Raw genomic sequence first — 55602 nt, 5'->3', positions numbered from 1 at the left:
CGGCAGTTTCGGCGGCGGCCAGACCCGCGGCCGGATGGGCGGCGGCGGCCGTTTCTGAACTCCCCTCACTGCCCCCACTCCCCTCACCCTCTTTCACCGCCCTTCTTTCTGGCCCACCGGTTACGGACACGCAAGGAGTACGACCATGACGAAGCAGACCATCCTCGGCCGGGTGACCCAGCTCGCCAAGGCCAACATCAACGCCCTCCTCGACCAGGCCGAGGACCCGCAGAAGATGATCGACCAGCTCATCAGGGACTACACCAACAACATCCGCGAGGCCGAGGAGGCGGTGGCCACCACCATCGGCAATCTGCGGCTGATGGAGCAGGACCACGCCGAGGACGTCGCGGCGGCCAAGGAGTGGGGCGACAAGGCGCTGGCGGCCAGCAAGAAGGCCGACGAGCAGCGCGCCTCGGGCAACGCCGCGGAGGCCGACCGCTTCGACAACCTCGCCAAGATCGCGCTGGGCCGCCAGCTCCAGTCCGAGAAGGAGGCGCGGACGGCCGAGCCGACGATCGCCTCGCAGAACGAGATCGTGAGCAAGCTCAAGTCCGGCCTGGACTCGATGAAGGCCAAGCTGGGCGAACTCCAGGGCAAGCGCCACTCGTTGGTGGCGCGCGCGAAGTCCGCGCAGGCGCAGAACCAGATGATGGACGCGGTCAAGAACATCGACGTGCTCGACCCGACCAGCGAGCTGGGCCGCTTCGAGGACAAGGTGCGGCGCGAGGAGGCCAGGGCCAAGGGCAAGGAGGAGCTGGCCGCGTCCTCGCTCGACGCGCAGTTCGAGTCGCTGGACGCGCTCGGCGACAGCGCGGAGATCGACGCGCGGCTGGCCGAGCTCAAGGGCCGCGCGGCCTGATCCGTACGCGCCCCTGATCCGTACGCGCCGCCGGGCCCGTACGGCCGGAGGTCAGAACATGCTCAGCAGTTCGTCCACCGAAGGGCCGCTGGAGTGGGACTGCTCGCCGGGCAGGGCGAGTTCGAACCAGACCGTCTTGCCGCGGTGGGTGCGGCGGCTGCCCCAGCTCTCGCTGAGCATCGTGACCAGTTGCAGGCCGCGCCCGCCCTCGTCGGTGTCACGGGCGCGGCGGCGGCGCGGCTGCACCAGGGCGCTGTCCCACACCTCGCAGACCAGGGTGCGGTCCAGCAGCAGCCGCAGTCTTATGTCGCCGTAGCCGTGCCGCAGCGCGTTGGTGACCAATTCGCTGACCAGCAGTTCCGTGGTGTCGACCAGGTCGCCGAGCTCCCAGCTCAGCAGTTGCTCGCGGGCCAGCTCGCGGGCCCTGGCCACCGACGTGGGGCGCGGTTCCAGCGTCCAGTCGCCGACCTGTTCCGCGGGCAGACCGCGAATCCTGGCCATCAGCAGGGCGATGTCGTCCTCGCCGTGCGCGGTGTCCAGGGTGGCCAGCACGTGGTCGCAGATGTCCTCAAGGGGTCTCGGCGGCCCGGCCAGCGAGTCCCGGAAGGCGTCGAGGCCCTCGTCCAGCGGGTGGTTGCGGGACTCCACGAGACCGTCGGTGTAGAGGGCGAGCAGCGCCCCCTCGTTCAGCTCGACCTCGATCTCCTCGAACGGCTCGCCGCCGACGCCCAGCGGCACTCCCCTGGGCACTTCGAGCAGCAGCGGGGACTCGCCCGACTCCACGACGACCGGCGGCAGATGGCCCGCGTTGGCGATCGTGCAGCGCCGGGTGACCGCGTCGTAGACCACGTAGATACAGGTGGCCAGGTACACCTCGGACAGGTCGGCGCCGCCGCGGTCCTTGGCCCGGCGGGTGCGGCCCTGGTTCGGGGAGCCGAGGCCGTTGGCCACCTCGTCCAACGCGCCCAGCACTTCGGCGGGTTCGAGGTCGAGCGCGGCCAGGGTCCGTACGGCGGTGCGCAGTTCGCCCATCGCGACGGCGGCGCGCAGGCCGCGGCCCATGACGTCGCCGACCACCAACGCGGTGCGGTGGCCCGGCAGTTCGATGACGTCGAACCAGTCGCCGCCGACCTCGGTCTCCATGCTGCCCGGCAGATAGCGGCAGGCGATGTCGAGGCCCGCGGCCTCGGGGTCGTCGGGGGGCAGCAGGCTGCGCTGGAGGATCAGCGCGCGCTCGTGCTCACGCCGGTAGAGCCGGGCGTTGTCGATGAACACCGCGGCTCGGGCGGCCAGTTCCTCGGCGAGCATCCGGTCGCGGTCCACGAACGGCTCGCTGCCCTTGGCGCGGGAGAACTGCACCAGCCCCAGGACGGTGTCGCGGGCGACCATCGGCACCACGAGCGTGGACTGCACGAGGGTGCCGCCGAGGTCGGGCCCGCCGTCGCCGTCGATCACCTGCGGCTGCGCGGTGCGCAGCGCCCGCGCGCTGGCGGAGCTGAAGCGGTAGCGGTGCACGGCGCCGACCGCGACCGGGCCGTCCGCCACATCGTCGTCGTCACCGGCCATCGCTATCGGCGCGTCCGACACGGAGCTGGCGAACGCCACCCGGCGCACGTCCCCGCTGCCGTCGGTGGTGCCGGTCAGGTCCTCGGCGCCGGACAGCAGGGCCTGATAGAGGTCGACGGAGGCGATGTCGCAGAAGTGCGGGACGGCGACGTCCAGCAGTTCGCGCGCGGTGGTCTCCAGGTCGAGCGAGGTGCCGATACGGGCGCCCGCCTCGTTGAGCAGCGCGAGATTGCGGCGGGCGTGCGCGGCCTCGCGCTCGGCTCGCTGACGTCCGGTGACGTCCATCGCGAGTCCCGCGACGCCGATCGGCCGCCCGGTGCCGCTGTGCAGCCGGTACAGCGACATCGACCAGCGCCGCCGCCCCGGATCGCCGGGGACGGTGCCGACCAGCGGCATGTCGAGGACGGCCTCGCCGGTCTCCAGCACCTGGCGCAGCGCGGCGCTGAGCCGGTCGGCCTCGACGCGGGAGAGGAAGTCGTGCGGGCCGCGGCCGTGGTTCTCCTCGGCCTCGCGGCCGAAGACGGTCGCGAAGCGGTCGTTGACCCGGATCAGCCGCAGGCTGGTGTCGAAGAGTACGAAGCCCATCGGCGACTGCCCGAACACCGCCTGGGAGGCGGCCAGATCGGTCTCGATCTGCCGCAGCGTGGCGACGTCGACCGCGATGCACAGCGCGCCATGGTCGGCGGGCATCACGTAGACCTCGGCCAGACCCTGGCCGCCCGAGGCGTCCCGGTACGGCACGAGTCCGGTCCACTCGCGGCCGTCGAGGATCTCCGCGAGGCGTGCGTGCGCGCGTTCGCGTACGTGCTCGGGCGCGAAGGCGTTGACCGGGTCGCGGCCGAGCGCGCGTTCGGCGGGTACGCCGAAGAACTGCGCGGCCCGCGCGCTCCACTGGTCGATCCGGCCGTCACCGTCGAGCGAGAACGACGCCACGCGTATGTAGTCGTAGAGCGAACCGGGCGGACTCGACTGCCAGACCGCGTCGACCGCGTCCGTGTCGTCTCGGGGCGGTACCGCCCTCGCTGGCATGTCGCTCACTCGCCCGACCCCTCCAGCTCAGCACACATGGACCGGTTGGAGCCGAGTATTCAGCATCAGGACCGTCCAGCACACGGTCTTGTCGATCACAGCATCATCTCGGCTCCTGGGGTACGGGGACCGTCCCCGGGACAGCGCGGTCACACCCCTCGCTCCCGCGTCTTCGGCATACCCGGCACAGCTCCCGTGAATCATTACGCGCGTCACGGCAGAGCCAGTTCGAACCAGACGGTCTTTCCGAACCGTCCGTGACGCGTTCCCCAGCGCCGTGAGGCCCGCGCGACCAGTTGCAGACCCCGGCCGCCCTCGTCCTCCAGGGTGGCGATCCGCTCGCGCGGCGGGTCCGGCAGCGGGTCGGAGACCTCCACCAGCAGCGAGCTGCCGCGCACCATCCGTACACCGATCGGTCCGTGCGCGTACCGCAGTGAATTGGTGACCAGCTCGCTGACCAGCAGCATCGTGACGTCGGTGAGCGGCGCGAGACCCCATTCGACCAGGGTGTCACGGACCCGGCGGCGCGCCAGCCGTACGGCGCTGGGCTCGGCGGGGAACGTCCAGGAGGCGGTGGATCCGGCGGGCAGCCCGCCGAGCCTGGCCATCAGCAGCGCCACGTCGTCGGGCTCGCGGCCCGGCTGCATGATGGCGAGCACGTCGTCGCAGGAGTCCTCGAGCGAGGGCAGCGGGCGGCACAGCGTCTGGCGCAGCCGTTCCAGGCCCTCGCCGATGTCCTGGCCGCGGGTCTCCACCAGGCCGTCGGTGTAGAGCACGAGGACCGCGCCGTCGGCGACCGCCAGCTCCGTGGTCTCGAAGCGGACGCCGCCGACGCCGAGGGGGACGCCGGAGGGCAGCTCGACCAGCCGGGCCAGGCACTCGTCCGGGTCGGCGCCCGGCCCCTCGCCGCCCGGCGGCGGCGGCGTGACGGGTTCGACCAGGACCGGCGGCAGGTGGCCCGCCTGCGCGATGGCGATCCGGCGGGTCGAGGGGTCGTAGACGGCGTAGACGGCGGTGGCCATCCAGCCCTCGGCCTGGCCCTGCGCGAGGTCGTCGCCCAGCTCGTTGACCCGGCGCAGCAGCTCGTCCGGCGGCATGTCGAGCCCGGCCAGGGTGCGTACGGCGGTACGGAGCCGGCCCATGGTGGCCGCCGCGCCCAGGCCGTGGCCCATGACGTCGCCGACGACGAAGGCGACCCGGCCGCCGGCCAGCGGGATCACGTCGAACCAGTCGCCGCCGACCTCGGCGCCGCTGCTGCCGGGCACGTAGCGGAAGGCGACGCCGACGCCGGGCGGTTCGACGACGCTCTGCGGGAGCAGGCTGCGCTGGAGCATCAGGGCGCCCTCGCGCTCGCGCACGTACAGCCGGGCGTTGTCCAGGGCGGCGCCCGCGCGGTTGGCGAGCTCCATCGCGAGGGCCAGGTCGTCGTGGTCGAACGGCTCGCGCTCGCGGGCCCTGCTGACCACCAGCAGGCCGAGGACGACGCCGCGGGCCCGCAGCGGCAGCACGAGCAGCGAGTGGACGCCGAGCGCGAGGGCCGCGCGCACCTTGGGGTCGCCGGGGAAGGTGGTGGCCAGCAGTTCCTCCTCCGAACTCACCATCCGGGGCTGCCCGGTGCTCAGCACCGTGCCGAAGATCGACTTGCGGGTGAAGCCGATCGCCTGCCCGGTCAGGATCATCCGCTCGACCTCGGGCCCCCAGCGCACCGCGCCCGTGCCGAGCTGCCGCATCGGGGTGTTGTCGCCGTACGGCGCGGTCGGCAGCTCGCCGCCGTCGGCGACCTCGGCGTGCAGGATCACCCCGGAGTAGTCGCTGAAGGTCGGCACGACGGCGGCGGCCAGCGCCTCGGCGCACCGGCGGACGTCCAGCACGTTCGCGATCCGGGTGCCCACGTCGTTGAGCAGCGCCAGCCGCCGCCGGGCCCGCTCGACCTTCGCGGCGGCCTGTACGCGCTCGGTCACGTCGATGACGGTGGCGCTGATCCCCAGCACCCGCCCGGCCCGGTCGACCAGCCGGTGGTACGACAGCGAGCGGTGGCCGCGGCCGTGCGGCGCGTACGTGACCAGGTCGATCACCGGCCGCCCGGTGGCCAGGACGTCCCGCTGGAGCGCGGTCAGGTCGGCGGCCGACCGCTCGTCCAGCACCTCCAGCACGGTGTGGCCGATGTGGTCGGCGACGGGCATGCCGTTCATCGCCGCCAGCGCCTCGTTGAGCCGTACGTAGCGCAGGTCGCGGTCGAAGATGGCGACGCCGAGGGGTGAGGAGTCGAAGAGCGAGTCGAGCGCGGCGAGGTCGTGCTCCAGCGTCCGCAGGCGGCTCGTCTCGACCATCGAGGCCAGGACGAAGGGGCGGCCGTCGCCGTCGACCAGCAGCGACGCACGGGTCTCCACCTGGACGGTGTGGCCGTCGCGGTGCCGCAGCGAGAGGATGCCGTCCCAGCGGCCCCCTCGCAGCAGATCCGCGAGGATCTGCTCGGCAGGGCTGGGGTCCGGCATCCGCGGGATCTCGTCCGGCCCGCGCCGCGGGGGCTGTCCCGGCGGGCTCTCGGGCGGCCCGAACAGGCCGCCCACCCGGCGGCCCACGATGTGCTCCCCCGCCCACCCCAGCACTTCCTGTGCCAGCGGGCTCCACAGCAGCACCCGCCCCGACGTGTCCAGCATGACGACCGCCACCCGCAGCGTGTCGAGCAGCGTCCCCGTACTCGCCCCCCGCCCCTCGCTCCGCGACTCCGGATCGGGATCGGGATCCATATCCGGGTGGTGGTGCCGATGCGGCCGGCCCGCCGCCGGCTCCCCCGCGGGAGTCTGTCCGCCTGCGGCGGGGACCTGGCCGCCTTCCGCGGGACCGCCTCCGGCGGGGTCCGGGGCGCGGTTCGGGGACGCCTCAGGGCCATCGCCGCCGCTGGCGCTCATGCGTCACCCCCGACCGGGTCGGGCCGGTTCCGCCCGGCCACTTTCAGTGGGAATTATCCCTCTTACCCGATATTCCCCCAAACACCCCGATACCGCGCGGGCCACGGGGAAACGGCGTAGCGGCCGGGGGCGGCCGGGAGGCCGAGGGCGGCGCGGGCGCCGGAGCAGCCGGGAGGCCGAGGGCGGCCGGGGGCCGGCCGGGAGGCCGAGGGCGGTCAGGGGCCGGCCGGGAGGCCGAGGGCGGCCGGGGGTGGCCAGGAGCCCGGGGGCGGTCAGGCCAGGGCTTGGGTGAGGGCGGCGGCCAGGGCGGCGGGGGCCTGGACGTGGGCGAGGTGGCCCTGGCCCGGAATGACGTGGACGCGGGCGCGGGGCATGGCGCCCGCGATGCGGGCGAAGGGCTCGTAGTAGGGGCCGACGCCGTCGTTGTCGCCGCCGATCAGCAGGGTGACGGGCATGTCGAGCTTGCCGTAGGCGGCCAGGTCGGCGTGGTGCTCGTTCAGGGCGGTCAGCTCGCGCCCGAGCGGCGCCGCGAGAGGCCGCAGCAACTGCCAGGCCGGGCTCCGGCGCAGCTCGGCGACGTACTCGGCGGAGAATCCGGACACGTCCCGGTTGACGATCTCCACGGCCCGGTCCAGGTCACCGGCCGCGTCGGCCGCGCACAGCGCGTCCAGCACCTGCGCGCCGAAGGGCCGCACCACCGGCTCGTAGAGGGTCAGGGAACGGACGCCGGAGTGCCGCGTCGCGGCCTCCAGCGCGATCAGGCCGCCGTAACTCCAGCCGAAGAGGTCCACCCCGCCGTCGCCGCCGTGCCGCCCGGCCACCTCGTCGAGCACCCGCCGCAGATCCGCGACCTCGGTGCCGACCCCGTATCCGTCACCCAGCTCACCGCTGGGCCGTCGGCCGCGCCGGTTCAGTACGTACACCGGCCGGTCGGCCGGAAGCGCGTCCACCACCGGCTGCCACGACACGGCGTCGGCCATGACACCGGGAACGATCAGCAGCGGGCGGCCCTCGCCCACCCGGTGGCCGAGCACCAGCACCACACCGTCGCGTTCCACCTGCACCAGCACTCGAATCCCCTTCTCGGTTGCTACCCGCCGGCCGTCAGCCGACGAGAAGACGTGTCGCCCACTCGACGGCCGGGCGGTCCTGGTCGAGCCAGTCGACGTCGGAGGTCTGCGCGGGGAGCAGCCAGCGCAGCTCGTCGTGGTCCTGGAGGGGGTGGGGCGTACCGCCCAACAGGCGGGCGGTCCAGACGTGCAGGGTGAGGCCGTTGGCCAACGGCCAGGCGCCGGGGACGCGTTGAAGGGGCTCCACCGTGACGCCCAGCTCCTCGCGCAGCTCGCGCACGAGCGCGTCCCGCGGGCTCTCCCCCGGTTCGACCTTGCCGCCCGGCAGTTCCCAGCGTCCCGCCAGCGCGGGCGGCGCGGTCCGCCGTGCGGCCAGCAGCCGTCCGGCGTCGAGCACGGCCCCGCCCACCACCACACGTTCGGTCATGCGACGCAGGATACGTAAGAAGGACTACGCAAGAAGGTCACCGCACGCCGCGCGGCGCGAACCCCGTTACGACGACTGCACGGCGCGTGGCGTCAACCGCTCGATCACGTAACGCCGTTGCTGCTGGTCCCGGCTGGGCCCGGGAACATTCAGCGTGGTCGCGACGCGCTCGGCCTCGGCGCGGGTGGCGTAGCGCCCGACCCGGTACCGGTTTCCGCTCTCGTCCTGCCGTATGAGGAGCCATACGAGGTCGGTCGTCATCAGCTCAGGCCCCCTCAGGCGAGGTCGCACCAGCGGAACCGGCTTCCAGGTCCGCCAGGTGCGCGACATTGTCACGGTCGTCCGCCGCGTCGCTCGCGGCGCTGTCGAACCAGGCGTCCAGGATCTCGCCGAGTACGGCGCCGGACACCGAACGCAGGCTCAGCGCCAGCGCGTTGGCATCGTTCCAGCGGCGCGCACCCCGCGCTGTGTACGCGTCGGCGCACAACGCGGCCCGGACGCCCGGGAGTTTGTTCGCGGCGATGGACGCGCCGGTGCCGGTCCAGCAGCAGACCACCGCCTGGTCGGCCGCGCCCTCGGCCACCGCGCGGGCCGCCGCCTCCGCGCTCCAGGCCCAGTCCTTGCGGTCTCCGGGGCGCAGTGCGCCGTAGGCGAGCACCGTGTGACCACGGTGACGAAGCTCGTCGACGACCTGCCTGGCCACCGGTTCATCCATGTCCGAGGAAACGGCGATGCGCATATGCCCGACCCTACGCCCGAGGTTCACGGCGCGGGCACGGAATGACACGAAGAGATACCGTTCCGGCCAGGTGTTCGACCAGAAGTTGACTGTAGGTCACACGTGTTCGACGCCCCCGGCCGTCACGCCGGGCGCACGCCGGAGTGCGCACCGGCGTCCGTACCGCCCCGTACACCTCGTACCGCCCGTACCGCCCCTACCGCCCGTCGCCGTAGGGCAGTTGACGGCGGGTCAGCGTACCGGCAGGTGGTAGACGGCGCGGTAGCGCTCCGCCGGGATGATGACGTCCGCGGTCTCCACCGGCTGCCCCGAGCAGTAGTACGTGCGCTGGATCTCGATGACGATGTGCCCCGGCACTCCGCCGAGCGCCGCCGTCTCCTCGGCGAGCCCCGGCCGGGCGCCGACCTCCTCGGCCATGTGGTCGACCACCAGGTCGATCGCCGCCATCCGCTCCACGACGCCCTGGCCGCCGACCGGCCCCTCCTCCGGCAGCAGCACCGGTGTGCGGGCGGTCAGCGCCAGCGGCTCCCAGGAGGTGGAGAGCATCGAGGGCTCACCCTCGGTGCGGAAGAGGTAGTGGGTGCGCATCACCCGGTCGCCGGGCTCGATCCGCAGCCGCTCGGCGACGGCGGGCGAGGCGTGGTCCTGGACGCTGCGCGACTCCCAGGTGCCCTTGCAGCCCTCGTCCCCCTGCTCCTGCCGGAACGGGCTGGCCGTCCCGGCGGGCCGGTAGCCGCTGCGCACGACGCGCCGCGGCTTCGGCCGCTCCCGTACATACGTGCCGGAGCCGGACCTGCCCTCCACGAAGCCCTCGGCCATCAGCACCTTGCGCGCTTCGAGCGCGACGGTGTCCGAGACGCCGTACTCGGTACGGATCCGGGCCTGCGAGGGCAGCCGCGCGTGCGGCGGGAGCGTCCCGTCGAGGATCTTGCGCCGCAGATCCTCGGCGACGCGAAGGTAGGCGGGCTGCTCACCGAAAGGCACGTGCCCCTCCCAAGGGGTTGACTGTCTGCGACAGCTTGACAACCGTCGGTGCCCGTCCGCAAGCCCTCCCCCGAGCATCACACTCCGAATCCGGAGCTGGTGCCTCCGTCCTTCACCGAGCCGGTCAACGAACCGTGCGTGGCACCGAAGAAGCAGGTCACCTTGTGGTCGCCGCGGCGCCAGCCGTCCGCCGGCGGCATGTAGTAGTAGACGTCGGCGCTCTTCTCCCAGGGCGCGCCGTCCGCGTAGTCGTCCGCGTAAGAGGCGCACTTCGACTCCGCGATGGCCGAGATGCGATCCGTTCCGGGGTAGCCGCCGTCATTCGCCGCGTCGACGGTGAAGATCGCGTACGCCTCCGCGTTGTGCTCCTCGGAGCAGTCGACGACGTCCACCGTGGTGGAGCGCGCGCCGTCGCCGCTGTAGTCGCCCAGCGAGCTGTCGACCGTGTTGAAGCACTGGCCGACCCTGATCCGGTCGACGCGGGTGTTGCCGTCGTCGAAGGCGCCCGCCACGCCGAGCGCGATGAAGGCCGCGAGGAGCAGCGTGGCGACGCTGTTGAGGGTCAGGCCGGCGACGGCCAGGCCCTTGCCGCGCTCGCCGCGCTTCTTGATCTGGCTGAGCGCGACGAAGCCGAAGATCACCCCGAGGACGGGGATACAGGTGAAGCCCACCACGAGCGAGGCGATGGCCATGCCGTTGGTGTTCGCCTGCGGGTTGTACCAGCCGGCGGCCTGCGAGTAGCCGGGATACGGCTGGGGACCGTACGGATTCTGCCCGCCGTACGCGTTCCCGCCGTAGGGGGCCTGACCGGCGTACGGGGCCTGACCGGGATACGGGGCCTGGCCTCCGTAGGGCGGCGCGGAGCCATAGGGCGGCGCGGAGCCGTGGGGCTGCTGTCCGCTGTAGGGCGGGGGCACGGAGCCGTAGGGGCCGGGCCCGCCCGATGACGGGCCGCCGTACGTCGGCTGTCCCGGACCGCTGTACGGCGGTCCGCCCTGCTGGTCGTACGGCTTGCGCGGATACGAGGGCAGCCCGGCGTACGGCGAAGTGGGGGCGTCGTGCGGCGGCTGGGACGGGGGCGCGTCGTCGGAGGACGGCGGAGGCGGGGGCGGCGGCGGTATGTCCACTGGGGGATACTACGGTTCCGCGCCGACCGGTTGTGAACGGGTTACGCCGTCCCCCTTGACCCTCATTGGTCCAGACCAATACCTTCACGCGCATGCGTCGAAGAATTCTCGGCCGTATGGCCGCAACCGCAGCCACCCTCTCCCTGGTCGCCGTCCTGCCCGCCGTCACGGGCGGCTCCGCCGCCCAGGCGCACGGACGTGACGACCACGGCTCCTCCGCCTCGTCGTACAAGAGCGTCGGCTACTTCACCCAATGGGGCGTCTACGGACGCGACTACCAGGTGAAGAACGTCCAGACCTCGGGCACCGCGGCCAAACTCACCCACCTCAACTACGCGTTCGCCAACATCGGCGCCGACGGCAAGTGCTTCGAGGCCAACGTGGCCGGCGAGGGCGACGCCTGGGCCGACTACCAGCGCCCGCTCGACGCCGCGTCCTCGGTCGACGGCACCGCGGACACCGCCGAGCAGCCGCTGGCGGGCAACTTCAACCAGCTCCGCGAACTGAAGGCCGCCAACCCGAAGTTGAAGGTCATGATCTCGATCGGCGGCTGGGGCTGGTCGACGCACTTCTCCGACGCGGCCCGCACCGCCGCCTCGCGCAAGGCGCTCGTCGCGTCCTGCCTGGACATCTTCGTCAAGGGCAATCTGCCGCTGCTCGACGGCAAGGGCGGCCCCGGTTCGGCCGCCGGGCTCTTCGACGGCGTCGACATCGACTGGGAGTGGCCCGGCTCCTCCGGTGACGTCGACACCGTCTACCGGCCGGAGGACAAGCGGAACTTCACCTCGCTCGCGGCCGAATTCCGCGGCCAGCTCGACGCGTTGGGCCGCAAGGCGCACAAGCACTACGACCTGAGCGCCTTCCTGCCCGCCGCACCGGCCAAGATCGACGCGGGCTTCGAGGTCAGGAAGATCTTCAAGTACCTCGACTTCGGCACCGTCCAGGGCTACGACTTCCACGGCCCCTACGAGGCCACCACCAACCAGCAGTCCGCGCTCAAGGCCCCGCGCAACTCGCCCGTCCCGCACGACTTCAGCGACACCCAGGCGGTCGGCGACTGGCTCAGGCGCGGCGCACCCGCCCGGCAGCTCGTCCTCGGCGTGCCCTTCTACGGCCAGGGCTGGACCGGCGTCCCCGACGGCGGCACCGCGGGCCTCTTCCAGCCGTCCACCGGACCCGCCCCCGCCACCTGGCAGGCGGGCAACGAGGACTACCACGCCCTCAAGGCCCTTGCCTCCTCCGGCACTTACACCGTCCACCGGGACGTGCGGAACGGCTTCGCCTGGCTCTACGACGGCACCAACTTCTGGACCTACGACGACCCGCAGGTCATCGCCCAGAAGACCGCCTACATCAAGCGGGCCCACCTGGGCGGCGCGATGGTCTGGTCGCTGGACGGCGACACGGCGAACGGCGAGCTGATCAACGCCATTCACCAGGGCCTCGCCGCGCACCACAGGTGACCCGGCTCCACAGGTGACCCGGCGCCTCGGGTGACCCCATCCCTGACGCCCGGTGCTCCCCAGCCCTCCCTCTCCGCGGGGGAGCACCGGGCCTCCGCCTCGCGCGGCGGACGCGTCAGCCTCGCGCGGCGGAGGCGGCGGCCCGTTTGGCGGTCTGCTTGGCCGCCTGCATGTCGCCGACGACCTGCCGCACCATCCGGACGGACGCGGCGTCCAGCACATTGCCGAACTCGACCACCTCGACCCGCCCCGCGAAGCGAGCCCTCAACTGCGGCATGTCGCTGGGGATCACGACGAGGTCGAGTCCCCCGACGTCCTCCCCCTCGTCCCCGTGCAGCACCCTGACGTTGTTGATCCCGGACTGCGTCAGGGAGTCCCGGATGCTGACGGCCTGGCCGTAGGCGGAGTAACAGATGCCCACCGTGCCGCTCCTGGCGGCGGAGGCGATCCGCACCAGGGTCCGCACATGCGGCGCGGCGACGATGGCGACCACCTCGGTCGGCTCCCCGCGCCACAGCCGCCGCACCTCGGCCAGATGGAAGAACGTGGTGAGGGCGAGGTCGCCGTGCTCCTCCTCGGGCGAGAAGTCCCCGAGCACCAGGGGCTTGACCTTGAGACCGAGGTGCAGGCCGAGTTCGCTCGCGAAATAGCCGGCCCGGTCGGCGTTGCACTCCACGAACGCGACCTTGAGGACGTCTTCCTCGGCGCGCACGGCGAGGCTCGTCACGAGTGACTGGATCTCGACGGCGGACAGACCGAGCGCGACGCACTCCCGGGCCGCCGCGTCCAGTACGGCCCACGCCCGGTCCCTGGCGGGCGAACTCGTACGCGCCAGGCCCGTACCGACGACGGTCGTGCCGCTGCGGCCCCGGCTCTCGACCAGGCCCAGCTCGCTCAGCTCCGCGTAGGCGCGGGCCACCGTGTTGCGGTTGATCTGGAGGTTGCCGGCCAGCAGCCGGGCGCTGGGAAGGGTCCGGCCGACGGCGAGATCGCCGGTCTCGATCATGAACGACACCTGGGTCACGATCTGCCGGTAGATGGGTACGTCCGAGTGACGACTCACCTGCACGTCGCTGTCCACCAGGTGCCCGGCCTTCCCCGTCGCGCATCTCAGCCAAACCACCTTATCCACGCGGGAGGCAGTCAAGCATGCCCCGTGCGGCCTCTTGTCCTCGGCTTGAATTGGCCCAACCGGCTAGGTGGAAAGCACGTCAAGGCACCCCGCCCCGGCGAAGATCGACAGCGTCCGCACACCGCTTCGCCTGCGCAAATGTGCCGCAACGGCACAACGGGACATATATCCCTGGCCGTCGCCCGTCCGTGAATCGATGGGTCTAACATCGGCCCACCAGGGTAGGCAGTACCCCGCCGCCGAGTGACGGCCCCGGTCGCGTCGGCCGGTGGCACCGGCCGGTGGCGCCCACCCCCATCCGCAACGGGAGCGATCAGTGACCCTTCTCGTTCGAGCCGACAGCGCCGGAGACCGGCGGAGAACCGGACGTCCCGGCACCCGGGGGGAACCACACACGCCCCTGAGGACTCATCAATAGATGATGCGCATATCCCCCACACCCCTGCCGGCCGACTCCCACGGATACACCCTGGCGGCCCGCAGGCGAGCGGTGTTCACCGGCCGGACCGCCGAACTGCGGCTGCTGCGGGACCTGCTGCTCAGCGACCGGCGCTCCTGCTTCGTGGTGTGGCTGCACGGCATGGGCGGCTTCGGCAAGAGCAGCCTGCTGCACCGGTTCGCCGACGAGGCCGAGGCGCACGGCAGAACGGTCCGCACCGTCGACATGCGCACCACGGCCGCGACGCCGGAGGCGTTCCTGGCCGCCCTCGACGCGCAAGGCCCCTCGCAGGAAGCCCAGTTGCTGCTGATCGACTCCGGCGAGGCGCTCGGGCCGCTGGAGCAGTGGCTGCGGGACGAGTTCCTGCCGCGGATGCCCTCGCACCTGTTCCTGGTGGTCGGCAGCAGGCGGCCCCCGTCGGCCGAGTGGCGGGCCGACGTGCAGTGGTGGCAGGCGCTGCGCAGTGTCGAACTGCGCGGCATGGACACCGCGGAGGCCACGAAGCTGCTGCGCAACCGGGATGTGCCGGAGGCGGACATCCCCGACATCGTGCGGGCCGCGCACGGGGTGCCGCTGGCCCTGGCGCTCTTCGCCGACGCGCGCGAACGCGCCACGGACTCCGTGGAGCCGCGCACGGCCTGGGAGTTGGCCGACTCCCCCGACCTGGTGGGCGAACTGCTGCACCTGCTGCTGCGCGAGAGCCTGTCGCCCGGACAGGCGGAAGCGCTGCACGTCCTGGCGCTGGCCCGGGTCACCACCGAGGATCTGCTGCGGCACACGCTGGACGTGCCGTCCGCGGAGGCCGGAAAGCTCTGCGCCTGGCTGCGCGGGCTCTCCTTCGTCCGCAGCACCGCCGAGGGCCTGGTCCCGCACGAGTTGGTACGCGAAGCGCTCCTGGTCGAGCTGCGCTGGCGCGATCTGTCGGCGTACGAACGGCTCTTCACGCGGCTGCACACACATCTGGCCGGGCAACTGGCGTGCCGCACCGGCAGCCGCTGGGCGTTCGGCGCGGGCCTCGCCTATCTGGGGCGCTCCGGCCGGTTCCCACGGGAGACGGTCGACTGGCGCGGTACGGACCGGCTGCGGCTGCGCACCGCCCGCCCGGAGGACCTGGACGAGGTGCTGGCCGCGATCGGCAAGGAGTACGGCGACGAGGCCGGCGGCCTGGCCCGGCAGTGGTGGGACCGGCAGCCGGGCGCCTTCTGCGTCGCCGAGGACGGCCGCCGCGGCATCACCGCCGCCCTCGTCGCGCCCTGCCTCGGCCCGGGGGCCACCGGGCTGCCCGACGACCCGACGGCGCGGGCCGCGCTGGAGTACACCGCGGGCCGGTGGCCGCTGCGGCGCGCCGAGCGCCTGCTGCTGGCGCGGTGGAGCACCGGCGGCGCGGCAGCGGCGGGCTTCGCGCTCACCACGCTGTGGGCGACCACACCGAACCTCGCGGTGAGCTGGACCTGCGCGGCCCCGGACCGGCCGGGCCTTGCCTCGCTGCTCGACCTGTACGGGCAGCAGCGGGTGGCAACGGCCGAAGAAACGTACGGCGAAGGACCGTACGGTGAAGGGGCCTACAGCAAGGGGGCGTTGGCCTTCGTGCAGGACTGGCGCAGCGCGCCCTTCGACCGGTGGGCGGTGGATCTGCGGGTCCGGCTGCTGGCCGACGAGCCCGCGGCGAGCCCGGCCCCGGTGACCGTCACCGCGGAGGCCGCCATGCCGTGGCCGGAGTTCGCGGAAGCCGTCAAGCACGCCTACCGCAGCCTCCAGGACGCACGGCAGCTCGCGGAGAGCTCACTGCTCGGCACCCGGCTGGTGGCGCCGGACGCGGACGCGGCGGCGCTGCGCGAGGTGCTGACCGAGACGGTGGCGTACCTGCGCGCGCAGCCGGGACGACGGCAGTTGGGCAACGTCCTGGAGATCACGTATCTGAGCGGGCCGCGCAGCCAGCAGGCCGCCGCGAGCCGGGCGGGACTGTCCTTCAGCACCTACCGGCGGCGCCTGTCCACCGCGCTGGCGACGGCGGCGGAAGTGCTGCGCGAGCGCGAGCTGTACGGATCGGCGCCGCGGTGAGACGCGCGCGTCCCGGTCCGTCGGGGCCTCGCGAACGTACCCGCGTACCTTGTCAGTTGGACCTTCCGCGAATGGGGAACGGCGTTGAGCGAGAGTGACCACGACGAGGCGAAGCGGCGGCAACGGGCCCGGTTCGTCGACGCGTTGACCACGCACACCCGCCAGCCCGGCGAGCAGTCCCGGGTGGGCACCAGGGCCGCGGGCGCCGTGGCCGTACTGGCCCTCGTCGCGGGGGCCACGCTGGGCCTGGGCGCCTGGCGCGGCCACCAGGCGGACGAGAGCGACAAGAAGCAGGACCTGGCGGCCCAGCAGGCCGCCGCGTACAAGAACATCATCCGGTCCGCGTCGCCGTCACCGACCCCGAAGCCGACGAAGACCGTGCCGAAACCGACCAAGAAGCCCGTCCCGCACACGACTTCGCCCAAGCCGCCGCCCACGCCGACGGCCACGCCGACGACGAAGAAGACGGCCGAAGCGCACGACCCGCGGGCGCTGACCGCGCACAACCGCACGGTGCTGATCATGAACGCGTTCTCCGGGCAGTGCGCGGACATCCCGTACAACGGACCGGGTGAGCTGGGCATGGAGGTCGACCAGTTTCACTGTGACGGCACCGACCAGGACAACCAGCTCTGGAAGATGACGGTCCAGGTCGCCGCGGGCGGCCCCGGCGGCACCGACCTCGTGCAGTTCGCCAATGCCAAGGACGGTCTCTGCATGGACCTGCCGAACCGCGGGGCGCAGCCGGAGAGCACCCCCCTGTCCGAGGCGAACTGCACCGGAACGACGGCCGACAACCAACTGTGGTGGATCGAGTCGGCCGGGGCCGACACCGTATGGATCCGCAATTACGCGAGCAACCATCTGTGCCTGCGGGTCAAGGGCACCGACAAGAAGGCGCCCTCCGCGCGGCTGGCCATCGCCAAGTGCGGCGCGAACAACGACTCCCGCTGGCGGCTGCTCGGCTGACCCGGGCCGCCGGCGGACGGCCTGTGTGCGGCCGTCCCCCGCCGGCGAACGCCCGTCAGACGGTGAACCGCACCGCGTCGAGCCAGCGCGTCTCGTCCAGCGTGCCGCCGAAGATGTAGTTGTCGGCGGTCTGCGGGGTGTCGCAGGCCATGCTGCCCCACGGTCCGCCGCGGCTGTACGTGTTCTGGCAGACGGTGCCCGTGGCCCGGCCGACGCTGATGCCGAAGCCCGAGATGTTGGGCGCGTCCTGCTTGGCCGCGCCGAGGGTCAGATCGGCGCCGTCCTCCACGGTGACCCACGACTTGTTCACCCACCCCTTCGCCTGGAAGTAGGCGTTGGCGGAGGTGCCCTTGGTGCCGGACACGGCGATCTGGATGGCCTTGATGCTCCGCGCGTCCACCTCGGAGCCCGCCACGGACCCGTCGCAGACCGCGAGTTGCCAGCCGAAGGTCGCCACGTACACCCGGTAGCAGATGTGGCGGCCGGGCTCGCGCGCCGCCAGCCGCAGGACCGCGGCGGAGGCGGTCCTGTCGTCGCCGGGCATCTGCGGGCCGGGGCCGAGGTACGGGGTCTTCGCCTTCTTCGTCGGTGTCGCGGTCGGCCGGGCCTTCGGGCTCGGCGGCGCGGGCGGGCGCGGCACCACGGACTTGGTCCTGACCTTGGGCTTCGTCGTGGGCTTGGCGGCGGGCGACGCCGAGGACTTCTGGGGCAGGGGGATGTGCGGCACGGTCGCGGGCGGGTCGGTGATGCGCTCGGCGGTGCTCGCCGTCGTCGCCAGATGGTCGTTCTTGTGCCCGGAGTCGCTGGTCGCCCAGGCCACCAGGGGCACGGCGAGGATGACCACGCCGACCAGGCCGACGGCGGCGAGCAGCGGCTTGCGGGAGGGGCCGGAGGGCGGTTCCTCGGCCGGGAGGGCGGCTCCGGGGCCGGTCTCGCGGGTGAATTCGCGGGTGGCCTTCGCGTCGGGGGCCTCGGCGGGGGTTTCGTCTGCTTCGGTCGTGAGGGCCGATGCGGTGGCCAGCGCCGTGGTCGGGGCCGTGGTCGGGGCCTCCTCGGCCGGGGCCGATCCGTTCCCGGGCAGCGTCGGCTCCTCGGACGCGGCGGCCGTCACCGGGGCGGACGACGTACCCGGGCGGGACGAGGTGTCGGGGGCCGAGGTGTCGGGGGCCGAGGGCGCCGCCGCAGCGGTGGACCGCGGCACCGCGGGCGTCAGCGCCTCGCCCGGATCGGCCGCCACGGGACCCAGCGTGACCGCCCGGCGCACGGACGAACCGCCCCTGGAAGAAGGCGAGTTCGTGCCTCCTTCGGCGGCGCGGGGCGTTCCGTCGGGGTCGGGTCGGGTCGGACGGCTGCTCATGGTTCTCCTTCGGCCTGGTGGTCAGTCGGTCGTGCGGCGCGGTGTCCGGCCCTGCGTGTCGGCGGGCCTGCGGCCCGGATGTGCGGTGCGGGCGGGCTACCCGCTGCCGCCCACGGGCCCGACACAGCGCCCGGCCCAGCTCCGGCCCTCCTCGGTGGGCGGACCACCGGCGAGCGCGTCCTTCAGTTCGGTGAGCGCGGCGAGGTCCCGTGGGCTCAACTCCCGTGCGCCGTCCATGTACGTGGTCGCGTGCGCGGGCAGTTCCCGCAGCAGTACGACCGAGGTCCCGGCGGGCGCGGTCCACGTCCCCAGCACGCGGAATCCGGTGCCCGGCGCGAAGACGACCTCGCCGTCCGCCGCCAGATCACCCACCTCGCGCCCGGTCGTCGACCAGATCGCGTAGCGCACAGCGGTCCCGCCCTCCGCCGGAATCCGGGCCAACGCCCCTACCGGAGCCGGGTCCTGGAGCAGCGCGCCCACCCGCGGCTCGGCACCGTCCGCCGCGCCGCCGCGCAGGGCCACGCCCCGGTACGACGGCAGCCGCCGCAGCCCGGACGCCACGCACCCGGCGTACGCCTGAGAGCGCGCCTCCCCCGCCCGCAGGCCCCGCGCCAACTCCCTCTGGCACAGGGGCCCTTCGTCCGCCGTGAGATACGCGTGCACCGCGACCAGATCGAGCCGCGCCGCCTCCCGCTCGTCCCCGCGCAACGCGAGTTTCCGCTCCAACAGCCCGTCCACCGCGGCGGCGTGCCCCTCCCAGCCGTCCCCCACCAGCTCGCGGAACACCGCCCGTTGCCCGGCGGTGCTGACATGACCGGGCAGCACCAGCCGGGGCGTCTCCCGCCTGACGGCCAACGGGGCTGGTGGCTCCGCCTGTTCGCGCTGAGCGTCGGGTGCGGGTGTGGGTACGGATGCGGGGTCAGTGTTGGAGTCGGGTTCGAGCACGGGGTCGGGCACAGGCACGGGCACGGGGTCAGGTGAGACGACGAGTGCGCGTACGAGCGCCGAGCCCCGCAGGGGTGCGGTGATCGCGGATGCCGACCGCGTCGGACCCATCCCCCGGCTGTTCGTGCGCGGGCCGGGAACGGCCGTACGGCCCGCCTCGGCCGTACCGTCGGGCCGTTCACCGCCCCGCTCCCCCGGAGCACCCGGCGCGGAACGGTCGCGCGCGGCGGCATCCGCCTCCTTCGCCGGCGTGCGGACGGGTGTTGCGTCGGCGCCGCTGTCCTGGGCCGGGGACGCACTGTTGGTGGGCACACTCGCGGCGGCCGGACGGCGTACGGGCTCCGGTGCCGGTGCCGGTGCCGGTGCCGTCAACTCCCTCACGGCAGGCGGCCGTTCACGGGGAGCGTCGGGCGTTACGGCCACCGGCGCGGGCGGGCGCGGGGACGGCCCTGGCGCCGGGTCCGGGCGGGACGGGGTCTGCCAGGAGGGCGGGGCGGGGCGGGCGGCGGTGACGTAGCGGATGCCGCGTACGCCGTGTTCCGCCGCCAGGCGACGCAGGTCGGCCTCGCCGCCGGTGAGCCGTCCTCGCACGAGGAGGGTGGTCCTGGCGCGGGCCGTGGCGCCGAGGCCGGTGAGCAGGCGGGACAGCGCGGTGAGCAGGGAGGCGTCCAACCGCTGTCCGGGCGCGCCGAGTTCGATGGCGCAGGTCTCGGGGTCGACGGCGGGTCCCACGAGCGGGGGGCGGGGCGTGTCCTGGGCCCACAGGGCGAGGCCGGAGCGCGTCACCGTCGCCTGCCAGCCGTCCGTGAGCCGTACGGTGCCCGGTTCGGTGCCGCCGGGAAGCCAGTCGGGCGGGAGGCTGCCGAGCAGCCGGGGCATGGGTGTTCTGCCCCGCGCGTCGGTCGGGAGGCACGCGACGGCGGTGACGTACGGCTGCCAACTCGGTTCGCCGTCGCGGCCGATCAGGGTCGGGCGGGGTACGGCGCCGGGCGGCGCGTGGTCGGCGAGCAGCGGCAGGCCGGTCAGGACGTCGACCCGGCTGTCCAGCGTGTCGGCGACCGTGTGGGCCAGGCGCAGCAGGTCGGCCTGTCCGCCGGGGGCGAGGCGTACGCGGGCGCGGTGTTCCGCCGGGAGCGCGGACAGGACGGCGGCCACCTCGTCGGCGGCGACGTCCTCCGCGTGCGGCGCGCCGACCAGCACGACGGCGTGCGCGGAGTCGAGCGGCACCGCGAAGCACAGGTCGTCGGGGCGCGGACCGGGAGCGTCGGCGGGGCGGATCACCAGGCCCGCCGGTATCTGCTCGACCACGCAGCCGCCCGATGTCCGCGTGGGCACGCGGCCGACGGCCTCCTGCCAGGCCGGTGCGGGCGCGCGGGGGCCCAGCCTCCGGGGCGCCTCGCCGGGCGCGAAGCGCCACCAGCCGCCCTCGGGACGGTCGTCGCCCCGGACGAAGAGGCTGCCGCCGGGCGTGATGAGAACGACGCCGTCCGGCGCGAACACCTCGAAGCCCCAACCGTCGGCGATCCTGCGGGCGGTGCCGGGACGGCCGGGCCGGTCGTCGCCCGCGCCGGACAGGACGAGGCGGACGCGGCGGGTGCCCTGCGCGCGCAGCGAGTCCAGGAGGGTGACCAGGCGCGGCCAGTGGCCGCCGCCCTTGCCCTGTCCCGCACCCTCCGAGCCGACCATGACGGTGACGATGTCCGCCTCGGCGCCGAAGGTGTGGGCCACTTCGGCCAGGACTGCCATCGGGAAGGAGTCGTCGTCCACCGAGCGGACCAGGAGGACGCCGTCGATGTCCTCGACGAGGGGGGCGGGGACGGACTCCGCCGCACGGGCGGCGCGGCCCGTACCGGCCGTAGCGCTCGTACTGCTCGGACGGGTCGCGCCGCCCGAACCGCTCGCGCCGCCGCCCTTGCGGGACAGGCGGGAGGCCCAACGGCTCATGCCTCGCCCTCCCCGTGATCCCCGTACCGTGCCGTCGTGCGCGACGGCGACCGCGGCCGTCCCGCGCCCTGCCGGCTCATGTGGCCGACCCGCACGGCGTCAGCGCGCGAGCGACCGGACAACGATGTCCGTCACCTCGCGCCGTACCGGACGCGTACCGCTCGCGGACGTAGGGGAGACACCCCACCACCTGCCCTCCCCTGCCCAATCCCGGCCGACCGGAACGACGTTGCCCGGCAGCCGGTGTCCTGCCTATTCCTGTGGAGCGATAATTGGCCCTATTGGTTGGGTCATTCAGGCATCCAGATATATCAGACCCCAATGGCACCACGGTGTCGGACCGGCCAACGCCGCGTGGCCGCCCGCCGCAGGACCCGGCCGAAAGCACCGCGGCCGACCGCCCTGTCGGCCTTCCCGCCCCTCGCGTCCCTATCCCTCCGGACGCTCAGCACGGGGCCCAATCGTGCTCAGATGGTGACCAACTCCTGCTCAGCCACGGGGAATCGGGGATCGCCGTCAGTAACATCGCGTCCCGTCCCCCGCTTCCCGCACCCGAGTGCCGTCCCGGCTCCCGTGATCGTCCACAGGAGAGGTCCGTGTCAGCGGCATTGCCATGCCTATTGACCTGTTTGGCGAGAAGTTCATTCGCTCCGTCCCGGCCGAGGAGCAGTTCAGCTATCCCGTGAACGTCGTTCTCTCCCTCCGCCGCGAGCGGACCTCGGCCCTGCTGCGCGCCCTGCGCGCCCACCACCTGCTGCCCGCGCTGTGCCACCCCTGGGGTTCGGAATCCGCCTACGGCACGCTGCTGCGCGGGGCCGGGACCCCCCTCACCGTGCTGGACGTCCCGAGCCCGCGCGGGACCGGCGATCTGGGCCAGCGCGTCCACGCCCTCAGCCACCTCTCGTCCGTGGTCGTGCTGGTGCCCGACCGTACGGACTCCGTGGACCTGTTGCTGGCCGGCGCCGCCAACGTCATCCCGCGCGACACGGACCCCCGTGAACTGGCCGGCCGGATCCTCGCCGAACGGCGGTGGCTCGACACCAGGTCATCGCCCCGCCGGCCGCTGCCGGACGCGCCGCGCCACGGATCGCCACGCCCCCGACGCGGCACCCAGCAGGTCCTGTTCGACATCCTCCGCACCACCGCGCGCCCCTGGTGCTGCCACGACCTGTGCCTCCTGCTCGGCGCGGCCGACGAGCCGATGACCCGCCGCGCCTTGCAGGCCCGGATCGTACGGCTCAACGAGCGCCTGGCGCCTGACGGCGTATCAGTCGACTGCGCCTCCCAGTGGGGCCGCACCACCTTCAAGGGCCTCACCGCCGAACCGCCAAGGGAGGAAGCCCCGTTGAGGCCCGCGTGAGGCCCGCCCGAAGCCCGCGTGAGGCCCTCACGGGGGCGGGCCTCAGGCGGTACGCGCCGCCAGGATGCCTTCGACGCCTTGAAGGAAGGTCTCGGAGATGAGCTCCGGGTCGAAGAGGCAGCCCGCGGCCATCGCTCCGTCGCGGAGCATGACGAGGTGGCGGCCGGCCGCGTCGGCGGGGTCGTAGCCGACCCGGGCCAGCAGGTCCGTGACGGTGTCCAGGAACCACTGGCGGTGGGCCAGCACGGCCCGGTGGATCGGGTGGGCGGGGTCGGGGTACTCGGCCACCGCGTTGAGGAAGGCGCAGCCGCGGAAGCCCGGGGACCGGATGCCCTCGGTGATGGACCGGGCGACGGCCCGTACCTGGTCGGCCGCCGATCCGGCGCCCGCGAGGGCGGCCTCGGCCTGCGCGCGCAGCCCCCGGTCGGCCTGGTCGAGATAGGCGAGGACGAGTTCTTCCTTGCCCGAGAAGTGCCGGTACAGCGTCGCGCGGGTGACCTGCGCCTCCGCGATGACGCGGTCGACGCCGACGGAGTGGATGCCCTCCGCGTAGAAGATCCTCGTCGCCGTGCCGAGCAGCCTGGCCCGCGCTTCGGACGTGCTGCCGCTTTCTGTGCCCCGACTCATGGGTCCGAGCGTACCAAAGCGATGAGGGAGAACGTTCGGTCTTGACAGCGGCCGCGGCGGGCCTTTAGATATTCACGAGACCGAACGTTCTCCCTCATGGCTCCCTCGTGGGTGGTACGCCCTCGGCGCCGCCGCCCCTCGCAGCTCCCCACGCCCTTACCGGAAGGCACCCCCATGGACACTCTCGTCGGCACCGCCGCCCCCACCAGCGTCCCCGTGACCCTGCGGAAGCTGTACCTCGTACGGTTCGCCTTCGCCGCCGTCTGGGCCGCCCTGCTGTTCGCGAGCGGCGACTCGCTGAACCCGCTGAGCGGGGCGCTGCTGGTGGTCTATCCGCTGTTCGACGTGGCCTGCGCCGTCGTGGACGCCCGCTCGGTCAACGCGAACGCGGGACCGGTCCGCGGCCTCTACGTGAACATGGCGCTCAGCGCCCTCACCGGTGTCGGCCTCGCGATCGCCGCCGCCTCCGGCATCCCCGCGGTCCTGCGCGTCTGGGGCGCCTGGGCCGTCACCGCGGGCCTCGTCCAGCTCGTCGTCGGCGCCGCCCGCCGCCGGATGGGCGGCCAGTGGCCGATGATCGCCGGCGGCGGCATCTCCGTCCTGGCCGGGGCGTCCTTCGTGGCCCAGGCGGGCAAGGACGATCCCTCCCTGCGCAACCTCGCGGGTTACGCCTTCCTCGGCGGGGTCTTCTTCCTCGTCTCCGCGCTGCGCGTCAAGCGCGCCGACAAGCCCGCCTGAACGCCCCTGGCCCGGCAGCGCGTTGTCGCGACCACGCGTCGTCGCGGCTACGCGTCGTCGTGCCGGGCGGCCAGGATCCCGATCAGCCGCGCCCGTTCGGCCTCCGTCGCCCCCGGCAGCGTGATGCGGTCCCCGCCGACCTCCAACACGACCGTCGTGTCCGGCCGTTGCCGCGCCAGCCAGCCGCTGACCGCCGTGATCAGCGTCGTCAGCACGCCCCCCGACGCCGCCAGCGTGATCACCAGGGCCGCCCACGAATGCGCGTCCCCCTTCGCCCCCTCCGGCGCCGCCCCGCCCCGCGGGCGTACGTCCCGTACCCCGTCCTCGTCGCCCGCCAGCAGCTCCGCCCGCAACCCCCGCGCGGCCCGCTCCACTTCCCCGTCGTCCGCCCCGTCCCCGGGCACCACCCGCACCACCACTTCGACGCCCACGCTCTCCCCCAACTCCCCCGACTCCCGCACCGACCCGACCCCGCCATTCTCCCCACCCGCCCCTCAAGCCGCCCAATCCCGCAGCCCAGCGGCCGGGTTACCGCGAGTGCGAGGCGAGCGAGAGCAGCAGATGCGACGATTCAGGATGCTGGAAGTCCGAGTGCGCCCCGGCGGGTGAAAGCCGGGTCCCCCAGCCACCCCGGTAGAGCCATCCCGCGTCCACGTTCACGATGCGGTGGTCGAGATCGTCCAGCCGGTACGCGGTGCGCGTGGTCCGCAGCCGGATCGAGGACTGCGGTACGGGCGTCCTGCCGACGCCCGAGTGACCGATCCCCGACGCTCCTTCCGCCCGCAGATGCCAGAAACCCGTCGCCCGGTCCCAGCGGGAGTGGGTGAGCACCAGCGGACCGCGCAAGGGCGCGCCCGCCCGGCCGGCGGCGGGGAACAGCGAGGTGAAGGAGTCGGTGAACGCGTCGCGCGGCGCGGCCATCTGGAAGATCAGCATGCTGTCGACGGTGAAGGGCCGCCGCGGGTCGGCGGCGGCGCTCCAGCCGAGTACGCGTGGCCGCGCGGGCCGTTCCGTCGCCCACTGCACGGCCTCGCACAGGAACCGGCCGCCCAGCGAGTGCCCGACCAGATGCAGGTACTGCCCGTGCCGGTTGGCCAGCACCGCGGGGTCCGCGGGGTCGGCCCTGTGCGTGTCGAGGTAGCCGAGGAGGTGGGAGAGCACATACGGCGCGTGGCCCGTCCCGGCCGCGCTCATGGCGTGCGCCCGGTCCCGGACGGCGAGGAATCCGCCGAGCGAGACACGGCTGGACGAGGGCCAGCGCACGACGACGACCCAGGGCCGGTAACCGTCGCCCACCCCGGGGTACATCCGTCCGCGCGCCGCCCGCAGGGTGATCGCCTGCCGTACGAGGGCCGCCGCGCGCCGCGACGCCGCTTCGGGAGCCGTCTGCCACCCGTGCGCGTACACGTAGATATCGGTGGCGCGCTCCGGGATGCGCAGATTCTGGGCCAGGTACGCGCCGACGCGGTCGGTCGGCACGGGCGTACGGGTGCCGGGGACGAGGAGCCTGCCGCGGTCGTCGAGGTCGATCTCCCGTACGACGACGTCGGGGCCCGCGCCCCGGCCGCGCTTCCCCGTCCTTATCACGCCGCCTTCCCCAGGCTGCTGTCGATGCCGCAGTGCAGCGAGTAGACGAGGGCCAGCGGGTTGTGGAACTCGGTGGCGAAACGGCGGACCAGGATCAACGCGATCTCGCCCGCGGTGTGTTCGCCGGCCAGATAGAGCTCCAGGAAGGCGTACGCGTACTCGGTGGCGAAGAGCTGCGGCACTTCGATCTGGGGTCCCAGCACGCCGATCGCGCCCATACCCACGAACGCCTTGCCGAGGTGCTCCAGTTCCGTACTGCCCGCCGCCTGCCCGGTGTGACAGGCGTTGAGCAGGATGAACGGCGTGAAGCGCCCCTCGCCCCGCTCGTAGCGCCGCCGTTTGCGCTTGAGCAAGGACGCGTCGATGTCGGTCTGGTCGGACAGCCTGACCACGAGATGGGGCTGGGACGAACCGTTGGCCACGAAGTGCCCGTGGCACCAGAAGTAGATGACCTCGTCGTCCAGCACGGGCGAGCCGAGATCCCGCAGGAAGTCGTCGGACCGCTCGCACACGGTGAGTTCGGTCTGATCGTCGAGGAGCTTGTGGACCTCACGTGCCCGGCCGACGGTTTTCAGCAGGATGTCGGTGTTGATCCGGGCGACGGGCCGCGGGCCCTTGCGCCGCCACTCGCGCTGCGGTGCCACGTGGTTCTCGCCGGTCTGCTCCACCTGGTGCCGGTGGCCGAGGAACGCGTTCCACGAACCGTCGCTCTCCCGCTCGGGATCGGTGGCCATCATCGTCCACGGCAGATGGACGTCGGAGTGGAACGTGACGCGCAGGGACTCGGCGCCGCCGAGCTTCCCGAGCAGGAAGTCCCGCACCGCGGTCAGCTCGTGGCCGGGCCCGCCGAGCAGGTCCACGAGGAGTTCGTGACCCTCCTCGACCAGGAACCGGGTGAGTTCTTCCGCGACCTGGGCGAGCTGGGAGAGGTCGGCCTCCTCCGTCAGGGGAAAGCCGCCGACCGGGGCCGTCCCGTCGTCGGGCGACTCGTAGTTGATCAACCGGTCGCGCCACAACGAGCGCAGTCGGGCGCCCGCGTTGACCGCCCCGGTGGCGCTGGTCGACAGGCGCGCCGAGTGGACGCCCGCGTTGGGCGACCGCTCCTTCGGCGCGAGGACGGTGAGGTGCAGCTCGTCGGTCCGCTCGCGGTGGAGCGACACCACGAGGTCCAGCGGTGGCACCGCGGGCGCGCCCTGCCGCTGCTCACCGGCACGCGGCGGCAGCACGGAATAGTGCGACGACGGATCGTCCAGTACGTCGACAACGGCGTCTTGAGGGAATGGCATCGGTCTCTTCCTGCTGTCCCTTGTACCTGCACTGCACCTGCACCTGCACCTGCACCTGCACCTGTGGAGCGGCGTCTCTACGAAGCGTCCGGAACGTCGAAGCTCGCCTCGACCTCCTGGAGCACGACCCCGTATTCGCGGTCGTACACGGTGAATCGGATGCGGTGCACTCCGGGCTCCACCGCCGTGAAGTCGAAACGCGGGGGTTCGGATCCCGGTGAGTACTCCGCCGTCGCGGGAGTGACGTATGCCTGCGTCCTGGCGGAGAGCACGAGGAGCAGCGTCGGCGGGCCCGCCTCGGATTCGCCCGCCTCGGCCTCGGTGTCCGGGCCGCCCGTACGCTCCAGGCGCCATTCGATGGAAGCCGCCCGGCCGACGCGCGGCTCGGTGAGGATTCTGACTCGCGGCACCCAGTCGCGGCTGGCGCGGGCGAAGCGGCGGCGGAGCACGGCCAGTCCGGGATGTTCACGTCCGAGCACCTTCTCCCACGCGCGGAGGATGCCGGCGAATTCGCTTCTCGGCACCTCGTCGCCGCGATGGACCCGGGCGAGGGCCAGTTCGCCGCGGGTTTCCAGGGTGGCCGGGTGGTGGGGCCCGAACACCTCCTCGCGACCGGCGTGGACGCCTTCCAGCAGTTCGACGGCGGCGGCCCAGTCACCCGACTCGCCAAGGGCCCTGGCCACGTTCTCGGCCAGTGCGGGATATCCGTCGCGCGGCCGGTGCGCCGCGGTGACCACGGTGGTGACGAAGTCGCCGCGTTCGTCCGGCGACCGGTGGGCGCGGCCCAGCGCCCTGACGCTCTCGGGGTGCCCCGGTATCCACAGGCGTGCGCGGTCCGCGAAGAGCTGCTCGTACGCGGCCACCGCCCGCTCCGGCTCGCCCGCCTGGAGGAGCGCGTAGGCCAGGTCGACGCGGGAGTCGAGCACCAGCGGATGGTCGGGGCCCACCCTGCGAAGGCGTTCTTCCACCAGGCGCTCACAGGTCTCGACGGCCCGGTCGGGCAGACCGGTCTCCGTGTGAACGAGCGCGAGTCTGCTCAGGGCACGCAGCGTGGCCCGATGGGACGGCCCGTGAACGCGGCGGAAGTCCTTTGCGATGTCGGTCAGTTGACGGATCGCCTCGGCCACGTCGCCGTTGTCGCGGTGGGCGAAGGCGAGATCCGTGCGGCATCCGAGGACGCTCTCGTGGTCGGGGCCGTTGATCTCGGCGAGGGTCCTGATCAACTCCCCCAGTTCGGCGATCGCTTCCTCGTACCGGCCCCGCAGCCGGTCCACCCGGGCCAGGCTCCGCCGGTTGTCGAGGACGTCCTGGTGCCGCTCGCCCTGCACGGCGACCCGGTCGGCGATCAGCCGGCGCAGGTGGTCCGCGGATGTCGCGTACTCCCCCGCGTCCCGGTACACGAAGGCGATCCGGCCGCGAACGGTGAACGTACCGACGTGGTCGTCGCCGTACAGCCGCGCGCGGTCCGCGACCAGCGCTTCCAGCGTCCGGATCGCCTGGTGATGGGAGCCCGCGTCCCACTGGACTTGGGCCAAGTGGCGTCGCGTGTCCAGGACTTCGGCGTGGTCGGGTCCGAAAATCCGCTGATAGTCCGTCAGCAGGGTCTCGATGTCGGCGATCGCGCGGCGGTAGTCGAGCGCCGCCCGGTGGTCGTACGTGAGGTACTTACGCGAGAGGAGCGTGGCGTGGTGGCCGGGGCCCTGGATGCGTGTGCGGTCCTCGACCAGCCGGGTGTCCCACTCGACGGCCGACCGGTGATCCGCCGCCCAGCGCAGGGCATGAGCCATGTCCTCGCGCGCCTCAAGGGTGTAGACGTGCTCCGCGCCCTGAAGCCGGATACGGTCCGCCACCAGGCTCTCGCACTGCTCCTTCCCCTGTTCGTTGTTCTCCGTGAACAGGTGAGCGAAGGCCCGCCACATACGGGCGTTGAGGGTCTCGCTGTGGTCGGGGCCCTGGACGCGGAGCCGCGCGGCCACCGCCTCCTCGTAGCAGGCGAGGGATCTGGCGTAGTCCTTCGCGGTCCGCAGCGTTGACGCCACGTCCTCCCTGGCGGCCAGTGTCGCCAGGTGGTCGGGCCCCTGGACGCGGAGGCGGTCGGCGAAGAGAGTCTCCAGGTCGGCCAGGGCCCTTCTGACGTCGCCCGCGTCGCGACGGACGACGGCGAGGCCCCTGCGCGCGTCCAGCACCTCGGGGTCGTCGACGCCGTCGGCCCCCGTACGTATGCGGATCGACAGCTCGTAGAGGCCGATCGCCCGCGCGTGGTAGCCGGCGGCACGGCAGGACTCGGCCAGATTCTCGCGGGTGCCCAGGACGGACGAGTGCCGCTCGCCCTGGACGCGTATCCGGTCGTCGAGCAGCGCCTCGAAGGCGGGGATCGCCCGCTCGTGGTCGCCGACAAGCTTGTGGGTGAAGGCCAGACCTTCTCTGGCCTGGAGAGTGTCGACGTGGTCGGACCCCTGGACGCGGGTGCGCGCGGCCGTCAGATCCTCGAAGACCGTGGTCGCCCGCGCCCAGTCCCCCGCCGCCCACAGCGCGTAGCCGAGCGAGGCCCGCGCGGACAGCGCGCTGGGGTGGTCGGCCGGCCGCAGCCGGTTCCACGCCTCGACCAGTTCCGTGGCCAGGCGGACCGCTTCGGCGTGGTCCCGCGCGGCCCTGCGGCTGTCGCGCAGAGCTTCTTTGGCGCTGAGGACATCGGGGTGGTCGGGGCCGAGCGTACGGGCCCGTTCTTCGGTGATCTCCTCGAAGTCCGCCGCGGCGCCCGGGTAGTCGCCTGCCGCCCTGCGGGCGAAGGCGAGCGAGGAGCGGGACATCAGTACGTCGCGGTGGTGCGCGCCGAGAGCCGCCGCCTCGTCGGCGACCAACCGCTCGTACACGGCGACGGCTCGGCGGTGGTCCCCCGACAGGCTGTGCAGATAGGCGAGGTTCGCGCGGCTGCCGAAGGTGCTGGGGTGGCGCGGCCCGAGCACCCGCTTATGGTCGGCCGCCAGCGCGGTGCCGGCCTCGACGGCCGCGCGGAAGTCACCGACATCGCAGTACGCACGCGAGAGCCAGAGGCGGGTGAGCAGGGTCGCGACGTGGTCCCCGCTCCTGATCCGGGTCTCGTCCGCGACGAGCCGTTCCAGATCCCGGACCGCCTGCCGGCTGTCCCCCGCCAGGTTCCTGGTGTTCGCCAGCGACCTGCGGGCCTGGAGCGTCCGTGCGTGGTTCTCGCCTCTGACCCGGGCGAACTTCTCGACGAGTTCCCCGTAGAGCTCCTCGGCCCTCGGGTAGTCGCGGGCCGTCGAGTGGACGTAGGCGAGGTCGTCCACCGCTTCGAGGGCGTCGGGGTGGTCGGGCCCCAGCACTCTGACGCAGTCGGTCACCAGCTTTTGGGCGTCCGCCTTCGCCGCGTGCGCGCCGTGCGCGTCGACCAGCGCGTACAGCAGGTCCCGGCGGCTGCCCAGCGTGTCGGGGTGGTCCGCGCCCTGCGTGGCGGCCCGGTCGCGGGCCACCTCCGTCCACAATTCGAGTGCCTTGACGTCGTCGCCCGCCGCCGCGTGGGCGTCGGCCAGCCATCCTCTGCTGGTCAGGGTGTGCGGGTGGTGAACGCCGAAGAGGCGCTGACGGTCGGCGACCGCCTGGGCGTACGTCGTCAGCGCGGTGCCGTGGTGGCCCGCCTGGAGGTGGGCGTACGCGAGGTTGCTGCGGCTGGCGAGGGTGTCCGGGTGACTGTCGCCGAGGACTCGGGTGCGGTCCCCGACCACGGCCTCGAAGTCGCGGACGGCGTCGGCGTACAGACCGGCGCGCTGCCGCGCGTAGGCGAGGGCGTTACGGCTCGACAGCGTGGCGGGGTCGTCCTCCCCGAGTTCTTCGCTCCGCTGGAGGGTGACCACGGCGTACTCCGCGACCGCGCGCGGCGCGTCGCCCGCCTTGCGATAGGCGTACGCCAGTCCGTCGCGCGAGGCCAACGTGGCCGTGTGGAGCGGCCCTTGCAGCCGTGACCGCGCCTCCCACACCTCGCGGCGCAGCCGTACGCCCTCCTCGGGGTCCCCGACCTTGCTGTGGGTCACCGCCAAGTCGTCTTTGCTGTCCAGCGTCTCGGCCGCCTCGGCGCCCAGCAGCCGGGTCTGCCCGTCGACCACGGCCGTCAGCAGCGGCAGCGCGAGGACGCGGTGCTCGCGCGCGACGAGGACGTGCGCGGCGCGGCGGTAGAGGGCGATGACCTCCAGGGTCGGTTCGTCCGAGGGTTCGGTGGCCGCGAGAGCCTGGATGTGGGGGAGGTTGGCCGCCCAGAGGCGGTGGTCGTCTTCTTGGGGTGGGGCGGCTTCGGTTCGGGCGGCTTCGGCCAGGGAGGCTTCGGTGATGCTCCGGGCCAGGACGTGCTTCGCGCGGGCGCGGTGAACGGCGCCGTCGGATTCGGCGCGCAGCATCGTACGCAGCAGGCGGTGCACGGTGATGGTGCCGTCCCCCGGGGTCACCAGAGCGTAGGCGGAGAGCACGTCCAGCGCTTCGCGTACGTCGTGTCCCTCGTCCTCGAGCGACCGCAGCATGTCCGTGGACAACGGCTCCGGCCCGTACCAGGCCAGCAGTTTCAGCAGGTCGACCGCGAACTCCCGCTTGCGGCGGATCGCCGGGAGACCCAACTGCCAGATCCGGCGGATGATGTCGGCCGCGGACTCGTCCACGGCGCCCGCGTCCCACAGGGCGTCGGGCGTCCGTCCGAGCCGCGTGCGGTACTCCTCGAACCCCAGCCCGGTCTGGCGCAGATACGCTCCCGCCTGCGCGAGGGCCAGCGGCAGCCGTCCCAGATCGGCGGCGAGCAGCCGCGCCTGGTCCCGTTCCGCGCCGCTCGCGCCGCCGTACGGAAGAGCGCCCTGGCAGAGCAGTTCGGCCGCCGAGTCCGGGTCGAGGACGTCGAGGCGGATCGCGCGCGCCGCGGAGTGCCACCCGGAGGCCCTGCGGGTGGTGACCAGTTGATGCCCGTACCCGAGCAGGCGGCTGATCCGGGGGTTGAGGTCCACGGGGTTCTCGGCGTTGTCGTAGACGACCAGCCAGCGGTCGCGGTGGTGGCACAGCCACCTCAGCGCCCACTCGGTACGGACCTTGGGCTCGGCGGTCAGCGCCCACGACGGGTGGAGGAATCCGGCCAGGTCCCCGAAGGCCGCGTCGATCTGTTCCTCGGTCTCGGCCGACACCCACCAGATCACCCGGTAGTCCGCGCCGGAGTTCCTGGCGTAGTCCAGCGCGAGCGAGGTCTTGCCGACACCTCCGAGCGCGCGCAGTGTGTCCGCCTGGCAGACGACGCCGACGCCTTCGGTCAACGCCTCTCGCATTTGGGCGAGTTCGCCGCCGCGTCCGACCAACTCCCTCATCGCCGTGCGGGGAAGATTGGTCAGCGGCTCCTCGGGAAGCACACCGGCGATGGCGTCCTGGGCCGCCTGCGGCACCACGGTGGCGCGCTGCTCCGTATGCGGATTGCCCCCTTGGTGATCGGTCTGGGAGGCGTTCCCGCCCTCGAAGCCGCCCTGGCCTCTGCCCCGCAGGGCAGGCCACGCGCCGATCTCCCCGACCATGTCCATCTCAGCGGGTACGCCTGAACTCTAACCAGGACGTTAACCAGGCTTCCGACACCGAACCCACCACGTTTTCCCCCCTGCGCCCCAAGATCGTGTCCCCTGAGCTGATACACCCTCAACTGTACGGTTTCGCAAGGGCCGTTGTCAGGCAAGCGGTCAGGATCGGGCCATGGGGCAGGAACGGCTCCCGCAGGACTCGGCCCGCCTGCTCGACCACGCCGGTTCCGCCGTCACAGGGCGCTGTTGCTGTCACAGGGCGCTGTTAACGTGCGCCCATGCCCCACTCGGACGACCTGCTCCGCCGGATCGCCCAGGACCCAGCGCTGGCCGCGACGCTGGAGTGGCACGGCGACTTCGACATCGAGCGCCGCGATGCCGCGACCCGCCTGCGCGCCACCGCCGCCCGCACCGCCCCGCCACGGCCGACGGCCGGCAGCCGCCGTTGGGCCGTGCGCCATCGGGCATGGCGCCGGACGCGACCGCGCGCACCGCGTGGTGCGTCGCGGTTCGGACGGTAAATAGCACTACGCCGCCGAGCGGGTCGAGTGTGCGGCCTCATGTACGCGTCAGCGCGCGAATCGCGTGGCGATCTTCCTACTGTCGGGAGTATGCGAACTACTTCACTCGCCCCGGCCCTGGTCTGTGTCACGACCGTGGCGGTCGCCTGCCTGGTGGCCCTGCCCTCCGCCGAGTCCGCTTCCGCGGCCCCGAGAGCGGCGATCGGCAATCCGGTCGAAGGCAACCAGGGTTTCGGCACCATCGTCGAGCACGACGCCCTGCTGGGCAGCACCGAGACCGAGGGCACCGTCGCCATGGGCGGTGACCTGTCGTTCGGCCCCGGCTACAACGTGGCCATCCACACGCCCGGCACGTTCACCGACACCGGCGACGCCCGGCCGACCGCGCTGTTGGTCAACGGCCGCGTCAACACGGCCGACAGCGCCCCCGACGGCGTGTTGCGCGTGGAGAACGGCGGCTACGTCAAGATCGGCGATCCGACCGGGGTGTCGTTCCTGGACCGGGACTCCAACGGCGCCGCGGTCTCCACCCGTGTCGTCCCGGCCGACGCCGGCTACGACGCCACCCCGCGGATCGAGCTGACCACCGGTCAGCCGTCCGCGTCGGTGGCTCCCCACCCGGACCTGATCGACTTCCCGTCGCTGTTCACCACGTACCGCGGGCGCGCCGCGGCGATGGACGCCTGCGCGACGAACGTCACCCTCGACGACGCCCAGGGTGCCCCCCTCGACCCGCAGTCAGGTCTCGCCGACGGCACCCAGGCGTACGTCACCCTGACGCCGGGACAAACCAACGTCCTGCACATCACCGGTGACGACCTGAACCGTCTGTCCGTCCTGACCTTCCGGAACCAGCCGAGCGCGGACACGCCGTTCGTCGTCGTGGTCGACACCACCGGCACGGGCGGTGACTACTCCTGGCAGAGCGTCCAGCTCGCCGGGGTCAGCGGTCCCCAGGCCCCCTACATGCTCTGGGACTTCCCCGACGCCACCTCGATCGACATGGTCTCCGGCGACAGCCTCGAGGGCACCGTCTACGCGCCCGGTGCGGACTTCACGGACCTCGACTCCTCCAACATCGAGGGCGACATCGTGGTGCGCTCGCTGAAGGCAGGCCCCATCGACGGCAACGGCGGATACGTGAACGCCGGCGAGATCCACGACTTCCCCTTCGACGGCGACATCAACTGCGGCACGGCTCCGACCACCCCGCCCACGACGACGACCGACACACCCGTCACGCCGACGACGCCCCCGACGACGGTCCCGACCACCCCGCCCACGACCCCGCCGACCACGTCGCCCACGACGCCTCCCACGACCCCGCCCACCACGTCGCCCACGATGCCTCCCACCACGCCGCCGACGGCTTCGCCCACCTCCTGCCCGCCCTCGGACAAACCCACCTCCGGCTACGGCCACTGAGTCCCGGTCCGCCCACCGGGACCGCACGGTAAAGCTCCGTAACTACGGTCTCGTCGGCAGGTGATCCAACACACCGACCTGGAAGCATACTGGAGTATGGTTGATGTATGGCTACCAAGAAGGTGACTATCACTCTCGACGAATCTCTGGTTGAAGCCCTGGCCGGAGCCGCCGAGGAAGAAGGCATTCCGCTCTCCCGCCTCGTCGCCGGAGCAGCCGAACGTGAGCTGCGCCTGCGGGCCGGCCGGGCGGTCATCCAGGAGTGGCAGGCAGAACACGGCTCCTTCACCCCGGAAGAGCTCGCCGCGGCCCGCGCGGAATTGGCCAGCGCCGACGCCGAGTACCTCAGCAGCCCGGGAGCCTCCGCCGCGTGAACATCCCTTACCTGTATGACGCCGGCGTACTGATCGCAATCGACAACGACGACCGGCGTATGTGGGCACGCCACAGCCTGGCGCTGGACGACGGCCGGGACATCCACGTCCCGTCCGTCGTCGTCAGCCAGGCATGGCGGGACTCCCGCCGCCAAGTGCGGCTCGGCAAGTTCCTCGCCGGGTGCCACGTCGTGCCCGTCGGCCTCGAAACCGCCAAAACCGCAGGCATTCTCTGCGGCAAGGCCGGCACCTCCGACATCGTCGACGCCACCGTCGTGACCATGGCAACCAGCCTCGGCGCCATCATCTGGACGTCGGACCCCAACGACATCCGCAACCTCATCGACGCCCAGGACGTCAAACCTGCCCTCGTCATACGCGCTGTCTGACCATCGACGATCTCGTCAACCGCCGTCGGCGGTCACAGGATCGTCGGTCGTCGCCGACAGGGCTGGCCCCCCCTCGAACCAACCCCGCCTGACCTGCAAGTTTGCGAAATGGTGCCACCTAGGCCAAGAAAACCCGCTAGACGTTGAAGCGGAACTCGACCACGTCGCCGTCCTGCATCACGTATTCCTTGCCCTCCATGCGGGCTTTGCCCTTGGCGCGGGCTTCGGCTACGGAGCCGGTGGAGACGAGGTCGGCGAAGGAGATGACTTCGGCTTTGATGAAGCCCTTTTGGAAGTCGGTGTGGATGACGCCGGCGGCCTCGGGGGCGGTGGCGCCGCGCTTGATGGTCCAGGCGCGGGATTCCTTGGGGCCAGCGGTGAGGTAGGTCTGGAGGCCGAGGGTCTCGAAGCCGACGCGGGCGAGGGTGGCGAGGCCGGGCTCCTCCTGGCCGACGGACTGGAGGAGTTCGAGGGCTTCGGCGTCGTCGAGTTCGACGAGGTCGGACTCGAGCTTGGCGTCGAGGAAGATCGCCTCGGCCGGGGCCACGAGGGCGCGCTGCTCGTTCTTGAACTCCTCGTCGGCCAGCTCGTCCTCGTCGACGTTGAAGACGTAGAGGAACGGCTTGGTGGTGAGCAGGTGCAGCTCGTGGAGGAGGGTGCCCTGCTCGGTGCCCTTGGTGATGCCGCGGGAGAAGAGGGTGTCACCTGCGGCCAGGATCTCCTGGGCGGCCTCGGCGGCGGCGAGGACCGCGGCCTTCTCCTTCTGGAGGCGGGCCTCCTTGGTGAGGCGCGGGATCGCCTTCTCGACGGACTGGAGGTCGGCGAGGATCAGCTCGGTGTTGATCGTCTCGATGTCGTCCTTGGGCGAGACGCGGCCGTCGACGTGCACCACGTTGTCGTCCTTGAAGGCCCGGATGACCTGGCAGATCGCGTCGGACTCGCGGATGTTCGCGAGGAATTTGTTGCCCAGGCCCTCGCCCTCGGAGGCGCCGCGGACGATGCCCGCGATGTCCACGAAGTCGACGGTCGCGGGCAGCACCCGCGCCGACCCGAAGATCTCCGCGAGCGTGCCGAGGCGGGCGTCGGGGACACCCACGACTCCGACGTTCGGCTCGATCGTGGCGAACGGGTAGTTGGCCGCCAGCACGTCGTTCTTGGTCAGGGCGTTGAAGAGCGTCGACTTGCCGACATTCGGCAGACCGACGATTCCGATGGAGAGCGACACGTGGAGACTTCCCGGAGCGGTGGGCTGGTGGGTGTTCGGACGGCCACCAGTCTACGGGCCGCCGCCGTACCGCCCGGCCGTCCGTCGAACACCGGCCCGAGGGCGTCCGTCGAACACCGGCCCGAGGGCGTCCGCGAAAGCCTCACCCCGCCCCGGAGGGGCAAAGCGCGTGTCCCGCCGTGCGATCACCCGACTGCCATGCCTACTGTAAGTATGTGGACCAACACAGTGTGCGATCAGGTGCCGCTCCGGGACCCGGCGGAGAGGCCACAGTCGGGGTGTACCGCGCCCCGCGCCCCCGGCAGGCGGTCATGGCCACCGCGGTACGGCAGACCGTCCACCGGCTGCGTACCGCCCAGCGGCCCAGGCCACGGCTGACCGGCCTCGGCACCGGGCTGCTGACCACCGCCGTGACGGTCACGGGCGGCGGGATCGACGTCCTGCTCTTCGACGGCCCCGGCGTCTTCTTCGGCCTGGTCTTCGTCGCGGTGTGCGCGGCGGCGGCGGTGTACGTACGCCCGTACGACCTGGTGGCGGCCCCGGTGGCGGCGCCGATCGCCTTCGCCGTGGGCATCGCGCTGACCGCCGACAGCGGGGGCGGCGGCCTGGCCGGTCATCTGCTCGGCGTCTTCACCGGGCTGGCGCTGATGACCGGCTGGCTCTACACCGGGACGGTACTGGCCGCCGCGATCGTCGGGATCAGAGCTTTGCGGCTGCCATCGCGGCGCCGACGATCCCCGCGTTGTTCTGGAGTTCAGCGGGAACGATCTCGGCGCTGATCCCCTTCACCAGGGGCAGGAACTTCTCCGACTTGCGGCTGACGCCGCCGCCGATCACGAACAGGTCGGGCGAGAAGAGCATCTCCACGTGCGCCAGGTACTTCTGGAGCCGGTGCGCCCAGTGCTCCCAGCTCAGGTCCTCGTCCTCGCGGGCCTTGACCGACGCCTTCTTCTCCGCGTCGTGCCCGTGCAGCTCCAGGTGGCCCAGCTCCGTGTTGGGCACCAGATGGCCGTCCACGAACAGGGCGCTGCCGATGCCGGTGCCCAGCGTCAGCATGATGACCGTGCCGCCCCGGCCGCGGCCCGCGCCGAACGTCATCTCGGCGACACCCGCCGCGTCCGCGTCGTTGAGCACCACCACGGGCAGGCCGAGGCGGTCGCCGAGCATGCCGCGCGCGTCGAGGCCGACCCAGCCGCCGTCCACGTTGGCCGCCGTACGGGTGGTGCCGTCCACCACCACCCCGGGGAAGGTCACGCCGACCGGGCCCGACCAGCCGAAGTGCTCGATGACCTGGTGCACCCCGTCGATCACCGACTCCGGGGTCGCGGGCTGAGGGGTGTCGATCTTGTAGCGGTCGTCCGACAGGGCGCCCTGGTCCAGATCGACCGGAGCGCCCTTGATTCCCGTACCACCGATGTCCACACCGAACATATTCATGGCCCCCAGATTAGAGGTGACGGGAAAAAGTCACCTCTTGGCGGATTCCCCGGCGGCGGCCTCGGCACGCAGATCGCGGCGCAGTTCCTTCGGCAGTGAGAACTGGATGGACTCCTCGGCGGAGGTGACCACCTGGACATCGGCGTAGCCGCGCTCGGCCAGCCAGTCCAGGACGCCGTCGACCAGGATCTCCGGGACGGACGCGCCGGAGGTGACGCCGACGGTGGTGACGCCGTCCAGCCAGGCGTCGTCGCACTCCTCGGCGAAGTCGACCAGGTACGAGGCGCCGGCGCCGGACTGGAGGGCGACCTCGACCAGCCGGATGGAGTTGGAGGAGTTGCGGGAGCCGACCACGATCAGCAGGTCGGCGTCGGCGGCGATCTGCTTGACCGCGACCTGGCGGTTCTGGGTGGCGTAGCAGATGTCGTCGCTGGGCGGCGAGAGCAGGTTGGGGAAGCGCTCCTTGAGCGCGTCCACGGTTTCCATCGTCTCGTCCACCGACAGGGTGGTCTGGGAGAGCCAGACGACCTTGGACTCGTCGCGGACCTCGACCTTGGCCGCGTCGGCGGGGCCGTCGACCAGGTGCATGTGGTCGGGCGCCTCGCCCATCGTGCCGACGACCTCTTCGTGGCCGTCGTGGCCGATCAGCAGGATGTCGTAGTCGTCCTTGGAGTAGCGGACGGCTTCCTTGTGGACCTTGGTGACCAGCGGGCACGTCGCGTCGATCGAGGCGAGGCTGCGCTGGGCGGCCTCCTCGTGGACGACGGGGGCCACGCCGTGCGCGGAGAAGATCACGATGGCGTTCTCGGGCACCTCGTCCGTCTCGTCGACGAAGATCGCGCCCTTCTTCTCCAGCGTCTGGACCACGTATTTGTTGTGCACGATCTGCTTGCGCACATAGACCGGGGCGCCGTACTGCTCCAGCGCCTTCTCGACGGTGATCACGGCCCGGTCCACGCCCGCGCAGTACCCGCGGGGGGCGGCGAGGAGGACGCGGCGGGGGCTCGTAGCGGCAGTCATGGGGTCCATCGTACGGGGGCGCTGATCGCATACGCGGGGGCGTACGGGAGCACACACCTCCCGGGGCCTGTCGGTGCCGCCGACTACGCTGCGGGCATGGCTCTGAACACCTCGGCGCAGACGCCGATTCCCGTCGGTGAGGTGTCGCGGCTGATCGGCGGCTGGATCGACCGGCTGGGCGCGGTGTGGGTGGAGGGGCAGATCACCCAGTTGTCGCGGCGGCCGGGCGCGGGCGTGGTGTTCATGACGCTGCGCGACCCCTCGCACGACGTGTCGATCACGGTGACGTGCTTCCGCGGTGTCTTCGAGCAGGTCGCGGACGTGGTCGGCGAGGGCGCGCGGGTGGTGATGCACGCCAAGCCCGAGTGGTACGGGCCGCGCGGCCAGCTCTCGCTGCGCGCGGTGGAGATCCGCCCGGTCGGGGTGGGCGAACTGCTGGCGCGCCTGGAGCAGTTGAAGAAGACGCTGGCGGCCGAGGGGCTCTTCGCGCTGGACCGCAAGCGGCCCATACCGTTTCTGCCGCAGCTCATCGGCCTGGTGACCGGCCGCGCCTCGGCGGCCGAGCGGGACGTGCGGGAGAACGCGCGGCTGCGCTGGCCCGCCGTCCGCTTCGAGGTGCGCAATGTGCCGGTGCAGGGCGCGAGCGCGGTGCCGCGGGTGATCGAGGCGGTACGGGAGCTGGACGCGCATCCGGATGTCGATGTGATCGTGGTGGCGCGCGGCGGCGGCAGCGTCGAGGACCTGCTGCCGTTCTCCGACGAGGAGCTGGTGCGTACGGTCGCGGCCTGCCGGACCCCGGTGGTCTCGGCGATCGGCCACGAGCCGGACTCGCCGCTGCTCGACCTGGTCGCCGACCTGCGGGCGTCCACCCCGACCGACGCGGCCAAGCGGATCGTGCCGGATGTGCGCGAGGAGCTGGCGCGCGTCCAGTTGGTACGGGACCGGGCGCTGCGGGTGATGCGCGGGCTGCTGGACCGGGAGGAGCGCGGCCTGGAGGCGGCGCTGAGCCGTCCCTCGATGGCGGCGCCGTACGGGATGGTCGACGGCCGCGCGGCGGAGGTGGCCGACCGGGTGGACCGGGCCCGCCGTACGCTGCGCCATCTGCTGGAGCGCGCCGACGCGGACCTCTCGCACACCCTGGCGCGGGTGGTCGCGCTGTCCCCGGCCGCGACGCTGCGCCGCGGGTACGCGGTGCTCCAGCGCGAGGACGGCTCGGTGGTACGGGACCCGGCGGAGGTGGCCCCGGACGACGCGCTGCGGGCGCGGGTGGCCGAGGGCGACTTCACGGTCCACGTCACCGGCCCTGTCCCACCCCCCGCCTAGGCTTGCCCCCATGGCAGACACGACAGGCAGCACCGATACGGCGGACCGGGAGAGCGGCGGCGCGGCCCTCGGGTACGAACAGGCGCGTGACGAGCTCGTCGATGTCGTACGGCGGCTGGAAGCGGGCGGCGCGACCTTGGAGGAGTCCCTGGCCCTGTGGGAGCGGGGCGAGGAGCTGGCCAAGATCTGCCGCCGCTGGCTGGAGGGCGCGCGGGCCCGGCTGGACGCGGCGCTGGCGGCGGAGGAGGAGGGCGGGGAGGCGGCGGAGGCGCAGGGGGCAGCAGGAGCCGCACAGGAGTGACAGGGGTCACGGTTGCCCCAAGGAATGGTTGAACGTTCACCCAGGTTGCTCGGAGTGTTCCGACGCGCCGCCCCCCGGCGCGCCCCCTCGCACGACCGAAAGACCTGAGGATCCGCATGACTCTCGTGCTCGACACCGCCGCCCAGGACCTGCTCTTCCGTGAGGCCCGCACCGCCAACACGTTCACCGGGGAGCCGGTGACCGACGAGCAGGTCCAGGCCATATACGACCTGGTGAAGTACGCGCCGACCGCGTACAACCAGCAGCCGCTGCGCGTCGTGCTGGCCCGTACCGACGAGGGACGCGAGCGCCTGGTGCGGCACATGAACGAGGGCAACAAGGCGAAGACGTCGACCGCGCCGCTGGTGGCGATCCTGGCCGCGGACAACGAGTTCCACGAGGAGCTGCCCAGCCAGCTCCCGGCCTTTCCGCAGGCCAAGGACGTGTTCTTCACCGAGCGCCCGGTCCGCGAGCAGTCCGCCGCGCTGAACGCCGCACTCCAGGTCGGCTACTTCATCATCGGCGTCCGGGCCGCCGGTCTGGCCGCCGGCCCGATGACCGGCTTCGACGCCGACGGCATCAACAAGGAGTTCTTCGCGGACGGCGAGCACTCGGTGCTGGCCGTGGTCAACATCGGCAAGCCGGGCGAGGCCGCCTGGTACGACCGCAACCCGCGCCTGGCGTACGAGCAGGTCGTGACGACCGTCTGATCCGTACGACCGGCCTCCGGTAGGACGTATGTCCGTATGACCGGCCCCCCGGTAGGACGTATGTCCGTATGACCGGCCCCCCGGTGGGACGTATGTCCGTATGACCGGCTACCGGTTACTGGCCGCCGCGCTCCTTCAGCGCGGCGGCCATCGTCGTCAGCTCCGCGTCCTTGCCGGTGCCCAGCACCACCGTGGTGACGCCCTGCTCCTTGCGGACCAGCGCGTTGTACTTCGGCCCCGCGTAGCGCTCCCAGACCAGGCCGCCCGCGGTGACCGTACGGCCGCCGTCGCGGTGCGCGCCGAAGGTGACGTCCTTGATGTACGGCTCGGCCGCCGCGTTGCTCTGCTCGACGCCCACGTACTGCTCCTCGGGGTCGACGAAGCCGATGTGCCAGGTCACCGCCTGCGGGTCGGCCGCGCTGTAGGTGACCGAGGTGGGCCGCCAGGTCGCGGGCAGCCCCTCGGGCCCCGCCACCTTGTACGGCGCGTCGCGGCGCGCCTGGCCGAGCTCCACCGAGAAGGTGATCGGCTTGGTCGGGTCGGCCTTCGAGTCGTGCGGGATGAACACATAGATGAGGGCGGCGACGGCGCCGATCACCGCCATCGACAGCACCAGGTCCCGCACGGTCTTGTTGCCACGTTTGTCTGCTGCCACCCGACCATCGTCCCCCATGCCGGGAACGGCCCCGGACGCCGGGGTCCGCGCCCTCGACGCGCCCCGGCCCGCAGGGGCCACCAGGCGCTCATGTGACGTGCACCCTGCTCATATTCGCGCCGAACCGATAAGGTCGAAGCACCCTCATATTCCGGCCGTCCTCGTACAGAAAGGTGCGCGTGATGACCGAACAGCATTTGCCGCCCCAGCTCGAAGTGAGCCCGGAGGCCCCCGACCGCAACCTGGCACTGGAACTCGTACGCGTCACCGAGGCCGCCGCCATGGCGGCCGGACGCTGGGTCGGCAGGGGCGACAAGAACGGGGCCGACGGCGCCGCGGTGAACGCGATGCGCACCCTCGTCCACACCGTCTCGATGAACGGCGTCGTCGTGATCGGCGAGGGCGAGAAGGACGAGGCGCCGATGCTCTACAACGGCGAGCGGATCGGCGACGGCACCGGGCCCGAGTGCGATGTCGCCGTCGACCCGGTGGACGGCACGACGCTGACGGCCAAGGGGATGCCGAACGCGGTGGCGGTGCTCGCCGTCGCCGACCGCGGCACCATGTTCGACCCCTCGGCCGTCTTCTACATGGACAAACTGGTGGCCGGTCCCGAGGCCGCCGAGTACGTCGACATCACCGCGCCGCCCGCGGTCAATGTGCGCCGGGTCGCCAAGGCCAAGGGCAGCGCGCCGGAGGACGTCACCGTCGTGGTGCTCGACCGGCCGCGGCACGACGGCATCGTGAAGGAGATCCGCGAGACCGGCGCCCGTATCAAGTTCATCGCCGACGGCGACGTGGCGGGCGCGATCATGGCGGTGCGCGAGGGCACCGGCGTGGACATGCTGCTGGGCATCGGGGGGACACCCGAGGGCATCATCGCGGCCTGCGCGATCACCTGCCTGGGCGGCACGATCCAGGGCAGGCTGTGGCCGAAGGACGACGCCGAGCGGCGCCGGGCACTGGACGCCGGGCACGACCTGGACCGGATTCTGCACACCAAGGACCTGGTCAGCGGCGAGAACGTCTTCTTCGTCGCCACCGGGATCACCGACGGCGAACTGCTGCGCGGGGTGCGGTACCGCGCGGAGACCGCCACCACCTCGTCGCTGGTGATGCGCTCCAAGTCCGGCACGATCCGGCAGATCGACTCCACGCACCGGCTGTCCAAGCTGCGGGCGTACAGCGCGATCGACTTCGACCGGGCGCGCTGAGGCGCTCACTCCCGCGCTTTCGGTACGTCGGCTGCCGCCCGCCGCGGCGCACTCGGGCCCCGTATTCCCGGATGCGGCGCGGCGGGCGGCGATGAGCCGACAAACCGCTGAGCTACTGAACTGCTGGGCTGCTGGGCTGCTGAGCCGTACGGTCAGCCCGCGGCGGCGATCTGCGGGTCGGGGCGCTGGAGTTCGACCTCGCGACGGCGGCGGCGGGCCAGCACCACGCGGCGCTCGGCGGCGGTCATGCCGCCCCACACGCCGTACGGTTCCGGCTGGAGCAGGGCGTGTTCGCGGCATTCGAGCATCACCGGGCAGCGCGCGCACACGCGTTTGGCCGCCTCCTCCCGGGACAGGCGAGCGGCAGTGGGCTCCTTCGACGGGGCGAAGAACAGCCCCGCCTCGTCACTGCGGCAGGCGGCCTCCGAGTGCCAGGGCCCGCCCAGATCCCGCGGATGACCGGGCGGGTAGGCGGTGTCCGTGACGGGCTCGATCGGTTGAAGCACGGGATACTCCTGACGACGGCTCGGCGATTGCCACCCTGGCGCGTCACCGACCACTCCCCCGGCGGGCGCGGATCTCAACGGCGGCAGTGCGGCGGCGTGCTCGAACCCCTACCCGCTGTACGCGACTTCATGCGCACCGTGTTCGCCCCGCGCGAGAGCCGCGCAAGCCTGTGACCTGCGGATGGCGGAAACACGCACGATGCTTGGCGCACTTACGCACCATCAATCACAGCCGTTACGGAGTCGGGGGGCGTGAAACAGCCGCTGCCCGCTCGCCCGCGCACGACGCCGCTCCGCCCCTGCGCCGGAGGCTCCCCCGGCCCGGTCCCGCGCCTCAGCTCTCGAGGTTCTTCTTCGTCCAGTCCTTGACCTTCTTGCCGCGCTTGGCCTTCGCCTCGACGCCGCCCCAGAAGGCGAAGCCGTCGATGCGGACCACCGGCGCGTCGGCGTCCGGCGCCTCGAACGCCTTGACGTCGGAGCCGCCCATGATGCCGACGACTCCGCCGCCGCGCAGCGTCACGTTCTCCGGCAGCTTGACGCTGACGCCGCCCATGATCGCGGTGCAGTGGATGACCAGTTCGGGCGAGGTGAAGGTGGCCTCGGTGAGGTCGATCTCGACGCCGCCCATGATCGCCACCGCGGTGATCCGGTGGCCGACGCGCCAGCGGCCCTTGCGCTCGGCCCCGCCGAGGATGCCGACCAGGTTCGGGTTCTCGCCGCTGGGGTCGGGGGCGTAGTGGTAGCCGCCGCGGGCCGCGGGGGCGGGCGCCGGGGCGGTGGTCCTGCCCACCGGCAGATCCCGTACCAGCGGCTCCAGTTCGCCCATCGTCTTGGCCGCGTAGACCTGGTCGAGCCGCTCGGAGTGCTCCGACGAGTCCAGCCGGCCCTCGGCCAGGGCCTCGCGCAGGATGTCGGCGATTCGGTCCCGGTCCGCGTCCGACGCCCGCAGGTCCGCTTCCGCGGTGGGCTTGCCCGTACGCACCGGCTGGGGCTGCTCTTGCGCGCGTTTCTGGAGCTGCGATTCGTCCACGTCCCTACGGTACACAGACGCGATAGATCGCGACTACCCCGAAGTCTCCCTGAGAGCCCGCGGGACAGGCCCTAAGGGTCCGGCCCGCCCGGCCGGTCGGGGGCGTTCTAGAATCGGGACGCCGCAGCGCTGCCGCCGAGTGAGGAATGCCCCATGCCTGAGTTCGCCTACACGGATCTGCTTCCCCTCGGCGAGGACCCCACCACGTACCGCCTGCTCACCGCGGAGGGCGTCAGTACCTTCGAGGCGGGCGGGCGTACGTTCCTCACGGTCGATCCGGAGGCGCTGCGGCTGCTCGCGGCCGAGGCGATGCACGACATCTCCCACTACCTGCGTCCGACCCACCTCGCGCAGCTCCGCCGCATCCTGGACGACCCGCAGGCGAGCCCCAACGACAAATTCGTCGCGCTCGACCTGCTGAAGAACGCGAACATCGCGGCGGCCGGCGTGCTCCCGATGTGCCAGGACACCGGTACGGCGATCGTCATGGGCAAGCGCGGCCAGCGGGTCCTCACCGCGGGCGGCGACGAGGAGGCGCTCTCGCGCGGGATCTACGACGCCTACACCAAGCTCAATCTGCGCTACTCGCAGATGGCCCCGCTGACGATGTGGGACGAGAAGAACACCGGCTCCAACCTGCCCGCGCAGATCGAGCTGTACGCGACGGACGGCGGCGCGTACAAGTTCCTCTTCATGGCCAAGGGCGGTGGCAGCGCCAACAAGTCCTTCCTCTACCAGGAGACGAAGGCGGTGCTCAACGAGGCGTCGATGATGAAGTTCCTTGAGGAGAAGATCCGTTCGCTGGGTACGGCGGCCTGTCCGCCGTACCACCTGGCGATCGTGGTGGGCGGGACCAGCGCCGAATTCGCCCTGAAGACGGCCAAGTACGCCTCCGCGCACTACCTGGACGAGCTGCCCGCCGAGGGCTCGGCGGCCGGACACGGCTTCCGGGACAAGGAGTTGGAGCAGAAGGTCTTCGAGCTGACGCAGCGGATCGGGATCGGGGCCCAGTTCGGCGGGAAGTACTTCTGCCACGACGTGCGGGTGGTGCGGCTGCCGCGGCACGGCGCGTCGTGCCCGGTCGCCATCGCCGTGTCCTGCTCGGCGGACCGGCAGGCGCTGGCGAAGATCACCGCCGAGGGTGTCTTCCTGGAGCAGTTGGAGACGGACCCGGCGCGTTTCCTGCCGGAGACCACCGACGAGCATCTGGACGACGACGTCGTACACGTCGATCTCAACCGGCCGATGGACGAGATCCGCGCCGAGCTGACCAAGTACCCGGTCAAGACCCGGCTTTCGCTGTCCGGGCCGCTGGTCGTGGCCCGCGACATCGCGCACGCCAAGATCAAGGAGCGGCTCGACGCGGGCGAGGAGATGCCGCAGTACCTGCGCGACCACGCCGTCTACTACGCGGGCCCGGCCAAGACCCCCGAGGGGTACGCCTCCGGCTCCTTCGGGCCGACCACCGCGGGCCGGATGGACGCCTACGTCGAGCAGTTCCAGGCCGCGGGCGGCTCCTTCGTGATGCTCGCCAAGGGCAACCGCAGCAAGCAGGTCACCGACGCGTGCGCCGCCCACGGCGGCTTCTACCTCGGCTCCATCGGCGGCCCCGCCGCCCGCCTCGCCCAGGACTGCATCAAGCGGGTGGACGTCCTCGAATACGCCGAACTCGGCATGGAAGCCGTCTGGAAGATCGAGGTCGAGGACTTCCCCGCCTTCGTCGTCGTGGACGACAAGGGCAACGACTTCTTCCAGGACCCTTCCCCCTCCCCCACCTTCACCACCATCCCCCGCCGCCAAAACGCCTGACCCCTGCGGGAAGCCCGCAGACCACGGCCCTGCCACCACCCCGCGCGGGGGGCGCGGCAGCCGCGGCGGCGGCAGCGGCGTACGCGCCCGGCGCGGGAACGGGGCGGGTGCCGGTGCCGCCCTGCGGGAAGCTCTCGGCGTACAGACCTGCCACCCGACGGCGGGTACGCCCCCTGGGGGGGCGGTGAGGTAGCCGGAGCCCCGGCAGCCCGCGGACGCGGACGGCGCGCGCGGGAATCGGGTGCGGGCTCGGACGGCGCGCGCGGGAGCGTTGCCGGTGGTCCCATGGCGAGGGTGACGCCACCCGCCCGCGCCTCAGGCGCGGCCCGGCGGGGCGACCGCCACGTACGCCAGCGCGCGGCGCCGCGGCGCCGGGGGGTGATTGGTACAGGCCAAGGGCGGGGCTCCGCCCCGGGGGGTGGACCTTCACGAAATCCGCAAGAAGTGGAGGGCTCGCAGGCCAGGGTGGTCGGGGGGTGGCGGAATGCCCGGCTCGCGCAGAGGGGGCGATTCATCAACCGTTGACATGTCCTTAGCGGGAGCGGAACATTCCGTACCTGGGAGAGCGCTCTCCCAACTGACGGCCCGTCATGACGCCTGCCGCCACGTCGTGCCGTCAGCCCCCCATGCGCACCATCAAGCAGGAGGTCTCCATGGCACGGAGGACCAGAAGGATCCCAGGGCTGCTCATAGCCCTGTCACTGGCCGCGACCGGACTCGGTATCGGCGGGGTCGCGATGACGACCGGAAACGCTTCCGCCAGCACACCGGCGGCTGCGAGCGGCACCGCCGACCACGCCGGGATGCCCGGCATGGCGATGCCGCTGGCCGGCAACGGAATGGCGTCAGGCGACGACCCGGACGGCGACGGCTACATCATGGCGAACCCGCCGGTCACCGGCGTGACGCCCTCGACGTACGAGCCGCCGCACGCGTATTTCCACGAGTTCCAGGCCCAGTGCGCCCCCACGCACACGGCGCCGGACGACCCGATCGTCTTCCCGGGCCAGCCGGGGGCGTCGCACGACCACACCTTCATGGGCAACACCAGCACGAACGGCAACTCCACGACGGCCTCGCTGGAGACCGGTAACACGGTGTGTCTGGCGCCCGGCGACAAGTCGGCGTACTGGATGCCGAGTCTGTTCAACGGCACCCAGAAGATCCTGCCGGTCGGCACGCAGACGATCTACTACAAGTCCGCGATCAACGACTACACCAGCGTGCGCCCGTTCCCCAAGGGCCTGCGCTTCGTGGTCGGCAGCCCGACGCAGACGCAGTCGGAGTTCCAGAACCTCAAGGGCACCGTCGAGGGCTGGGAGTGCGGGAACAGTTACCACAACTGGAACATCCCGGTGAGCTGCCCCAACACGCCTGACACGCAGCTCAACATCCGCCTCCAGGCCCCGAGTTGCTGGGACGGCATCCACCTCGACGTGCCGGACCACAAGAGCCACATGGCCTACCCGGTCGCCGGCGGCGCCAACGCGAACGTCTGCCCGGCCGACCACCCGGTCGCCCTGCCGATGATCGAGTTCAAGATGGCCTGGCCGGTGAACGGCGACATGTCGCAGGTCCACCTCTCCAGCGGCCAGGGCTTCTCCTTCCACTACGACTTCTTCAACGACTGGGACGCCCCGACCCTCAACGCGCTGGTCACCCACTGCATCAACGGTGGACTCCAGTGCGACGCCCGCGGTTACGACCAGTCGCAGCCCCAGAAGGGTGCGGCTCTGAACCAGAACTACCAACTGCCGTAAGCCCGGACACCGCGCTCTCCCGCGCGGGCCGGGCTTTACCCGACCCCGTGGGAGAGCGCTCTCCGGAAACCTGTCCCCCCAACACACAGGTGATCTATGAACAGCCCCGCACTTCCCCCCTCTCACCCCCCCACAAGCAGCACGACCGGCACACCCGGCTCACCGGCCACCTCCGTCTTCTCCCGGCGCGCGGCCCTCGGCGCGCTGGCGGCCCTCGCGGCCACCCCGGTACTGGCGGGCCGCGCCTCGGCGGGCACCGCGTCCGGCGCTCCCGGCGCGTCCAGCGCGAGCGGTACGAAGGCCGGTACGCGCGCCGCCGCCGCGGACCCCGACTTCGGCCCCAACGTCCTGGTCTTCGACCCCTCGATGCCGATCGCCGACATCCAGGCGAAGGTCTCGGACGTCTTCCGCCGCCAGGAGTCCAACCAGTTCGGCACCGACCGCTTCGCGCTGTTCTTCAAGCCGGGCACGTACGAAGGACTCGACGTCAACGTCGGCTTCTACACCCACGTCGCCGGGCTCGGCCTGTCCCCCGACGACGTCGACATCCACGGCCTGGTGCACGTCGAGGCCGACTGGATGCAGGGCAACGCCACGCAGAACTTCTGGCGCAGCGCCGAGAACCTGTCGGTCACCCCGACCGGCGGCTCCAACCGCTGGGCGGTCTCGCAGGCCGCCCCGCTGCGCCGCGTGCACATCCGCGGCGAGGTCCCGCTGTGGAACGGCTACGACGGCTGGTCCAGCGGCGGCTTCATGGCCGACTGCAAGGTGGACGGCCGGGTCGTGTCCGGCTCCCAGCAGCAGTGGCTGACCCGGAACAGCGCGCTCGGCGAATGGGCCGGTTCCGTATGGAACATGGTCTTCGTCGGCGTGGACGGCGCGCCGCCGCAGAACTTCCCCGACCCCTCCCACACGGTGGTCGACAGCGCCCCGGTGATCCGGGAGAAGCCCTTCTTGTACGTGGACGGGTCCGGCGCGTACCAGGTGTTCGTGCCCGCGCTGCACAGCAACGCCCGCGGGGTGACCTGGAACGGCGGCGCGCAGGGCGAGTCGATCCCGCTGACCGACTTCCACATCGCCAAGCCGGGCGACTCGGCGGCCACCATCAACTCCGCGCTGGCGCAGGGCAAGCACCTGCTGGTCACACCGGGTGTGTACGCGCTCGACCAGACCGTGGAGGTGACGCGCGCGGGCACGGTCGTACTGGGCCTGGGCATCGCCACGCTGCTGCCGGACAACGGCATCACCGCGCTGTCCGTCGCCGACGTCGACGGCGTGAAGATCTCCGGGCTGCTGATCGACGCGGGCGCCACGAATTCCGCGGTGCTGGTCCGCGTCGGACCGCAGGGCGCCAGCGGCGGCCACGCGGGCGACCCGACGCTCCTCCAGGACGTGTTCGTGCGGATCGGCGGCGCGCAGGCCGGCAAGGCCACCGTCAGCGTCGAGATCAACAGCTCCGACGTGATCGGCGACAACCTGTGGCTGTGGCGGGCCGACCACGGCAGCGGTGTCGGCTGGGACGTCAACACCAGTGACACGGGCCTGGTCGTCAACGGCGCGCGCGTCACGATGTACGGCCTGTTCGTGGAGCACCACCAGAAGACCGAGGTGCTCTGGAACGGCGACGCCGGACGGACGTACTTCTTCCAGAACGAGATGCCGTACGACCCGCCCAACCAGGCCGCCTGGATGGACGGTTCGCGGCACGGCTACGCCGCCTACCAGGTGGCGGACTCGGTCTCCTCGCACGAGGCGTGGGGTCTTGGCAGCTACTGCCTGTTCCTCGCGGACCCGAGCGTCGTCGCCGACAGCGCCCTGCTGGTGCCGAACACGTCCGGGGTGCGGCTGCACGACATGGTCACCGTCTCGCTCGGCAACGACGGGACGATCAGCCATGTCGTCAACGAGACCGGTGACCCGGTGAACAACACCAACTCCGGTATCTCCTACCTGGTGAGCTACCCGTGACCCCCTCGGAGGACGAGATGCGCGCACATGTGATCAGGAGGACGGCCAGGCGCGGCCTGGCGCCCCTCGCGGTGGCGGCACTGGTCGCGGCGGGACTCGCCGTCGTGCAGGCCCCGGCCGCGCAGGCGGCGGGCAGCGTGGTCAAGGTGACCGGCTCGCAGGGCAATTGGCAGCTCACCGTGGACGGCGCCCCGTACACCGTGAAGGGTCTGACGTGGGGTCCGCAGCCCTCGCAGGCCGCGGCGGACCTGCCGGACGTGGCGCGGATGGGCGTCAACACGATCCGTACGTGGGGCACGGACGCGAGCAGCGCGCCGCTGTTCGACGCGGCGGCGGCCAACGGCATCAAGGTGATCGCCGGTTTCTGGCTCCAGCCGGGCGGCGGTCCTGGCTCGGGCGGCTGTGTCGACTACCTGACGGACACGACGTACAAGAACAACATGCTCGCGGAGTTCCCGAAGTGGGTGAACACCTACAAGGACAACCCGGGCGTGCTGATGTGGGATGTCGGCAACGAGTCGGTGCTGGGCCTCCAGAACTGCTACAGCGGTGACCAGTTGGAGCAGGAGCGCAACGCGTACACCTCGTACGTCAACGAGTTGTCGAAGGCGGTGCACGCGGCGGACCCGAACCACCCGGTGACGTCGACCGACGCGTGGACGGGCGCGTGGCCGTACTACAAGCGCAACACCCCGGACCTGGACCTGCTGGCGGTCAACTCCTACAAGGACGTCTGCAACGTCAAGTCGGCGTGGGAGAGCGGCGGTTACGACAAGCCGTACATCATCACCGAGGGCGGCCCCTCCGGTTCGTGGGAGGTGCCGAACGACGCGAACGGTGTGGCGGACGAGCCCACCGACCAGCAGAAGGCGGACGGTTACACCAACGCCTGGAACTGCGTGGCCGGTCACCCGGGTGTGGCGCTGGGCGCCACGCTCTTCCACTACGGCAACGAGGACGACTTCGGCGGCATCTGGTTCAACCTGGTGCCCGACGGCCTGAAGCGGCCCTCGTACTACGCGGTCAAGCGCGCGTACGGCGGGAACACCTCGGGTGACAACCTGCCGCCGCTGGTGACCGACATGACGGTGGACAACGCCACTTCGGGCGTGCCCGCGGGCGGCACGGTGACGCTCCACACCTCGACCTCCGACCCGGAGAACGACCCGATCACGTACCAGGTGCTGTTCAGCAGCATCTACATCGACAACAACGGCGCGCTCACCCCGGCCGCGACCACGCAGAACGGCGGCACGCTGACGGCGAAGGCGCCGGAGAAGGTGGGCGTGTACGAGGCGTATGTGCGCGCCACCGACAACCACGGCAATGTCAGCTACGGCTCCAAGTCGGTGCGGATCGTGCCGCCGAAGCCGAACGGCACGAATGTCGCGCTCAACAAGCCCGCGACGGCCTCCACGTACCAGACCGACCCGACCGGCGGCTGCCCGTGCACGCCGTCGAACGCGGTGGACGGCAACGCCGCGACCCGCTGGTCGAGCGACTGGAGCGACCCGCAGTGGATCCAGGTCGACCTGGGCGCCCGCACGAGTTTCAACCATGTGCAGCTCTCCTGGGAGGCGGCGTACGCCAAGGCGTACGACATCCAGACCTCCGACGACGGGCAGAACTGGACGACGGTGAAGTCCGTGACCGACGGCAACGGTGACATCGACGATCTCGACGTCTCCGGCACCGGCCGCTATGTGCGCCTGACGGGCACGCAGCGCGGCACGGGTTACGGGTACTCGCTGTACGAATTCGGCGTCTACAACTAAGCGGAGAGGAGGTGCGCTCATGTCGGACTCCCTGATCGGCTCGGACTCCCGCATCGACCGGGCCCAGCCGTACGCGCTCAGCCTGTTCCGTATCGTCGTCGGGCTCCTGTTCACCTGCCACGGTGTGGCGTCGCTCTTCGGCGTGCTCGGCACGGCCGAGTTGTCGGCGGGCCGGTGGCCGGGGTGGTACGCGGCGCTGATCCAGCTCGTCGGCGGGGTGCTGGTGCTGTTCGGCCTGGCGACCAGGCCGGCCGCGCTGATCGGCTCGGGGTCGATGGCGTTCGCGTACTTCGACGTCCATCAGCACCGGGGGCTGCTGCCGATCGAGAACGGCGGTGAGGCGGCGGTCTTCTTCTGCTGGACGCTGCTGCTGATCGTCTTCTCGGGGCCGGGCGTCCTGGCGCTGGACCGGCTGCTCGCGGACCGCAGGTCGGCCGCGCGGGCGGCGCTCGACGCGCAGGAGGCGCAGGACGGGGGGAACGGCCGGCTGGCCATGCCCGCCTGAGGCTGCTCGCGGATCTCACGCGGGCCCGTACGGGCTCGTACGGGCTCGTACGGCTCCGCGCGGATTCGGCCGATCTCGCCACGGGGAGACAGTGCCCGGGAACACCCAGGTGTTCCCGGGCACTGTTATAGACATGAGCGAATACCGGATCGAGCACGACTCGATGGGCGAGGTACGGGTGCCCGCCGAGGCGAAGTGGCGGGCGCAGACGCAGCGCGCGGTGGAGAACTTCCCGATCTCGGGGCAGCGGATCGAGCGGGCGCACATCGCGGCGCTGGCCCGGATCAAGGCCGCCGCCGCGAAGGTCAACGCGGAGCTGGGCGTCCTGGACGAGGACACCGCCGAGGCGATCCGGGAGGCCGCGGCCGAGGTCGCCGAGGGCCGCTGGGACGAGCACTTCCCGGTGGACGTCTTCCAGACCGGTTCCGGCACCTCCTCCAACATGAACACCAACGAGGTGATCGCCACCCTGGCCACCGAGCGCCTGGGCCGTGACGTCCACCCCAACGACCACGTCAACGCCTCGCAGTCGTCCAACGACGTCTTCCCGTCCTCCATCCACATCGCGGCGACCGCGGCGGTGACCGGCGACCTGATTCCGGCGCTCACCCGTCTGGCGGAGTCCCTGGAGGCGAAGGCCGCGGAATTCGCGACCGTCGTGAAGGCGGGCCGCACGCACCTGATGGACGCCACGCCGGTCACCCTCGGCCAGGAGTTCGGCGGCTACGCGGCGCAGGTGCGGTACGGGATCGAGCGGCTACGGTCGTCGCTGCCGCGACTGGCGGAGCTGCCGCTGGGCGGCACGGCGGTGGGCACCGGCATCAACACCCCGGCGGGCTTCCCCGCCGCGGTGATCGCGGAGGTGGCCCGCGCGACCGGGCTGCCGCTGACCGAGGCCCGCGACCACTTCGAGGCGCAGGGCGCCAGGGACGGCATCGTCGAGACCTCGGGGCAGCTGCGGACGATCGCGGTCGGCCTCACCAAGATCGCCAACGACCTGCGCTGGATGTCCTCGGGGCCGCGTACCGGACTGTCCGAGATCGCGCTGCCCGACCTTCAGCCCGGCTCGTCGATCATGCCGGGCAAGGTCAATCCGGTGATCCCGGAGGCGGTGCTGATGGTGGCGGCGCAGGTGACGGGCAATGACACGGCCATCTCGGTGGCGGGCGCGGCGGGCAACTTCGAGCTGAACGTGATGCTGCCGGTGATCGCCCGCAACATCCTGGAGTCGGTCCGGCTGCTCGCCAACGTCACGCGGCTGCTGGCGGACCGCACGGTGGACGGGATCACGGCGAACGCCGAGCGGGCCCGCGAGTACGCCGAGTCCTCGCCTTCGGTCGTCACACCGCTGAACCGTTACATCGGGTACGAGGAGGCCGCGAAGGTCGCGAAGAAGGCGCTGGCGGAGCGGAAGACGATCCGCGAGGTGGTGATCGAGTCCGGTTACGTCGAGCGCGGTCTGCTGTCCGAAACGCAGCTCGACGAGGCGCTGGACGTTCTGCGGATGACGCATCCGTAACAGTGCTTCCGTAAACTCTGTTCATGACAGCCGAAGCCGATCTCTCGACCCGCGCCGGGGAGCGCCACTTCTGGACGCCCGGCGCGCAGGTGCTGTGGCGTTACCGGGGGAACGGCACGGACGCGGTGCACATCTGCCGTCCGGTGACCGTGGTGCGCGACGACGCGGAGCTGCTCGCGGTGTGGATGGCGCCCGGTACGGCGTGTGTGAAGCCGGTGCTGGCGGACGGGACGCCGGTGCACCGGGAGCCGCTGGCGAGCCGGTACGTGAAGCCGCGGGCGGCACGGGTCGAGCAGTGGTGGGGCGCCGGGGTGCTGAAGCTGGCGCGGCCGGGCGAGCCGTGGTCGGTGTGGCTGTTCTGGGAGCCCGGGTGGCGGTTCAAAAGTTGGTATGTGAACCTTGAGGAACCTCGTCGGCGCTGGTCGGGAGGGGTGGACTCGGTGGATCACTTCCTCGACATCTCGGTCCACCCGGACCGCTCCTGGCGCTGGCTGGACGAGGACGAGTTCGCGCAGGCGCAGGCGGACGGGCTGATGCCGGCGGAGCTGGCGGGGCGGGTGCAGCGGGCCGGTGAGCGCGCGGCCGGGGTGGTCAGGGCCTGGGGTCCGCCGTTCTGTGACGGCTGGGAGGACTGGCGGCCCGACCCGGCGTGGCCGGTGCCCGCGCTGCCGCCGGACTGGGACCGGCGGCCGTCGTAGAGCGGCGGGACGAGCCGGGGGTACGGCCGCGGTGCGTACGGTAGGGGGCGTAAGCGGGCGTAAGCCGTGGGGGACGGGAGTGAACCTCCGAGCCCCTTGTTGCGTCCCTGACCCCCAACCGTAGGATCGTGCTCCGGAACACTGCGCAATTGCCGATCGCGGCCTAGAGTTTGACGCTACGTCACAGCGACGCGACACAGCCATTCGTACAGCCATTCAGCAGCAGCCATCCAGCAGCAGTCAGGGAGGCCCGGAGCGGTGGGAACCGGCGGCTACGAGCACATGGGGATCCCCCCTGCCGACGATCACGAGGATCAGGGCAGGGACCGTACCGGCCAGGCCGAGGCGTTCGACGCGATCGGCGACCGGTACGACGAAGCGTTCCCGCACAAGGACGGCCAGGTCAGGGCCGGTGAATGGCTCATCGAGACGCTGCCCGCCGGTGCCCGCGTGCTGGACCTCGGCTGCGGTACGGGACTGCCGACCGCGCGCCAGTTCACCGACGCGGGGCTGCGGGTGACCGGCGTGGACCTGTCGTCCGGGATGCTCGCGCAGGCGCGGGTGAACGCGCCCGAGGCCGACTTCGTCCAGGCCGACTTCGCCGACCTCACCGAGGGCGGGCCGCTGGCGCCGGGAAGTTTCACGGCGGTCGCCGCGTTCTTCTCGCTGCTCATGCTGCCCAAGGACGAGATCCCCGGCACCTTGCGGGCGGTCCACGCCCTGTTGGAGCCCGGCGGCCTGCTCGCCGTGTCGATGGTGGAAGCCGATCTGGACAATGTGCCGATTCCGTTCCTCGGTCACACCATCCGGGTATCGGGTTATCTAAGGGATGAACTGCGCCATGTCGTGGTGGACGCGGGCTTCGAGGTGATCAAGGAGGATTCGTACGCCTACGCACCGGCGAGCACCGACGTGCCGCCGGAGGAGCAGATCTTCCTCTCCTGCCGACGCGCCTGACCAGGCCCGACCCGCCGCGGCCAGCGCGTGGCGCACAGACGGATGGAACGACTCGCGTGACCACGGACCCGCCCCGTACGCCCAGGAACCACGCCGCGCCTCCACCGGACCCGCGTGGCGGCTTCGCCGTGCCCGAGACGCCTCCGGGACCGAGCACCGCTTCGGGCATCGGCTCGAACGCGGGGCACCACGAGCTGCCCCGCGCCGCCCGCGACTTCGAGTCGGCGCGCGGTCTGGCCTCGGCGGCCTCCGCCACGCCCCCGCGCCCCGGCGGGGCCCGCCCGCACGACGAGAACGAGCCGGAG

At 71.9% G+C, this 55602-nt stretch carries 45 protein-coding genes and 1 pseudogene; 24 read left to right on the top strand and 22 right to left on the bottom strand.

From position 1 onward, the window contains the following. Positions 1 to 145: 145 nt before the first annotated feature. Positions 146 to 862 carry a PspA/IM30 family protein gene (locus tag BGM09_RS11065; protein WP_188281331.1) on the top strand — a complete coding sequence of 239 codons (717 nt, stop codon included), beginning with the start codon at positions 146 to 148 and terminating at the stop codon, positions 860 to 862. A 51-nt stretch (positions 863 to 913) separates the two neighbouring features. On the opposite strand, the gene BGM09_RS11060 is transcribed toward BGM09_RS11065, so the two are convergent. From BGM09_RS11060 to BGM09_RS38810, 8 genes are all read right to left on the bottom strand, one after another. Continuing rightward, positions 914 to 3457, bottom strand: a complete 2544-nt coding sequence (locus BGM09_RS11060) for a SpoIIE family protein phosphatase (RefSeq protein ID WP_188281336.1) — start codon at positions 3455 to 3457, stop codon at positions 914 to 916. Positions 3458 to 3669: 212 nt separating this feature from the next. Next, positions 3670 to 6207 (bottom strand): SpoIIE family protein phosphatase, encoded by a 2538-nt coding sequence (locus BGM09_RS11055; protein ID WP_188281330.1) that lies wholly within the window; start codon positions 6205 to 6207, stop codon positions 3670 to 3672. Between the two features lie 434 nt (positions 6208 to 6641). Further along, on the bottom strand, positions 6642 to 7439 hold the full coding sequence (locus BGM09_RS11050) for an alpha/beta fold hydrolase (RefSeq protein ID WP_317452643.1): 798 nt from the start codon (positions 7437 to 7439) through the stop codon (positions 6642 to 6644). A 34-nt stretch (positions 7440 to 7473) separates the two neighbouring features. Continuing rightward, positions 7474 to 7866 carry a (deoxy)nucleoside triphosphate pyrophosphohydrolase gene (locus BGM09_RS11045; protein ID WP_188281329.1) on the bottom strand — a complete coding sequence of 131 codons (393 nt, stop codon included), beginning with the start codon at positions 7864 to 7866 and terminating at the stop codon, positions 7474 to 7476. A 66-nt stretch (positions 7867 to 7932) separates the two neighbouring features. Beyond that, entirely contained in the window at positions 7933 to 8127 is a 195-nt protein-coding gene (locus tag BGM09_RS11040; protein WP_188281328.1) for an SPOR domain-containing protein, read from the bottom strand. Positions 8128 to 8131: 4 nt separating this feature from the next. Next, a complete protein-coding gene (locus BGM09_RS11035; RefSeq protein WP_188281327.1) occupies positions 8132 to 8605 on the bottom strand; it encodes an RpiB/LacA/LacB family sugar-phosphate isomerase in 474 nt (157 codons plus the stop codon). Between the two features lie 231 nt (positions 8606 to 8836). Then, the gene (locus tag BGM09_RS11030; protein WP_188281326.1) at positions 8837 to 9589 is read right to left on the bottom strand and encodes a GntR family transcriptional regulator; all 753 of its coding nucleotides are present in this window, start codon (positions 9587 to 9589) and stop codon (positions 8837 to 8839) included. Between the two features lie 77 nt (positions 9590 to 9666). Beyond that, positions 9667 to 10716, bottom strand: a complete 1050-nt coding sequence (locus BGM09_RS38810; RefSeq protein ID WP_188281325.1) for a DUF4190 domain-containing protein — start codon at positions 10714 to 10716, stop codon at positions 9667 to 9669. Positions 10717 to 10808: 92 nt separating this feature from the next. Here BGM09_RS38810 and BGM09_RS11020 point away from each other — a divergent pair, with 92 nt between their 5' ends. Continuing rightward, the gene (locus BGM09_RS11020; RefSeq protein WP_188281324.1) at positions 10809 to 12179 is read left to right on the top strand and encodes a glycoside hydrolase family 18 protein; all 1371 of its coding nucleotides are present in this window, start codon (positions 10809 to 10811) and stop codon (positions 12177 to 12179) included. Positions 12180 to 12294: 115 nt separating this feature from the next. Here the strand turns inward: BGM09_RS11020 and BGM09_RS11015 are convergent, their stop codons facing one another. After that, positions 12295 to 13242 (bottom strand): GntR family transcriptional regulator, encoded by a 948-nt coding sequence (locus BGM09_RS11015; RefSeq protein ID WP_317452642.1) that lies wholly within the window; start codon positions 13240 to 13242, stop codon positions 12295 to 12297. 487 nt (positions 13243 to 13729) lie between these two features. Between BGM09_RS11015 and BGM09_RS11010 the strand changes: the two genes are divergently transcribed. Together BGM09_RS11010 and BGM09_RS11005 are read left to right on the top strand one after the other, a co-directional pair. After that, the gene (locus tag BGM09_RS11010; protein ID WP_188281322.1) at positions 13730 to 15811 is read left to right on the top strand and encodes a hypothetical protein; all 2082 of its coding nucleotides are present in this window, start codon (positions 13730 to 13732) and stop codon (positions 15809 to 15811) included. Between the two features lie 84 nt (positions 15812 to 15895). Next, a complete protein-coding gene (locus BGM09_RS11005; RefSeq protein WP_188281321.1) occupies positions 15896 to 16780 on the top strand; it encodes an RICIN domain-containing protein in 885 nt (294 codons plus the stop codon). A gap of 55 nt (positions 16781 to 16835) precedes the next feature. Here the strand turns inward: BGM09_RS11005 and BGM09_RS11000 are convergent, their stop codons facing one another. After that, a complete protein-coding gene (locus BGM09_RS11000) occupies positions 16836 to 18137 on the bottom strand; it encodes a hypothetical protein (protein ID WP_188281320.1) in 1302 nt (433 codons plus the stop codon). Positions 18138 to 18233: 96 nt separating this feature from the next. After that, the gene (locus BGM09_RS10995) at positions 18234 to 21026 is read right to left on the bottom strand and encodes a hypothetical protein (protein ID WP_188281319.1); all 2793 of its coding nucleotides are present in this window, start codon (positions 21024 to 21026) and stop codon (positions 18234 to 18236) included. 613 nt (positions 21027 to 21639) lie between these two features. Between BGM09_RS10995 and BGM09_RS10990 the strand changes: the two genes are divergently transcribed. Next, positions 21640 to 22386, top strand: a complete 747-nt coding sequence (locus BGM09_RS10990; protein ID WP_188281318.1) for a hypothetical protein — start codon at positions 21640 to 21642, stop codon at positions 22384 to 22386. Between the two features lie 42 nt (positions 22387 to 22428). On the opposite strand, the gene BGM09_RS10985 is transcribed toward BGM09_RS10990, so the two are convergent. After that, positions 22429 to 23013, bottom strand: a complete 585-nt coding sequence (locus tag BGM09_RS10985) for a TetR/AcrR family transcriptional regulator (RefSeq protein WP_188281317.1) — start codon at positions 23011 to 23013, stop codon at positions 22429 to 22431. Between the two features lie 174 nt (positions 23014 to 23187). Between BGM09_RS10985 and BGM09_RS10980 the strand changes: the two genes are divergently transcribed. Next, entirely contained in the window at positions 23188 to 23751 is a 564-nt protein-coding gene (locus BGM09_RS10980; RefSeq protein ID WP_188281316.1) for a hypothetical protein, read from the top strand. Positions 23752 to 23798: 47 nt separating this feature from the next. On the opposite strand, the gene BGM09_RS10975 is transcribed toward BGM09_RS10980, so the two are convergent. The 4 genes from BGM09_RS10975 to BGM09_RS10960 form a co-directional block, all read right to left on the bottom strand. Beyond that, a complete protein-coding gene (locus BGM09_RS10975; protein WP_188281315.1) occupies positions 23799 to 24182 on the bottom strand; it encodes an effector-associated constant component EACC1 in 384 nt (127 codons plus the stop codon). A gap of 97 nt (positions 24183 to 24279) precedes the next feature. Then, positions 24280 to 25338 (bottom strand): hypothetical protein, encoded by a 1059-nt coding sequence (locus BGM09_RS10970; RefSeq protein WP_223186642.1) that lies wholly within the window; start codon positions 25336 to 25338, stop codon positions 24280 to 24282. Then, entirely contained in the window at positions 25335 to 26624 is a 1290-nt protein-coding gene (locus BGM09_RS10965) for a CHAT domain-containing protein (RefSeq protein WP_188281314.1), read from the bottom strand. The genes BGM09_RS10970 and BGM09_RS10965 overlap by 4 nt, the downstream gene beginning before the upstream one ends. A 77-nt stretch (positions 26625 to 26701) precedes the next feature. Then, entirely contained in the window at positions 26702 to 32182 is a 5481-nt protein-coding gene (locus BGM09_RS10960) for a tetratricopeptide repeat protein (protein ID WP_188281313.1), read from the bottom strand. A gap of 272 nt (positions 32183 to 32454) precedes the next feature. On the opposite strand from BGM09_RS10960, the gene BGM09_RS10955 reads away from it, so the two are divergent. The 4 genes from BGM09_RS10955 to BGM09_RS10940 all read left to right on the top strand — a co-directional run bounded on the left by BGM09_RS10955 (position 32455) and on the right by BGM09_RS10940 (position 34885). Next, positions 32455 to 32697 carry a hypothetical protein gene (locus tag BGM09_RS10955; RefSeq protein ID WP_188281312.1) on the top strand — a complete coding sequence of 81 codons (243 nt, stop codon included), beginning with the start codon at positions 32455 to 32457 and terminating at the stop codon, positions 32695 to 32697. 90 nt (positions 32698 to 32787) lie between these two features. Then, the gene (locus tag BGM09_RS10950) at positions 32788 to 34122 is read left to right on the top strand and encodes a choice-of-anchor A family protein (RefSeq protein ID WP_188281311.1); all 1335 of its coding nucleotides are present in this window, start codon (positions 32788 to 32790) and stop codon (positions 34120 to 34122) included. 107 nt (positions 34123 to 34229) lie between these two features. Next, the gene (locus BGM09_RS10945; protein ID WP_188281310.1) at positions 34230 to 34496 is read left to right on the top strand and encodes a hypothetical protein; all 267 of its coding nucleotides are present in this window, start codon (positions 34230 to 34232) and stop codon (positions 34494 to 34496) included. Continuing rightward, positions 34493 to 34885: a PIN domain-containing protein gene (locus BGM09_RS10940; RefSeq protein ID WP_188281309.1), complete on the top strand. Its 393-nt coding sequence runs from the start codon at positions 34493 to 34495 to the stop codon at positions 34883 to 34885. Before BGM09_RS10945 ends, BGM09_RS10940 begins: the two co-directional genes overlap by 4 nt. 136 nt (positions 34886 to 35021) lie before the next feature. On the opposite strand, the gene ychF is transcribed toward BGM09_RS10940, so the two are convergent. Beyond that, on the bottom strand, positions 35022 to 36110 hold the full coding sequence (ychF, locus tag BGM09_RS10935; RefSeq protein WP_188281308.1) for a redox-regulated ATPase YchF: 1089 nt from the start codon (positions 36108 to 36110) through the stop codon (positions 35022 to 35024). A gap of 215 nt (positions 36111 to 36325) precedes the next feature. Between ychF and BGM09_RS10930 the strand changes: the two genes are divergently transcribed. Then, positions 36326 to 36889, top strand: a complete 564-nt coding sequence (locus BGM09_RS10930; RefSeq protein WP_223186641.1) for a DUF6542 domain-containing protein — start codon at positions 36326 to 36328, stop codon at positions 36887 to 36889. Here BGM09_RS10930 and ppgK read toward each other — a convergent pair. Continuing rightward, positions 36810 to 37547, bottom strand: a complete 738-nt coding sequence (gene ppgK / locus BGM09_RS10925; RefSeq protein WP_188281306.1) for a polyphosphate--glucose phosphotransferase — start codon at positions 37545 to 37547, stop codon at positions 36810 to 36812. The genes BGM09_RS10930 and ppgK overlap by 80 nt on opposite strands. Positions 37548 to 37577: 30 nt before the next feature. Beyond that, complete coding sequence (locus BGM09_RS10920) at positions 37578 to 38576, bottom strand: 4-hydroxy-3-methylbut-2-enyl diphosphate reductase (RefSeq protein WP_188281305.1); 999 nt, start codon at positions 38574 to 38576, stop codon at positions 37578 to 37580. Between the two features lie 87 nt (positions 38577 to 38663). Here BGM09_RS10920 and xseA point away from each other — a divergent pair, with 87 nt between their 5' ends. From xseA to BGM09_RS10905, 3 genes are all read left to right on the top strand, one after another. Next, positions 38664 to 39890 carry an exodeoxyribonuclease VII large subunit gene (xseA, locus tag BGM09_RS10915; protein ID WP_188281304.1) on the top strand — a complete coding sequence of 409 codons (1227 nt, stop codon included), beginning with the start codon at positions 38664 to 38666 and terminating at the stop codon, positions 39888 to 39890. 10 nt (positions 39891 to 39900) lie between these two features. Next, entirely contained in the window at positions 39901 to 40191 is a 291-nt protein-coding gene (locus BGM09_RS10910) for an exodeoxyribonuclease VII small subunit (protein ID WP_188281303.1), read from the top strand. A gap of 116 nt (positions 40192 to 40307) precedes the next feature. Then, the gene (locus BGM09_RS10905) at positions 40308 to 40901 is read left to right on the top strand and encodes a malonic semialdehyde reductase (RefSeq protein WP_188281302.1); all 594 of its coding nucleotides are present in this window, start codon (positions 40308 to 40310) and stop codon (positions 40899 to 40901) included. A 115-nt stretch (positions 40902 to 41016) separates the two neighbouring features. Here the strand turns inward: BGM09_RS10905 and BGM09_RS10900 are convergent, their stop codons facing one another. Continuing rightward, positions 41017 to 41556, bottom strand: a complete 540-nt coding sequence (locus BGM09_RS10900) for a DUF4245 domain-containing protein (protein ID WP_317452641.1) — start codon at positions 41554 to 41556, stop codon at positions 41017 to 41019. A 182-nt stretch (positions 41557 to 41738) separates the two neighbouring features. Between BGM09_RS10900 and glpX the strand changes: the two genes are divergently transcribed. Further along, positions 41739 to 42770 carry a class II fructose-bisphosphatase gene (gene glpX, locus BGM09_RS10895; protein WP_188281300.1) on the top strand — a complete coding sequence of 344 codons (1032 nt, stop codon included), beginning with the start codon at positions 41739 to 41741 and terminating at the stop codon, positions 42768 to 42770. A 152-nt stretch (positions 42771 to 42922) separates the two neighbouring features. Here glpX and BGM09_RS10890 read toward each other — a convergent pair whose 3' ends face one another. Both BGM09_RS10890 and BGM09_RS10885 read right to left on the bottom strand, forming a co-directional pair. Next, on the bottom strand, positions 42923 to 43276 hold the full coding sequence (locus tag BGM09_RS10890; protein WP_188281299.1) for a WhiB family transcriptional regulator: 354 nt from the start codon (positions 43274 to 43276) through the stop codon (positions 42923 to 42925). A 334-nt stretch (positions 43277 to 43610) separates the two neighbouring features. Then, positions 43611 to 44306 (bottom strand): DUF1707 domain-containing protein, encoded by a 696-nt coding sequence (locus BGM09_RS10885; protein WP_188281298.1) that lies wholly within the window; start codon positions 44304 to 44306, stop codon positions 43611 to 43613. 153 nt (positions 44307 to 44459) lie between these two features. Here BGM09_RS10885 and BGM09_RS10880 point away from each other — a divergent pair, with 153 nt between their 5' ends. The 9 genes and pseudogenes from BGM09_RS10880 to BGM09_RS10840 all read left to right on the top strand — a co-directional run. Continuing rightward, positions 44460 to 46115 carry a fumarate hydratase gene (locus BGM09_RS10880; protein ID WP_188281297.1) on the top strand — a complete coding sequence of 552 codons (1656 nt, stop codon included), beginning with the start codon at positions 44460 to 44462 and terminating at the stop codon, positions 46113 to 46115. A 653-nt stretch (positions 46116 to 46768) separates the two neighbouring features. Further along, positions 46769 to 47875, top strand: coding sequence for a DUF1996 domain-containing protein (locus tag BGM09_RS10875; protein ID WP_188281296.1), 1107 nt, complete (start codon positions 46769 to 46771; stop codon positions 47873 to 47875). A 96-nt stretch (positions 47876 to 47971) separates the two neighbouring features. Continuing rightward, positions 47972 to 49843 carry an adenylyl cyclase gene (locus BGM09_RS10870; RefSeq protein ID WP_188281295.1) on the top strand — a complete coding sequence of 624 codons (1872 nt, stop codon included), beginning with the start codon at positions 47972 to 47974 and terminating at the stop codon, positions 49841 to 49843. A 17-nt stretch (positions 49844 to 49860) separates the two neighbouring features. Next, on the top strand, positions 49861 to 51618 hold the full coding sequence (locus tag BGM09_RS10865) for a discoidin domain-containing protein (protein WP_188281333.1): 1758 nt from the start codon (positions 49861 to 49863) through the stop codon (positions 51616 to 51618). Between the two features lie 19 nt (positions 51619 to 51637). Then, positions 51638 to 52123 carry a DoxX family protein gene (locus BGM09_RS10860; protein ID WP_188281294.1) on the top strand — a complete coding sequence of 162 codons (486 nt, stop codon included), beginning with the start codon at positions 51638 to 51640 and terminating at the stop codon, positions 52121 to 52123. A gap of 133 nt (positions 52124 to 52256) precedes the next feature. Further along, a complete protein-coding gene (locus BGM09_RS10855) occupies positions 52257 to 53642 on the top strand; it encodes a class II fumarate hydratase (protein WP_188281293.1) in 1386 nt (461 codons plus the stop codon). Between the two features lie 23 nt (positions 53643 to 53665). Then, positions 53666 to 54340 carry a DUF402 domain-containing protein gene (locus BGM09_RS10850; RefSeq protein WP_188281292.1) on the top strand — a complete coding sequence of 225 codons (675 nt, stop codon included), beginning with the start codon at positions 53666 to 53668 and terminating at the stop codon, positions 54338 to 54340. A gap of 282 nt (positions 54341 to 54622) precedes the next feature. After that, a complete protein-coding gene (locus tag BGM09_RS10845; RefSeq protein ID WP_188281332.1) occupies positions 54623 to 55297 on the top strand; it encodes a class I SAM-dependent DNA methyltransferase in 675 nt (224 codons plus the stop codon). A gap of 56 nt (positions 55298 to 55353) precedes the next feature. Beyond that, positions 55354 to 55602, top strand: a pseudogene (locus BGM09_RS10840) (hypothetical protein); the annotation flags it as partial.

The sequence above is a fragment of the Streptomyces sp. CBMA29 genome, from assembly GCF_014596445.1.
Lineage (GTDB): Bacteria > Actinomycetota > Actinomycetes > Streptomycetales > Streptomycetaceae > Actinacidiphila.
This window is presented reverse-complemented; position numbering and strand designations above follow the sequence as displayed.

Coding starts and splice junctions, on each gene's coding strand:
- BGM09_RS11065 (WP_188281331.1), top strand. CDS start 146: ATGACGAAGCAGACCATCCTCGGCCGGGTGACCCAGCTCGCCAAGGCC.
- BGM09_RS11060 (WP_188281336.1), bottom strand. CDS start 3,457: ATGCCAGCGAGGGCGGTACCGCCCCGAGACGACACGGACGCGGTCGAC.
- BGM09_RS11055 (WP_188281330.1), bottom strand. CDS start 6,207: ATGGATCCCGATCCCGATCCGGAGTCGCGGAGCGAGGGGCGGGGGGCG.
- BGM09_RS11045 (WP_188281329.1), bottom strand. CDS start 7,866: ATGACCGAACGTGTGGTGGTGGGCGGGGCCGTGCTCGACGCCGGACGG.
- BGM09_RS11040 (WP_188281328.1), bottom strand. CDS start 8,127: ATGACGACCGACCTCGTATGGCTCCTCATACGGCAGGACGAGAGCGGA.
- BGM09_RS11035 (WP_188281327.1), bottom strand. CDS start 8,605: ATGCGCATCGCCGTTTCCTCGGACATGGATGAACCGGTGGCCAGGCAG.
- BGM09_RS11020 (WP_188281324.1), top strand. CDS start 10,809: ATGCGTCGAAGAATTCTCGGCCGTATGGCCGCAACCGCAGCCACCCTC.
- BGM09_RS11010 (WP_188281322.1), top strand. CDS start 13,730: ATGATGCGCATATCCCCCACACCCCTGCCGGCCGACTCCCACGGATAC.
- BGM09_RS11000 (WP_188281320.1), bottom strand. CDS start 18,137: ATGAGCAGCCGTCCGACCCGACCCGACCCCGACGGAACGCCCCGCGCC.
- BGM09_RS10995 (WP_188281319.1), bottom strand. CDS start 21,026: ATGAGCCGTTGGGCCTCCCGCCTGTCCCGCAAGGGCGGCGGCGCGAGC.
- BGM09_RS10990 (WP_188281318.1), top strand. CDS start 21,640: ATGCCTATTGACCTGTTTGGCGAGAAGTTCATTCGCTCCGTCCCGGCC.
- BGM09_RS10985 (WP_188281317.1), bottom strand. CDS start 23,013: ATGAGTCGGGGCACAGAAAGCGGCAGCACGTCCGAAGCGCGGGCCAGG.
- BGM09_RS10980 (WP_188281316.1), top strand. CDS start 23,188: ATGGACACTCTCGTCGGCACCGCCGCCCCCACCAGCGTCCCCGTGACC.
- BGM09_RS10965 (WP_188281314.1), bottom strand. CDS start 26,624: ATGCCATTCCCTCAAGACGCCGTTGTCGACGTACTGGACGATCCGTCG.
- BGM09_RS10960 (WP_188281313.1), bottom strand. CDS start 32,182: ATGGACATGGTCGGGGAGATCGGCGCGTGGCCTGCCCTGCGGGGCAGA.
- BGM09_RS10955 (WP_188281312.1), top strand. CDS start 32,455: ATGCCCCACTCGGACGACCTGCTCCGCCGGATCGCCCAGGACCCAGCG.
- BGM09_RS10950 (WP_188281311.1), top strand. CDS start 32,788: ATGCGAACTACTTCACTCGCCCCGGCCCTGGTCTGTGTCACGACCGTG.
- BGM09_RS10945 (WP_188281310.1), top strand. CDS start 34,230: ATGGCTACCAAGAAGGTGACTATCACTCTCGACGAATCTCTGGTTGAA.
- ppgK (WP_188281306.1), bottom strand. CDS start 37,547: ATGAATATGTTCGGTGTGGACATCGGTGGTACGGGAATCAAGGGCGCT.
- BGM09_RS10920 (WP_188281305.1), bottom strand. CDS start 38,576: ATGGACCCCATGACTGCCGCTACGAGCCCCCGCCGCGTCCTCCTCGCC.
- xseA (WP_188281304.1), top strand. CDS start 38,664: ATGGCTCTGAACACCTCGGCGCAGACGCCGATTCCCGTCGGTGAGGTG.
- BGM09_RS10910 (WP_188281303.1), top strand. CDS start 39,901: ATGGCAGACACGACAGGCAGCACCGATACGGCGGACCGGGAGAGCGGC.
- BGM09_RS10905 (WP_188281302.1), top strand. CDS start 40,308: ATGACTCTCGTGCTCGACACCGCCGCCCAGGACCTGCTCTTCCGTGAG.
- glpX (WP_188281300.1), top strand. CDS start 41,739: ATGACCGAACAGCATTTGCCGCCCCAGCTCGAAGTGAGCCCGGAGGCC.
- BGM09_RS10880 (WP_188281297.1), top strand. CDS start 44,460: ATGCCTGAGTTCGCCTACACGGATCTGCTTCCCCTCGGCGAGGACCCC.
- BGM09_RS10875 (WP_188281296.1), top strand. CDS start 46,769: ATGGCACGGAGGACCAGAAGGATCCCAGGGCTGCTCATAGCCCTGTCA.
- BGM09_RS10870 (WP_188281295.1), top strand. CDS start 47,972: ATGAACAGCCCCGCACTTCCCCCCTCTCACCCCCCCACAAGCAGCACG.
- BGM09_RS10865 (WP_188281333.1), top strand. CDS start 49,861: ATGCGCGCACATGTGATCAGGAGGACGGCCAGGCGCGGCCTGGCGCCC.
- BGM09_RS10860 (WP_188281294.1), top strand. CDS start 51,638: ATGTCGGACTCCCTGATCGGCTCGGACTCCCGCATCGACCGGGCCCAG.
- BGM09_RS10855 (WP_188281293.1), top strand. CDS start 52,257: ATGAGCGAATACCGGATCGAGCACGACTCGATGGGCGAGGTACGGGTG.
- BGM09_RS10850 (WP_188281292.1), top strand. CDS start 53,666: ATGACAGCCGAAGCCGATCTCTCGACCCGCGCCGGGGAGCGCCACTTC.
- BGM09_RS10845 (WP_188281332.1), top strand. CDS start 54,623: ATGGGGATCCCCCCTGCCGACGATCACGAGGATCAGGGCAGGGACCGT.